Source organism: Cedecea davisae DSM 4568, from assembly GCF_000412335.2.
Classification (GTDB): Bacteria; Pseudomonadota; Gammaproteobacteria; order Enterobacterales; family Enterobacteriaceae; genus Cedecea; species Cedecea davisae.
Window position 1 is genome coordinate 3,425,407 of record NZ_KE161030.1, and the last position, 57,278, is coordinate 3,482,684.

Here is a 57,278-nt window from a genome sequence, read left to right on the forward strand (position 1 = left end):
CGTTGAGAGCCGGGGACAAGGGAGTGGCTTTTGGATTTAAATCGACATGGAATTTTAGTGTGGCTGCATATGAAGCAAACCGGAAGTGAACGGAATCCTTTCCGAACTGACATAGACGGCTGTAACCAGTAGAGATAACCTCTATAAGCTCGGCTATGTTCCCGACGATCGCCCTCTTTCATTCCCTCTCCCTCCGGGAGAGGGTTAGGGTGAGGGCCCGTAAGGGAAAAACTCAACCTTTCTGACGAACCCTGGCAATAAACTCCTCCACCGAATCCACCTGCCCGGCAATCAGAATCAGGAATTTACCCAGCTCTATTGCGTGGCTGATGCAGGCCAGACGGGTCGCTTCATCTTCAATGCTTTCAAGATCGCTAACGTGAGACAGGCCGACAGAGCGGCGGATAAGCTCGGTGCCGCAGAAACCTACCGCATCAATCCACACTTTTTGCAGGAATTGCTCGACGTAGCCTTCGGTTGCCAGCGCGGCGTCGCGGGTTTCACTGCGGGCCAGAACGGTGAAACGCTCTGTGAAGGTGAGCCACAGTTCCTGAATATCTTTCAGGCGCTGCTCGCGATGGCTTGCCGCATCGCGCGGGCCATAATGCCCCGGTAGCGCGCAGTAGTTCAGTAGCAGGTTGCCAACGGCGGTGCCGATGTCGAAACCAATCGGGCCAACGTATCCGAATTCGGCATCAATCGCCTTCAGGCTGCCTTCGGCGACAAAAATCGAGCCGCTGTGAATATCGCCGTGCAGCAGTGCCTCGGCGCTGGAGAAGAATTTATGTTTCAGCTGGGCTACCGCAAGCCTGAGATCGCGGTCGTTGCGCAGGGCCGCGACCTGCGGCTCCAGATCCGCCGGATAATTATTACGCTCATGAACCTGATACGGATCGTTGAAGAACAGATCCTCGGTAATCTCGCACATTTCCGGGTTAATAAAACGCCCTACCAGCGCTTTTTTCGCGTGCGGATGCAGGTAAAAGTCGGAGGTGTGGAACAGCGTTTTTGCGAGATAGTCGCCAAGCTGGCTCGCCGCCTGGGGGTAGTAAGCGCCCTTAACCAGCTCGCCGCGCCAGATACGATGGCTGGAGAGATCTTCCATCACCATCACCGCCAGCTCCGCGTCGTAATGCACCACGTTTACCGTGTGCTCCGGGCTGTGCCGATAGTGTTCAACCAGGGTCTGCGCTTCAATACGCGCCCGGTCGAGAGTCAGCGGCCAGGACTCGCCCACGCAGCGCACATACGGCAGCGCCTGCTTAACGATAATCCGGCTAACGCCCTGGGTATCAAAGATTTTAAAGACCAGGTTGAGGTTGCCGTCGCCCACTTCCTGCGCGTCCACCAGTTCTGAGGGCGAAGCCAGCCCGCCAAACTGTTGAGCGTATGCCACTGCATCTGCGGCGTTAAAAGTGCGGTATTGCGACATGGCGAGCCTCTCAGAAAATAAAATTAAACAAGACGTTTGGACGTCTATACATCTGGAAGCCATGTTGGCACAATATGCTGCAACAACGCAACATGGAATTAACACACATGCAGAATTTAAAAACCACCAGCCTTGAAGTGAAGGATAGCCAGCTCTGGATCCTCGACCAGCAGGCGCTGCCGCAGCAAAAAAACTGGCTGGCCGCCCACACTGTAGAGCAGCTGGTTGCCCATATTCATACCCTGAGCGTGCGCGGCGCGCCGCTTATCGGGCTGTCTGCCAGCCTGCTGTTGGCGCTGCTGGCGGAACAAGGTTTTTCCAAGCCGCAGCTTGCTGAAGCGCTGGAAACCCTCAGAGCCTCCCGCCCGACCGCCGTAAACCTGATGAACAACCTCGACCGCATGAAGCAGGCCCTGGCGCAGGACGACTTTGTTGCGGCGCTGGGTGAGGAAGCGCTGCGCCTGGTGGCGGAAGATAAAGTGCTGTGCGACAACATCGCTACCGCGGGCGCAACGCTTGTGAAGCCCGGCAGCCGCCTGCTGACCCACTGCAACACCGGCGGCCTGGCTACCGCAGGCGTGGGCACCGCGCTCGGCGTTATCCAGCGCGCCTTCAGCGAAGGCAATGTTGCCAATGTTTGGGTGGATGAGACTCGCCCGCTGTTACAGGGCGGCAGGCTTACTGCCTGGGAGCTTGGCGAGCTGGGTATTCCGTATCAGCTTATCTGCGACTCTATGGCTGCCAGCCTGATGGGGAAAAAACAGGTTGATGCTATTTGGGTGGGCGCGGACCGCATCGCGGCGAATGGCGACGTGGCAAATAAAATCGGCACCTACAGTCTGGCGGTGCTGGCGCATTACCACGGCATTCCGTTTTACGTTGCTGCCCCGCATACTACGCTGGACAGAAGCTGCCCGAACGGCGAAGCGATTCCCATCGAACAGCGTGCGGCAAGCGAAGTCACGGGCGTGACGGGAAGTTTTGGCAGCGTGCAGTGGGCGCCGGAAAATGCGACGGTTTATAACCCGGCGTTTGATGTCACTCCGGCTGAATTGATTAGCGGCTGGATTCTGGACACCGGCGTGGTGACGCCGGAACAGGTTCGGGATGGGGTATTTTTACCGCTGAAATAACCCCCCTCATCCTGACCTTCTCCCCAAAGGGGAGAAGGGATAAAAAATGCAGTAAACCTACCCTTTGCCCTCTCCCCAAAGGGGAGAAGGGATAAAAGTACGGCAGCCCCACTCTTTTCCCCCTCTCCCCTTTGGGGAGAGGGCCGGGGTGAGGGTCAAATCACAAACTACGGCAGGCGCGGGTAAGCATCCGCAATCGCATCACCGGTAAAGTGAGCCACCCAGCCTTCCGGGTTATCGAAAATGCGGATCGCAGTAAAGTGCGGCTCGGAACCCATATCAAACCAGTGCGGCGTACCGGCCGGAACGGAGATCAAATCGTTTTTCTCGCACAGGATCTGATAGACACGGCCATCCAGATGCAGGCAGAACAGTCCTGCGCCCTCAACAAAGAAACGTACTTCATCTTCGCCGTGGGTATGCTCGGAGAGGAATTTGGTGCGCAGCACGTCTTTTTGCGGGTTATCGGCACGCAGGCTGATAACATCCCAACTTTGATAGCCCTTCTCTTCCACCAGCTTATCGATAGCGTGCTGATAGGCGTTGATGACCGTTTCAGGCGTAGGGTTGGCTCCTAAATCCTGGTTAGCTTCCCAGCGCTCAAAACGCACGTCTTTAGCGTTTAGCTGCTCGCGAATTTGCTCCGCATCCGTGCTGTGCCATACCGGCTCCTTTGCTTCGGTATCGGTAAAAATGGTTAATGCGCTCATGAAGAAAACGACTCCGGATTAATGTGGTCGAAACGGTTGACCTGGCGATGGCTGCTGGCTTCGTCGGCCTCGCCGCGAATCAGCTGTACGGTATTCCAGCCCGCTTCCCGTGCGGCATCCAGCTCCTGGTGAATATCAGACAAGAACAGCAGCGCTTCGGGCGCAATGCCGGTCTGCTGCGCGATGTTGCGATAGGACTGCACTTCACGCTTGGCGCCGACATGGGTATCAAAGTATCCGCTAAACAAGCCGGTGATATCGCCGGCGTCGCTGTAGCCAAATAACAGCTTCTGCGCCGCCACCGAGCCGGACGAATAAACGTACAAATCAACACCCTGCTGCTTCCAGGCCTCCAGCGCGGGCAGAACGTCATCATAGAGATGGCCGGTGAAGTCACCATTCACGTAGCCATCCCGCCAGATTAAGCCCTGCAGCGCCTTCAGTGCGGTAGATTTACGATCTACATCCATGAAACTAAATAATGTCTCAATCAGCCGGTCAATATCCGCCTGCGGTTCATTAATTTCCGTCCGCAGGTCGTTGAGGATTTCGCTAATCTCGTTGTGGTGCTCGCGCACATACCCGGCCAGCCGCTCGCGGGCGTAGGGAAAAAGGATGTTATGCACGAAGCGGATGTCGCTGGTGGTGCCTTCAATATCGGTAACAATGGCGCGGATCATTCTCTCTCCAGCCGTTAGCTCGGCTTTATGTTGGCAACGAGTGTCATTATTATTTAGACGTCTAAGCGTCTTGATTGCTAAATCTTAACATCGTGTTATAGTCCCGGCAACACAGGGAAACACACGCATCACGTTTAAGGTCGTAGAATAATGAGCCACTCCCCTTTGATTCCAGAAAGCAAACTGCCGGCACTCGGCACCACTATCTTTAGTCAGATGAGCGCGCTGGCGCAGCAGCATAAGGCTATCAATCTTTCGCAGGGCTTCCCGGATTTTGACGGCCCGCGCTATTTACAGGAGCGCCTGGCGTATCACGTTAGCCAGGGCGCCAACCAGTACGCGCCGATGACCGGCGTGCAGGCGCTGCGCGAAGCCATTGCCGATAAAACTCAAAAACTATACGGCCACAAACCTGATGCCAACAGCGACATCACCGTTACCGCTGGCGCAACCGAAGCGCTTTACGCCGCGATAACCGCTCTGGTTCGCCCTGGCGACGAAGTTATCTGTTTTGATCCGAGTTACGACAGCTACGCCCCGGCCGTGACGCTTTCCGGCGGCGTACTCAAACGTATTGCGCTCCAGCCGCCGCACTTCCGCGTTGACTGGCAGGAGTTTGCGGCGCTGCTTAGCCCGCGTACTCGCCTGGTTATTCTTAACACACCGCATAACCCGTCCGCTACCGTGTGGCATAAAAGTGATTTTGCCGCGCTGTGGCAGGCCATTGAGCAGCATGAGGTTTATGTTCTCAGCGACGAGGTTTATGAGCATATTTGCTTCGATGAAGAAGGCCACGCCAGCGTGCTTGCTCATCCGCAGCTGCGCGAGCGCGCTATCGCCGTCTCTTCGTTCGGGAAAACCTTCCATATGACCGGCTGGAAGGTGGGTTATTGCGTGGCTCCGGCGGCGCTTAGCGCCGAGCTGCGCAAAGTGCACCAGTACCTGACGTTCGCAGTTAACACCCCGGCGCAGCTCGCCATTGCGGATATGCTGAACGCCGAGCCGGAGCACTATCAGGAATTGCCTGAGTTCTATCGCGCCCGCCGCGACCGCTTTATTGAAGCGTTAGCCGACAGCCGTTTTGAAATTCTGCCGTGCGAAGGCACCTACTTCCTGCTGGCGGACTACAGCGCAATCTCCGACCTGGATGACGTGAGTTTCTGCCAGTGGCTGACGAAGGAAGTGGGCGTGGCGGCAATCCCGCTTTCGGTATTCTGCGCGGACGCGTTCCCGCACAAGCTGATTCGCCTGTGCTTTGCCAAACAAGAAGCCACGCTTGATGCAGCGGCCGAGAGATTGTGCAGGGTTTGAGCCTGAATTCCCCGTCGCAGGACGGGGAAGATTAAAGCCCGAGAATTTCTTTGACGAACGGAATGGTGAGCTTGCGCTGGGCGGTGATTGAAGCGCGATCGAGCTGATCGAGCGTCATAAACAGAGTGCGCATTTCGCGGTCGAGGCGTTTAAGCAGAAAACGACCCACGTCTTCCGGCAGTTCAAAACCGCGCAGGCGGGCACGCAGCTGGAGCGCCTGTAATTTGTCGTTATCGGAAAGCGGCTGTAGCTTGTAGATTTGCCCCCAGTCGAGCCGCGAAGCCAGATCCGGTAATTGCAGATTTAACTGACGCGGAGGGCGATCGCCGGTGATCAGCAGGCGCGTTTTGCCGGACTCGAGAATGCGGTTATAAAGATTGAAGATCGCCATTTCCCACGGTTCATCCCCCGCCACGCATTCAATGTTATCGATGCACACCAGAGAAAGCTGTTCCATGCCGTCGAGCACTTCCGGTACGAACCAGGTGCGCTTATCCAGCGGCACATAGCCCACGGCTTCACCACGCTGGGAAAGCTCCGCGCACGCGGCATGAAGCAGATGGCTTCGCCCGCCGCCTTCGCGCGACCAGAAATAGATATACCCGCTGTGATCCTGACGGAGAACCGCTTGCAGCGCGGCTAACAAAGAAGGGTTGTCGCCCGGCCAGAAACTCGCAAAGGTTTCATCGTCGGGAAGATAGAGTGGCAGTGAGAGCTGTGCCGGCGTATTCAGAAGTACCTCAACCATAACAGGCAGAAAATCGCGATGAGTCTACCACAGTTTTGGGGGTGGATAGAACCGGGCGAGGATCCGCCCGGTTTTAAGAGGATTACGACTGGGCGTCGTTCTCTTTGGCGTCCAGAACAACTTCTTCCGGGCGCAGGATGCTAATCAGCTTGAAGATCAGGCTCAGGCCCACGCCAACGATAGTCGCCAGCGCCATGCCCTTCAGTTCGGCCGCGCCGATGTGAACTTTCGCGCCGCTCACGCCGATAATCAGGATAACTGAAGTCAGGATCAGGTTTTGCGCTTTGCTGTAATCCACTTTGGACTCGATCAGCACACGAATACCGGACGCGCCGATCACTCCGTAAAGCAGCAGGGAAACGCCGCCCATAACCGGCACCGGGATAATTTGGATAGCCGCCGCCAGCTTGCCCACGCAGGAAAGCAGAATCGCGATGATCGCCGCGCCGCCGATAACCCAGGTGGAGTAAACGCGGGTGATGGCCATTACGCCGATGTTCTCGCCGTAGGTAGTGTTTGGCGTGGAGCCGAAGAAGCCGGAGAAAATGGTCGAGATGCCGTTAGCAAACATCGAGCGGTGCAGGCCCGGGTCGCGGATCAGGTCTTTTTTAACGATGTTGGCAGTCACCACCAGGTGGCCAACGTGCTCGGCAATCACCACCAGCGCGGCAGGCAGGATGGTGAAGATAGCGAACCATTCAAAACGCGGCGTGTAGAAGGTTGGCAGCGCGAACCAGTGCGCTTCGCGAATTGGCGTAACATCAACCACGCCCATCGCGAAGGAGAGCGCGTAGCCCGCCAGTACGCCGATAAGGATCGGGATAATCGCCATAAAGCCGCGGAACAGCACCGAGCCGAATACCGTTACCGCCAGCGTCACCAGCGAAATGATAATGGTGGTGGAATCAGGCGAGCTGCCTTCGGCCGGTAACAGGCCAGCCATGTTGGCTGCTACGCCAGCCAGCTCCAGACCGATGACGGCAACAATCGCGCCCATTGCCGCAGGCGGGAACATCACGTCCAGCCAGCCGGTGCCGGCTTTTTTCACAATCAGCGCCACGATGCAGAACAGCACGCCGCACATAATAAAGCCGCCCAGCGCCACTTCATAACCCAGCGGCAACAGCAGCAGCACGGGAGAGATAAACGCGAAGCTTGAGCCCAGGTAAGCCGGGATTTTACCTTTACAGATAAACAGATACAGCAGCGTGCCGAGGCCGTTAAACAGCAGCACCGTGGCCGGGTTAATGTGGAACAGAATCGGCACCAGGACCGTTGCGCCGAACATGGCAAACAGATGCTGAAGACTTAACGGAATCGTTTGCAATAAAGGTGGTCTTTCACTGACCCCGATAGCACGGCGTGTCATGTTGGTTTTCCTCTGAGTATGATTTTAGACGTACGGTGTTTGCTGAAATCAAAAAAAAGCCGACTTTCGAAGTCGGCTGCTTTTATTATTTAGTACCAAATATCTTGTCGCCCGCGTCGCCGAGGCCGGGAATAATGTACCCGTGCTCGTTCAGCCCCTGGTCGATAGAAGCGGTGAACAGCTCCACGTCCGGGTGGGCTTTTTCCAGCGCCGCGATGCCTTCCGGCGCGGCAACCAGAACCAGTACTTTAATGCTGGTGCAGCCCGCTTTTTTCAGCAGGTCGATAGTGGCAATCATGGAACCGCCGGTCGCCAGCATCGGGTCAACCACCAGCGCCATGCGCTCTTCTATATTAGAAACCAGCTTCTGGAAGTAAGGAACCGGCTGCAGGGTCTCTTCGTCACGGTAAACGCCCACCACGCTGATACGCGCGCTTGGTACGTTTTCCAGCACCCCTTCCATCATGCCAAGACCGGCACGCAGGATTGGCACTACGGTAATTTTCTTACCTTTGATCTGGTCGATTTCCACCGGGCCGTTCCAGCCTTCGATGGTGACCTTCTCGGTTTCCAGATCCGCAGTGGCTTCGTAAGTCAGCAGGCTGCCAACTTCTGAGGCGAGTTCACGAAAGCGCTTGGTGCTGATGTCTTGCTCACGCATCAGGCCCAGCTTGTGTTTGACGAGTGGGTGTTTCACTTCCACGATCTTCATACTCTTTCTCCCCCGAGATAGTTGGCTACCACAAAAAAAATCGCCGGATTATACCGCTTTTTTGCCGCTGCGCTACAGCTAATGGGATGATCGAGATCAACCGGACTGGAATGAGTCTATCTCAGGAATTCTTTTCTTGCCGATGATAAGAGGCTCGCAAACGTTTGCCTGCACTGTTAGAATTGCCGCGTTTTTTATTTTATGCCACCCGTGGGGAACGAGCAGTGACCGATAAAACCTCTCTCAGCTATAAAGATGCCGGTGTAGATATTGATGCTGGTAACGCTCTGGTCGACAGAATTAAAGGCGTAGTGAAAAAGACCCGCCGCCCGGAAGTGATGGGTGGACTGGGCGGTTTCGGTGCGCTGTGCGCGTTGCCTCAAAAATATCGCGAACCGGTTCTGGTTTCCGGCACCGACGGTGTGGGCACCAAGCTGCGTCTGGCAATGGATTTAAAGCGTCACGACGCTATCGGCATCGACCTTGTGGCGATGTGTGTTAACGACCTGGTGGTTCAGGGCGCCGAGCCGCTGTTCTTCCTCGACTACTACGCTACCGGCAAGCTGGACGTGGATACCGCCGCCAGCGTTATCACCGGCATCGCCGAGGGCTGCTTACAGTCTGGCTGCTCGCTGGTAGGCGGCGAAACTGCCGAAATGCCAGGCATGTACCACGGTGAGGATTACGACGTCGCCGGGTTCTGCGTAGGCGTGGTTGAGAAGTCTGAAATCATCGACGGCTCCAAAGTGGCCGACGGCGACGTGCTGATTGCTCTGGGTTCAAGCGGCCCGCACTCTAACGGCTACTCGCTGGTGCGCAAAGTGCTGGAAGTCAGCGGTACCGATCCTCTGGCGACAGAGCTGGAAGGTAAACCGCTGGCGGACCACCTGCTGGAGCCTACCCGTATTTACGTGAAAAACATTCTTGAGCTGATTGAGCAGGTAGACGTGCACGCCATCGCCCATCTCACCGGCGGCGGTTTCTGGGAAAACATTCCGCGCGTGCTGCCGGACAATACTCAGGCCGTTATCACCGAATCCTCCTGGCAGTGGCCGGCGGTATTCAGCTGGTTACAGCAGGCCGGAAACATCAGCCGTCACGAGATGTACCGCACCTTTAACTGCGGCGTGGGCATGCTTATTGCGCTGCCTGCCGCCGAAGCGGATAAAGCGGTTGAGTTGATGCAGGCCAAAGGTGAAAAGGCGTGGAAAATCGGTATTATCAAAGCATCTGATTCCGAAGAGCGCGTGGTCATCGAGTAATGAAACACATCGTGGTGCTGATTTCCGGCAACGGAAGTAACCTGCAGGCCATTATTGACGCCTGCAAGCAGAAGAAGATAAACGGCACCATCAGCGCGGTGTTCAGTAACAAGGCCGAAGCCTTCGGCCTTGAACGCGCCCGCGAAGCCGGCATTGCTGCCCATGCTCTGGCGGCCAGCGAGTTCGCCAGTCGCGAAGCGTTCGACCGCCAGTTGATGCAGGAAATAGACGCTTACGCACCGGACGTTGTGGTGCTGGCGGGCTATATGCGCATTCTTAGCCCGGCTTTTGTGGCTCGCTACAGCGGCCGCCTGCTCAACATCCACCCTTCACTGCTGCCGAAATACCCCGGCCTGCATACGCACCGCCAGGTGCTGGAAAACGGCGATGAAGAGCACGGCACGTCGGTGCACTTTGTTACCGATGAGCTGGACGGCGGGCCGGTTATTTTGCAGGCCAAGGTGCCGGTGTTTGAGGGCGATGACGAAGATGATGTTACCGCCCGCGTTCAGCACCAGGAGCACGCTATCTACCCTCTGGTCGTCAGCTGGTTCCTTGAAGACCGCCTGAAAATGCGCCACAACGCTGCCTGGCTGGACGGCGTACAGCTGCCCCCGCAGGGATACGCAGCAGAATAATGACGGTAAAAAGGGCTTCGGCCCTTTTTTTGTATTTATCTCTCATAAAGTTGTCATGGTCAGATGAGAGACTTTCATCTGCATAGTTGGACATTCTCCGCTAAAGCTCGCCATAATAACTGACGTGACGGTGACGGCATTGCCACGTCCACGAAAACGGAGTGTGAGGACTAATGGGTCAGGATAAGCTGTATATCGAAAAAGAACTGAGCTGGTTGTCTTTTAACGAACGCGTTCTGCAGGAAGCGGCGGACAAGCTCAACCCGTTGATTGAAAGGATGCGTTTTCTCGGCATCTATTCCAATAACCTCGATGAATTCTATAAAGTCCGCTTCGCTGAACTGAAACGGCGTATTTTGATCAGTGAAGAACAAGGTTCTCCCTCCAACCAGCGCCACCTGCTGAACAAGATCCAGTCCCGGGTGCTGAAAGCCGACCAGGAGTTCGACGGCCTGTACAATGATTTGCTGCTGGAGATGGCACGCAATCAAATCTTCCTGATTAACGAGCGCCAGCTTTCAGAAAACCAGCAAAGCTGGCTACGCAGCTACTTCAAACACCAGCTTCGCCCGCACATCACGCCGATTCTGATTAACCGCGACACCGACCTGGTGCAGTTCCTGAAGGACGATTACACCTATCTGGCGGTGGAGATTATTCGCGGCGACACCCTTCGCTATGCGCTGCTGGAAATTCCGTCGGACAAAGTCCCGCGCTTCGTGAACCTGCCGCCGGAAGCACCGCGCCGCCGCAAGCCGATGATCCTGCTGGATAACATCCTGCGCTATTGCCTCGACGATATCTTTAAAGGCTTCTTCGACTACGATGCGCTCAACGCCTACTCGATGAAGATGACGCGCGACGCCGAGTACGACCTGGTCACCGAGATGGAGTCCAGCCTGCTGGAGCTGATGTCTTCGAGCCTGAAGCAGCGCCTGACCGCCGAGCCGGTGCGTTTCGTTTACCAGCGCGACATGCCGGATGCGATGGTTGAAATGCTGCGCGATAAGCTGACCATTTCAAACTACGACTCGATTATCCCCGGCGGCCGTTACCACAACTTTAAAGACTTTATTGGCTTCCCGAACGTCGGCAAAGCTAACCTGGTGAACAAGCCGCTGCCGCGCCTGCGCCACATCGGGTTCGATAAATTCCGCAACGGGTTCGACGCAATTCGTGAACGCGACGTGCTGCTTTATTACCCGTACCACACGTTTGAACACGTCCTCGAACTGCTGCGTCAGGCTTCGTTCGACCCAAGCGTGCTGGCGATTAAAATCAACATTTACCGCGTGGCGAAAGACTCGCGCATTATTGATTCGATGATCCACGCCGCACATAACGGCAAGAAAGTGACCGTGGTCGTTGAGCTACAGGCGCGTTTTGACGAAGAGGCCAACATCCATTGGGCCAAGCGCCTGACTGCCGCCGGAGTACACGTTATCTTCTCCGCGCCGGGGCTGAAAATTCACGCCAAGCTGTTCCTTATCTCGCGTATGGAAGGTGAAGAGATCGTGCGTTATGCGCACATCGGCACCGGCAACTTTAACGAGAAAACCGCGCGGCTTTATACCGACTACTCGCTGTTAACCGCCGATGCGCGCATTACCAATGAAGTGCGTCGGGTATTTAACTTTATCGAAAACCCTTATCGCCCGGTGACCTTCGATTATCTGCTGGTTTCGCCGCAAAACTCGCGTCGCCTGCTGTATGATTTGGTTGACCGTGAGATAGCTAACGCCCAGAAAGGTCAGCCGGCGGGAATAACGCTGAAGCTGAACAACCTGGTCGATAAAGGACTGGTTGACCGGCTGTATGCGGCGTCCAGTTCCGGCGTGAAGGTAAACCTGCTGGTGCGCGGCATGTGTTCTCTGATTCCAGAACTGGAAGGCATCAGCGATAATATCCGCGTGATAAGCATCGTTGACCGTTATCTCGAGCACGACCGGGTGTATATCTTTGAAAATGGCGGCGACAAAAAAGTATTCCTGTCTTCCGCCGACTGGATGACCCGTAACATCGATTATCGTATTGAAGTAGCCGTCCCGGTCCTCGATCCGCGTCTTAAGCAGCGTATGCTTGATATCATTGATATCCAGCTAAATGACACTGTAAAAGCGCGCATCATCGACAAAGAACTGAGTAATCGCTATGTGCCGCGCGGCAACCGCCGTAAGGTGCGTTCTCAATTAGCGATCTACGATTATATTAAATCTCTGGAACAACCTGACTAACGCTCTCAGGCGAAGATAAATTATGCCGATATCAAACCATGCTCCACGGCCGCAGGAGTTCGCTGCGGTCGACCTCGGCTCGAACAGTTTCCACATGGTAATAGCCCGTGTGGTGGATGGCGCCATGCAAATCATTGGCCGCCTGAAACAACGCGTGCACCTCGCGGACGGCCTCGGCCCTGATAATAAGTTAAGTGAGGAGGCCATGGAGCGTGGGCTTTCCTGTCTGGCGCTGTTTGCCGAACGTCTGCAGGGATTTGCAGCCGACAACGTGTGCATTGTGGGCACCCACTCGCTGCGCGAGGCCACCAATGCCGCCGAGTTTCTGAAACGTGCTGAGAAAGTTATCCCCTACCCGATTGAAATCATTCCCGGGAACGAGGAAGCGCGCCTGATTTTTATGGGCGTGGAACACACTCAGCCGGAGCGCGGCCGCAAGCTGGTTATTGATATCGGCGGCGGCTCTACCGAGCTGGTTATCGGCGAAGATTTTGAGCCAATGCTGGTCGAAAGCCGCCGTATGGGCTGCGTCAGCTTTGCGCAAAACTTCTTCCCGGGCGGCGCTATCAGCCCGGAAAGCTTTAAGCGCGCGCGTCTGGCGGCCATCCAGAAGCTGGAAACCCTCTCCTGGCAGTATCGCCTGCAAGGGTGGAAAGTGGCGCTTGGCGCGTCCGGCTCGATTAAAGCCGCTCATGAAGTGCTTATCGAGATGGGTGAAAAAGACGGGATGATCACCCCGGAACGCCTGGAGATGCTGCAACAGGAAGTGCTGAAGTTTAAAACCTTCGACTCGCTAAGCCTGCCGGGACTCTCCGAAGAGCGTAAAGCGGTGTTTGTGCCGGGGCTGGCGATTTTATGCGGCGTGTTTGACGCGCTGGCTATCCGCGAGCTGCGTCTTTCAGACGGCGCGCTGCGCGAAGGCGTGCTGTACGAAATGGAAGGCCGCTTCCGCCACCAGGATATCCGTATTCGCACCGCGCAAAGCCTGGCGGAGCAGTACCACATCGACAGCGACCAGGCCCGCCGGGTGCTTGAAACCGTCGAACTGCTTTACCAGCAGTGGGAAACGCAGAACAAGAAGCTGGCTAACCCGCAGATGACCGCCCTGCTGAAATGGGCCGCGATGCTGCACGAGGTTGGGTTGAGCATCAACCACAGCGGCATGCACCGCCACTCGGCCTATATTCTGCAAAACAGCAACCTGCCCGGCTTCAACCAGGAGCAGCAGATGCTGATGGCTTCCCTGGTTCGCTATCACCGCAAGGCGATTAAGCTTGACGATTTGCCGCGCTTTACGCTGTTTAAAAAGAAACAGTTCCTGCCGCTAATCCAGGTTATCCGTCTTGCCACGCTGCTCAATAACCAGCGCCAGGCAACGACCACGCCGCCAACGCTGGTGCTGGAAACTGACGACAACCACTGGACGCTGCGCTTCCCGCACGACTGGTTTAGCCAGAACACGCTGGTGCAGCTCGACCTGGAGCGTGAGCAGCAGTACTGGGAAAGCATGACCGGATGGAAGCTCATTATTGAAGAAGAGGCCGCTCCGGCCCTCTCCGCCTGATAATTACTCCAGCCCCTTCGCGCCAGACGGTGCGGAGGGCGCTGCTTCTTCCACCAGGCTTTCCAGCGTCTGTGGGCGGCCAATTAAATAGCCCTGAACGTAATCAATGCCCATCGCCCGCACCGCCTCTTTAAGCTCCTCGGTTTCGACGTACTCGGCCACCACCTGCATCTTCTTCATTCGCGCCAGCTGGCATATCGAACTGACCACCTGATAGTCGAGGCTGCTGGTCAAAATATTGCGGATAAAGCTACCGTCAATTTTCAGGATACCGGCGCTCAGCTCCTTGAGGCGCGCATAGCTTGCGTAGCCGGTGCCGAAGTCGTCTATAGCCACCCGGCAGCCCATTCTTTGCAGCATTTTTAGCGTCAGGTTCGCCTGCTCGAGGTTGGTTAACGAGTGGCTTTCGGTTATCTCAAACACCAATTGCCACGGCTCAATTTGGTACTTCGTCAGCAGATGCTGGATTTCTGTAGGCAGTTGAGCCTGGCAAACCGAAGCCGGAGTCAAGTTAATGGCAAGCCTGCAGCCCGGCAGGCTTGACCGATGCAGGTCCATAAACTGCAATGCAGAGTTAAGCACCCACTGGTCAATGCGCGATGAAAGGCCAAATTCGTGGGCAACCGGCAGGAACAGATCCGGGGAAAGCAGCTCGCCTTTATCCCCACGCATTCTCAACAACACTTCGTGATAGACATCGCCGCGCAGCCCTTCGATGCGCTGAGCCATCAGTACAAAGAGATTGTTATCCAGCGCGCTTTGCAGCCGGTTCATCATCTCCACTTTGCGCTTCACCGCATTCTGCACATGGTTCGAACCTTTTTGTTGCAGGCTTTCAGGGTGCTGGGTGGAGAGCGAAAGCCCCGCCATCGTGCTGAGCTCGCCGAGCAGCAGGTAGAGATGGGACACCGGATGGCGCACAAAGCAATAGCTAAGGCCGACCTGTGGCTGAAGCGGCATACCATCCCAGATAAAGCGGAACCGCTTTACATGCTCATAAATGGACTCGATTTTATCCTGATGAGACTCATAGTTGAGCCGCAGGGCAAGATCGTGCCCGGAAAGGTTATAAACCTTCTCGCCCGGCGCCAGTTCGTTGCGCAGAAACTCAGCCAACTGCTGCTTATACTGAATGCGCAGCAGCACGCCATAATTGCGCCCAAGCAGCTCCAGTTCGGGGATAGAGATAAGGCCCAGCGCCGACCACGGGTAATTCCCAAGGTCGCGACACAGGGCGCGCAGGTTCGGCATTTGCATCATCGGGTCAATAAAGGCAACTCGCCGGGCTTTATGATGCAAAAAACGCTGGCGAGTAGTCACCGCAGCCATCAAATAAATAGTGATGGAGAAGACCGCATAGCAGGATGAGGCTATAGCCAGATGCAGCTGGAACCCCATATCTGGCGGGAGATAATTATGGAACCCGCTGCACAGAATAATCAGGACAATTGTCCAGATATTGGTAATAAACAGGAAGCCAAAGCGCATCGCACCCCACAACATAACCGGCAGGATCAGCGTCAGGGTATAGTCGGTATTAAATATCGTTTTGCTTTGGCTAATAGGGAACAGCAGCAGCCAAATAAGCAGGCTGACGGCCGCCACCCAAAGCACTGTTTCGCTCCGGGTAACGCCCTTTTGCCGCTGAGCCATCATTCGTGACCAGAAACTTTTGATAAATCGCGGGTTAACAATCATCCGCAAAATAAAATAGAAGAACGGCAGCCCGGTTAATCCCCCGACTAATACAGCCTGAAAATTAATTAATGTTCTTGCGCTCCACGGCGTGGCTGAAAGAACGGAAAATGCCGTGTCATACCAGCCTAAAAATAACCCAAACTCATAAAGTACGAGAAACAGAGAAGCATTAACCAGCACCAGCCAAAACATACGCTGAGCGGTAAATTGCAGCGTGCCAAAGGCTACCGAACTGCGCCGTGGCACAAAATAGAGGTAGCAGCGCCAGCTAATCACTATCGGCACCAAAAAATGTAATACCGCCAGCAGCGCTATCCAGCTTCCCTGAGAAGGGAAGTAGCGAATTATTAGCGCAAGGATAATGCCGGGAAATGCCGCACGCCCAAACAGCACGACAAATGCGGTCAGCAGCGGCAATGACATATACAGCAGGAACACCCGCGCACCGTCCATCACCGTTTGCGCGTTGAATGTTGCGGCCAGGGGCAGCAGCAGGCTCGGTAGAATTAAGGGCAACGCCCACCATTTATTTTTCGTTTTGTTATACCAGGTCGCTAATTGCATACTTCTTCGCCAGAATTCCTGTTCCTCTTCGGGTCTCTCCCCGGAGATCCAACCCGGGATGTTATTGCCATATTGCTACGGCGCGGAGAGCAAATTTTAGTTAGCTAACATCAATGATAATTGATGCATATCAGTATCGAACACTCGAACAACGCGTGAAGGAAAAATTTGAACTAAAGCCCCATCAGCTTAGCTTACAATAGCGCCTGCCAATGCCCATTAACTGCCCGGAATTTAGCGGTTGACCTACTTTTACGCGCTGAAGAATTGACCTCGCTTGCTCAGTGTGACTAAATAACCGCGTCGCCCGCAGTTGCCGGGCCAATCCTAAGGACCCTTGCGTGACACAGGTTACGACTATGCAAAGACGAAACCGTTTTAATAATCGCATGACCCGCATCATTCTGCTCATCAGTTTTCTGTTCTTTTTTGGTCGCTTTATTTATTCCTCTATTGGCGCCTGGTATCACCATCAGGATAAAAAAGTAGAGGCACAGCAAAGCAGCCAGCAGGTTGATAGCGCTAACCGCTAGTTGTTACCCCCTCCCTTTGCGGCACATGCCCGGCAAAAGATACCCGACGCTCAGTTGTTCAAAAATGCTTATTCCGGCGACCGACGGCCCCATCGGCTTGACCTAAGGTTAACTTGAGGTCGTAAAGTTGCGCCATTGAAAACAGCAACATGAGCGATTTATGAAAAATATTGATGTCGGCTTCACCCACGTCGCCTTTATGGTGAAAGATCTTGATAAGAGCATCGATTTTTACCTCCGCTACACCGCAATGGAGGTTATCCACCAGCGCGAGCCAGACCTGCCGGACGCACGTAAAGTCGCCTGGCTGAGCGACCGTACCCGCCCCTTTGCGCTGGTACTGGTTCAGGCGGATAACCACACCGACACACCGCTCGGCGGATTTGGCCACCTGGGCGTAGCCTGCGCCACCCAACAAGAGATTGACCAGAAAACCGAAATGGCGAGAGCCGAAGGTGTCCTGCGCAGAGAGCCTGAACAGCTCGGCGACCCGGTTGGCTATTTTGTTTTCTTCGCCGACCCAGACGGCAACACGCTCGAACTCTCTTACGGCCAGCGCGTGGGCATTGAGTCTATGTAGTCTATTCAGGGCGGTAACTGTACCGCCCAAATCCTGCTCTTTTAGCCGCCCAACTTCGGCCGCTGAACGCCCTTCTCGCTAAATCATTTTCTGTTCTAAGCATAGCAATTTATATTCCTACCAGCTTTAGCGGCGACGATTTACTCTCTGCCAAATTAATCGGCAAATTGGCATCAGTGGTTGGCTAAATGAGTGGAAGATCCTCAGTTTATTTAAATGAAGAGCAGCGGGAATTCGTGCATAAATTGCAGCGCTCCTGGCTATGGCGCACGGAGCTGCCGACCTGGCTGCTGATTATTACTATTTATGGCGGCTGGTTTGCCACGGTAGCCTGGTGGAAAACCCTCGGTTTATTCCCGGCCACGCTGCTGCTCATCTGGTTCAGCACCTGGTACATGTCATTGCAGCACGAGCTGCTGCACGGCCATCCGACTCGTTTCAAACGGCTGAACCAGCTGTTTGGGCTGCTGCCGTTTTCTATCTGGTATCCTTACGGCACCTACCGCGACCTGCATCTCAAGCATCACCAGGATGAGGATTTAACCGTGCCGGAAACCGACCCGGAGAGTTATTACTTTACCCGCCGCCGCTGGCAGCACTTTAGCGGCGTTCAGCGCCTGCTTGTACGCCTGCGCAACACCTTCCCCGGCCGCCTGTTATTAACGCCGATACTCACCATGCGCTGGACGGTGCTCAATATCCTGGAGTCATTTCGCAGCGGCAACCGCCCGGCCATCGCCATGTGGGTAGTACACCTGGTTCTGCTAGTTCCGGTACTCGGCTGGCTGGTACAGCACGATTTCTCGGTCATCTATTATCTGCTGGCCGTCACCTGGCCCATGCTGGCGATGACCAAAGTTCGCTCCTTCTTCGAACACCGCGCCGCTGAAGACCCGGAAGCGCGCACCGTAATTAACGAAGCCGGGATGTTCTGGAGACTGCTGTTCCTGAATCTCAATTATCATTCGGTACACCACGACCTGCCGCGCGTGCCGTGGTACGGCCTGCCGACGGTTTACCGCGCCTATAAAGAGGAATACCTGAAACGTAACCAGGGCTTCTTTGTGAACGGCTACGGCGAACTGATGCGCGAGCACCTGATTAAACCGATCAAGGTTGAAATTAACCCGTTCTTCCCGGACGGACGCCTGGCGCAGGACACTTTGCAGCAGGATAAAGCCCATGAGTAAGCTGATTTCCCTGCCGATGTACGATGTGCATCACCCGGATACCGAAGCGTTGCTGGGTGCATTGCGCCAGCTACTGAACGAGGAGGGGCTGGAAGGCAGCAAGCTGCTCTATAGCGAGCCTGAAGATCGCCTTGCCCACTGGCAGAAGCCGGAGCTACTGCTAAGCCAGACCTGCGGCTACCCGCTGCGCGCTCTGCTCCCGGATGTTCAGGTCGTTGGCACGTTTCATTACCGCGCTACGGGCTGCGACGGCTTCAACTACAGCAGTCTGCTGGTCGTTCGGGAGGCTGACGTCGACAAAACGCTTCAGGACTTCCGCAACAAGCGGGTGATTTGCAACAGCGAAGACTCGCAGTCCGGCTATCACACGCTGCGTAGCCTGGTGGCTCCGCTACAAAAGGATGGGCGATTCTTCTCAGAGATTACGTTTAGCGGCAGCCACCGGCAGTCTATGGCCGAAGTGAAAGCCGGTGCGGGGGATATCGCAGCTATTGACGCAGTAACGTGGGCGTTGGTCAGCCAGCACGAACCAGAACGAGTTCAGGGTCTTGCCGTCATCGGCACGACATCAAGGGTTCCTGGCCTGCCGATGATAACTTCGGCGCAGACTTCCGCGGAGGATTTGGCTGCGTTACGCCGGGCGCTGAAGCGGCTGGTGAGCGAGCCAGAATGGCGTGAGATCCGCGAAGCGCTGCTGATTACAGACTTTAGCGTGACCCATCGCGATGACTATCAGCCTATTAGCGATGCCGCGCAGAAGGCTGCCGCGAGTGGATTAGTGACGCTTTAGGTTATTTATTTTTACCCCGCCCTCACCCCGGCCCTCTCCCGGAGGGAGAGGGGGTATTCAAGAATCCTTCTATTCTTGTCCTCTCTCCCTCCGGGAGAGGATGTATTCGTAGAATCGCTTATTTTTGTCCCCTCTCCCCTTTGGGGAGAGGATGTATTCGAAGTATCTCTTATTTTTGTCCCCTCTCCCCCTTGGGGAGAGGGCCAGGGTGAGGGGCAAATCTATCATCCACTTTTGAACTGATTCACCACCGGCGGCAATCCCAGCTTCTCACGCAGCGTTCCCGGGCGGTAGGCCTGCTGCATCACGCCGCTTTTCTTCAGGAGTGGTGCAACCTGGTCGATAAAGTTATCAAAATCTACCGGCAGGAACGGGAACATCAGGTTATAGCCGTCAACCGCTCCGGCGTGGAATGCCTCGCTTAGCGTGGCGGCAACTTCTTCCGCCGTGCCGATCACCAGCCAGCTGTCCGAGCTTTGAAGCAGCAATCTTCCCAGTTCCAGCACCGTCAGCTTCGGATCGTAGCCTTTGATTATCTGCAAAGCGGTTCGCAACCCGTCGAAGCCGTTCTCTTCCGGCAGCGGCGGCAGCGGGGAATGCGGATCGTACTCGCTGAGATCCATCCTCAGGTAAGTCCCCAACAGATCCAACGCCATGCCGTCGTTCATCAGTTGCTGAATAAGCTGCTGCCGCTGTTCTTTTTCTTCCGGGCTATTCACCACCACCGGCAACACGCCGCCGAGGATCTTGAAGTGCTCCGGAGAACGCCCCAGCTCGCGCAGCCGCCTGTCCATATCCGCGCGGTACGCCAGGCCCTTCTCAATATTGCTCATAAAGACAAAGTGGATATCTGCCTGGGCGGCAGCCAGCTGCTTGCCGGACTCGGAAGACCCCGCCTGCACCACAATCGGGTGACCCTGGGGCGGGCGCGGCACGTTAAGCGGCCCGCGTACCTTAAAGAATTTGCCTTCGTGGTTCAGGGGATGTACACGCTCGGGGTTCGCAAAATAGCCGGTCTGCTTGTCTATCAACACCGCATCATCTTCCCAGGAATCCCACAGTTTGCGCACCACGTCGATAAACTCGGCCGCACGCTCGTAGCGCCTGCCGTGCTCCGGCAGCGTGTCCAGGCCATAGTTAGCGGCCTCTTCCGGCAGCCAGGACGTGACGACGTTCCAGCTGGCACGCCCCTCGCTCAGAAAGTCCAGCGAGGCAAAATAGCGCGCCAGGTTATACGGCTCGGTATAGGAAGTTGAGGCGGTAGCCATCAGGCCGATGTTTTCGGTCGTGGCCGCCAGCGCTGCCAGCAACGTAATCGGCTCCAGGCGCGGGTTGGCATAATGCGGGATGCCGCTCGGCACCGTATCCCAGATGGCTACGTGATCGGCAATAAAAATATTGTCGAGCGTTGCGGCCTCGGCTTTACGCGCCAGCTCGGCGTAATACTTCAGGCTGTAAATTTCTTTGCCGGGAGCCTCCGGGTGCCGCCATGAAAAGCGGTAGTCGCCCTGAGGGTTAAAGAAGAACAGGTTAAAAATGGCGGTAGCTTGTGACATGTCGGGATACTCGTAGTGAAATGGCCCTCCCTGGCCGGGGACTCTTTATTTAGCGGCCAGTTTTTCTTTTACCCACTGGTCGGCAACTTTAGCCGGATCTTTATGATCGACATCCACCAGCTTGTTCAGCTGGATTAAATCTTTGGTGGTTAACTTAGCGGAGATGTTATTAAGAATTTCTTCGACCTTCGGCGAAACGGAGCCTTTATGAATCAGCGGCACCAGGTTTTGAGCAGGCTGTTCGTGCTTGTCATCTTCCAGCACAACCCATTTTTCCTTCAGCAGGTCGCCCTGGGTAGAAACCAGCGTGGCGACGTCAATCTTGCCGGAATTCAGCGCCAGGCGGCTCAGCGGGCCACCGATATCCAACGACTTGAAGGATTTGAATTTAATGCCGTACACGCGCTCCAGGCCCGGCAGGCCGAGGGCGCGAGTGGCGACTTCTGGCGGGCCGCCAACCACCAGCTCAGGTGCGACTTTCGCCAGATCGGACAGCGTTTTCAGATTATATTTTTTAGCCGTTTCTTCACGCACGCCCCACGCGGTAATAGACGCGGCCGGAGAAGGATTCAGCAGCACCAGGTCAGCTGGCAGCGCCTGCTTCAGCTCGTCCGAAACTTCCTGCTCGGTGGTCGCCTTGCTGCCGCCGTGATAGTAGTTAAGCAACGCGCCAAGGTATTCCGGCACCACGTCCAGCTCGCCGGTTTTCAGTGCCGGAATAATGATTTCGCGGTTGCCGAGGTTCAGGCGGGTTTTCACATCTATGCCCTGGTGCTTCAGCGCGCTGGCGTAGATATTGGCCAGTACCGTTTGCTCAGAGTAGTTCGCCCCGCCGATGGTGACGGTTTCCGCATGAGCGGCGAAGCCTGCGCTTGCCAGCCCCGCGGCCAGTAAAGTAACCCGGAAGCCCCTGCCTGCTGTGGATAACCAGTTTTTTATCATCATAACCCTTCTCTCTTTTATGTTGTGTTGTGCGCAGGTCTTAGCCTGCCGTTGGCACTGCAAAATTGAACCAGCGCTTCGCCGCCTGCGACATCAGCAGTTCACAGCCAATCGCCAGCAGCGAGATAACAACCGAACCAGCGATAACCTGGGGATAATCACGCTGGCCCAGGCCATCGATAAGAAAGCGCCCTAAGCCATCCAGCCCGGCATAGGCCGCCACCACCGCAGTGGCGATAAGCTGCAATAGCGAGGTACGGATCCCGGCAAAGATCAGCGGCATCGCCAGCGGAATGCGCACTTTCAGCAGGCTTTGCAGCGGCGTCATGCCCATAGCTTTGGCGGCATCGCACAGCGTTTGATCCGCATGGCTAATGCCGACGTAGGTATTGGTCAGCATCGGCGGGATAGCCAGCGCCACCAGGGCGATAAACACCGGCACATCGTTAAAACCGAGCAGCATGATGCACAGCAAAATAATCCCCAGCGAAGGGAACGCCTGGCCGATGTTAAACAGGTTGATCGCCAGGAAGCCGCCGCGCCGCCAGTAGCCGAACAGGATGCCGAGCGGCTGGGCGATGAGCGCCCCAATAACGAGGCTAATCAGCACGTAATAAAGATGCTCCGCGAAGCGATGCCAGATGCCCAGATCGCCGCTCCAGTGGTCGGCCTGCAGGAACCACAGCCAGGTCTCATGGAGAATATTCATCAGCGCGTCCACCCGGTCAGGCTGTACCCAAGGCGGGTTATCAGCAGGTCAAGAAACAGCGACAGCACCAGGCTCAGCGCCAGGCTGACGAGGATCGGCGTCAAAAAGTTTTGGTTAAACCCGAGGATCATCAGCTGCCCCAGCCCGCCCTGGCCGATAAGCGCGGTAACGATAACCAGCCCCACCAGCGTAACCGAAGCAATACGCAGCCCGGCAAACAGCGCGGGCAGGATCAGAAACAGTTCAACTTCAATAAAGCGGCCAAAGCGCGTATAGCCGAGCGCCCTTCCGGATTCCAGCACGTCCGCAGGCAGCTTCTGCATACCCGCCAGCACGTTACGCAGCAGGATCAGCAGGGAATAGAGCGTAAGGCCAATTACCGCCGTGGTAATCGACAGCCCGGTCCACGGCAGCAGCAAAATAAAAAGCGCCAGCGAAGGGATGGTAAACAGCACGCCGCTCAGCGAGATCAGCGGTCCGGCAAGCGCGGGCCAGGCAATGGAAAGCAGCAGCATAATCGCGGTCAGCACCGTGCCCATCGCCAGCGACAGCAGCACCATCTGCAAATGTTGCAGCATCAGCTCGCCGATCATGTCCAGATTGTCGGTCACCCATTGCCAGTCAATCATTGCGGTGCAGCTCCTGGTGGCGGTTAAGCGCGTCGCTCAGAACGCCGCTATCGATAGCGCCCGCGTAGTGGCCTTCCGCCGTCACGCGCACCAGCACGCCCTGCGGCACGTCCAGCAATGTGCTGTAAACATGGCGCAGCGACTGCCCTTCTTCGGCAATACGCACCGCCGCCTGCTGCCCGTTTTCCTGCCAGTGCAGCGGCCGTTTTTCAGCGTCCAGCACCAAAGCTCGCTGCTGGCCGAGTAGCGGATGCTCGCCGGATAGCGGCACGCCATCGTGAGTGAGAACCGGCACGTCGTGGCGCGGCAGGTCGCCGACCCTCATCATACCGAGGCGTTTGAGGTTCGGTTCCGGGCCGATGAAGTCGCGCACAAAGTCGCTGGCGGGCCAGGAGAGAATATTGTCCGGGGTATCAAACTGAGCCAGATGCCCGCCCTCGCGGAAGATAGCGATGCGGTCGCCGAGCCGAATGGCTTCGTTGATGTCGTGAGTCACCAGAATAATGGTTTTGTGCAGCCGGGCCTGAAGCTCCAGCAGGTCGCCCTGCAACTTGTCCCGCACCACCGGGTCGATGGCGGCAAAAGGCTCGTCCATCAGCAAAATTGGCGGGTCCGCCGCCAGCGCGCGGGCAATAGAGACGCGGCTTTGCTGCCCGCCGGAAAGCTGGTGCGGGTAACGCTTGAGCACTAAAGGATTGAGCGACATCAGCGCCACCAGCTCGTCAATGCGCCGGGCAATCGCACGTTTGTCCCAGCCCAGCAGGCGCGGCACGGTGGCAATGTTTTCCGCTACGGTACGATGGGGGAACAGCGCCGGGCTTTGCATCACAAAGCCAATCTTGCGGCGAATCTGAATAATGTCGGCGCTGGAGAGCGGCTGACCCTGGATATAGACCTCGCCGCTGTCCGGAATGTCCAGCCGGTTAATCATCCTCAGGGTGGTGGTTTTCCCGCAGCCGCTGGGGCCAACGAAGGTGCAAAACTCCCCTTCGTTAATCGTCATATTCAGCGAATTGATTGCGTGCTGCACATTGCCCGGATAGATCTTATTGATGTTTTCTAGTTGAATCATGATGCTTCTGAACTTCCTCATACCGCGCAATCGAAGCCTGACGGGCTTATACGTTTCAGCACACTTCGGGGCAGTATTGCAGAGTCAAATGCGTTCACAAATTCAACATGATGCTAAGAATTGCCGGAAAATAACTATCAGCAATCATCGGGTTATTTCTTATAAAAACAACAAATAAGGTAGCTATTTAAAAGCCATTTCTCCCGCTACTATCGGGAATACACGCCAAAGCGATGATCAACAGGGAGAAGCCGCTATGCCACAGATTTATGCTCGCCCATTAACGGCGGGAGACACGATCGCCGTGTTTTCCCCCTCATCGGCGGCTACCGCGTTTGCCCCGCAGCGCTACCAAAGGGCAAAAGCGTTTATTGAGTCGCAAGGATTTTTTCTGCAGGAAGGCAGCCTGACGGGCAAAAAGGATTTCTGGCGTTCAGGCTCCATTCGCGAGCGGGCGGATGAGTTTAATGCCCTTTTACACGACCCCAACGTGCGCTGCATTATCTCGGCCATCGGCGGCTTAAACAGCAACTCGCTGCTGCCTTATATCGACTACGCACAGCTGATGAAAGATCCCAAAATTATCATCGGCTATTCGGACGTGACCGCCCTGCTGGCGGGTATCTATCAGAAAATTGGGCTGATTACCTTTTATGGCCCGGCGGTGGTGGCTTCTTTTGGCGAGTTCCCTCCGCTGGTAGAGCAAACCTTTGAGCATTTTCTCAATATCCTCAGCAAGCCGCAGGCGCTTCCGTACACGCTGAGCCAGCCCGCTGAATGGACCGAGGAGATGCTCGACTGGGAAACGCAGCCCCGGGCGAAGACCCTGCGGCCAGGCAGTTGGTGCTTCGAGGGTGAAGGCAAGGTAGAAGGCCGCGTAATTGGCGGCAACCTGAATACGCTTTACGGCATCTGGGGCAGCGAATACATGCCCGATATCAACCGGGGCGATATTCTGTTTATTGAAGACAGCCTGCTCAACACGGCGGAGCTGGAGCGGGAGTTTTCGCACCTTTTACTGTGCGGCGTGTTCGACCGGGTGGCCGCTATTATCCTCGGCAGACACGAGCTGTTTGACGACCAGGGCAGCGGAAAAACGCCGCTGCAGATCCTGAGGGAAGTGCTGAACGACCGCGAGATCCCCATCGTCTCTGATTTTGACTGCTGCCACACGCACCCAATGCTGACGCTCCCACTCGGCGTGCGGATGCGCATCGACTTCGACAGCCGGGAGATATCGCTGACCAGTAAGTGGCTGGAAGCCGCTCAATAATCGAAAGCCAGCATGCCCGAGCGCCAGACGCTGGTAGTACGGATCAGCGCCTTATCGCGCAGGAAGTTAATCAGCGTGGCGATCACTTTGTCATGGCGTAGCTCAGGGCGCGTAACGATGAACAGGTGGCGGCGCAGAGGCTGGGGCAAATCCAGAATGCGCATATTCTCCGGCACCGGCAGCACGGAAAGCCACGGCATAATGGAGAAGCCCAGCCCCTGGTTCACCAGCCCGACTATGCCGCTATCGCTGGCAAGTTTATGAACAACCTCGTTACGCAGCCCCATTTCGCGGCAGCGTTCAACAGCGGGATTTAACGTATTTGCGCTGGGTTGAATAAACGGCAGCTTTTCCAGCTGATGCCAGTTAAAGGGCTGTTGTAACCGAAAACTGCGCGGCAGCATAAGCACATACGGGTCGCTGATGTACGGCACGCCGTGCAGTGAGTCCGGGTAGCCCTGGATGGTAATGCCGATGTCCGCCCGCCCGGACACAACCGCGTCGTTGAGGTGATGGTATTCCGTCGCGCTGTCATCAATATCCAGATGGATATCGGGCAAGGCCGTGGCGAGCGCTTCAAAGTACGGCGGCAGCAGGTTGGCCGTCGCGCTGCGAAAACAGGCCACGCGTACACGCCCGGCGAGCTGCGGCGCTTCCGCCGCCGTCTGCTCAATGCCGTCCAGCAGCTGCATGATTTTTTTCGCATCTTTGAGGATCTGCGCGCAGGCGGCAGTTGGGGCACAGCCGCTGCGCGAGCGGTGCAACAGACGCACGTTCAGGTGTTGTTCCAGCTCGGCAATGGCATGGCTGATGCGCGACTGAGTACAGCCCAATGCTGCGGCTGCGGCGCTAAAACCATTGTTTTCAACTACGGCTATCAGCATTTCCAGCTGATTCAGCTTTATTCCGGCCATATTTTCAGTCAGTTATTGGAAGAGGCATGCTTCGACAAATCGAATTTCTTCATAGATAAGGAAAACATATCACGGTTTTCGGTTGCCGCCTATCGGCCTTCTTTCCCATCATAAAGCCAGCCAGTACGGCGCATAAAAGCAAGAACGCACCACCTGAACCAAGCACTTTTAAGGAAAACCTGAGCATGCCCGGCATCATCCATTACGGCACCTTTGTCGTCTCTTTCATCCTGCTGTTAATCATTCCCGGCCCCGGCAACCTGATCCTGATAACCAGCGCCAGCAAAGGCGGCGCGCGCAGCGGCTACCTCTGCCTGATGGGAATATTGCTGGGTGACCAGGTGCTGCTGTGGCTTGCCATTGCGGGCGTGGCAGCGCTGCTTGAGTCCTCGCCTCACGTTTTCCTGGTGATTAAATGGCTGGGTGCCGCTTACCTGCTGTGGATGGGTGCGCAACTGCTGATGAAGGCAAAAACCGGCGCTCCGCCGCCGCCGGTGACAGGCAAAAGAACGCCGTTTTTACAGGGCCTGGTCATCACCCTGATGAACCCCAAACCCATTTTGTTTTACGTGATGTTCCTGCCGCTGTTTATCGACCCGGCAAGCTGTTTGGGGATCCCAACGTTCGCGATTCTTGCAGGTACCGCCGCCGCGCTGACCTTTATCTATTGTTCGATAATGATTTTTCTGACCACGTCGCTTGCCGAAAAGGTCCGTACTCGCCCCGGCATGGTCTACCTGCTGGAGAAAGCCACCGGCCTGTTCCTGGCGCTGTTTGCCTTTAAGCTGGCATTTTTTAGCTGATGCTCATGACTAAGCGAAAATAGCGGGGCTGATTAACGCCCCGCATTGAGCTTATTCAAAACGCCGCAACTCCCGGGGTAGCTGGCTAAATAGCTCATAACCGTCGTCGGTTATCAGCAACATATCTTCCAGCATGATAGCCCCAACCCCGATGCCGTAGTAAGGCGTTTCCACGCTAAAGACCATGCCTGGCTCAAAGGTTTCGGTGGCCGCTGCGCTAATAAAAGGTGCCTCCTCCAGGCCTAAGAACAGCCCATCGCCATGCCCTAAATGACCCCGATTATAGTGCGGTAAGCCATTAGCTTTGATTTTGCTCATCGTGTCGTTAAACACATGGCTGAGCTTCACGCCCGGGCCAATCAGGCTAAGCATGTGCTCGTGGCCCTGCAAAATCGTTTGGTAGATTCGTTCGGCCATGGCCGTTGGCTGCCCGAACACCACTGTACGCGCCAAATCCGCGCCATAACCGGCCACATCCACGCCGCAGTCAAATTTGATTAAATCCCCCGATTTAACGGGTTCACGGCTCGGAATGAGTTTGGGCGCAAAATCATCGCCCACCGAGATCAAATGAAAGCGCGAAAGGTTCGTCTCCGGGTGCTGCATCACGGCCGCTTTATAGGCGGCGGTGAGATCCCAAGCCGAACAACCCTCGCCAATCGCCTTAAAGGCCTCACTGATGCCATATTCGGTGATCTGCGCGCTTTTACGCAGGAAGGCTATCTCCCACGGGCTTTTGACCATCCGCAGTTCGTTGAAGATTGCCGTTGAATCCACCAGCCGTAAATTCGGGATCGTCTTATCCAGGGTCTGCTTGCCGCCGTTGCTCATCGCATTCAGCTCGATAGCGATATTTTTATCCAGCACGCCTGCGTCCGCTAACGTGGATTTAAGGAGAGTGAAAACCGCCTCAACCGGCGGGCCAATTGGCCGTTCTTTGATCTCGCGATCGGGGTTAAAAGGCTCATCGACATCCACCCAAACCGGGAAGGTTTTCAGCTCATAGTTCGCCAGCTCAAACTGCAAGCCTGCCGCCTCGAACTCGTTCATTACGATCAATGACGGTAGATTTTCATCCCGGAAAATGACCGCCAGCGCCGCGCCAGTGTGGCGAAAGGTGTACATAAAGAAACTGGCAAAACCGGTCACATGGCAAAAGTTGTCCGGGGTGGTCACCACCAAAGCCTCTATATTATTACGGGCCATGATTGCTCTGGCTTTGGCCGTTACCGCCTGGAGATGATCTGCTTTATTCATGGTGCTCGTTACCTCAGTCTTGTTTAACTTTTGCCGTGCCCGGATCGCCAAATGTTTTAACAGATCAAAAGGGATTTATATAGCGGGCTTTTTAGTTAGATACTAAGCTCGCGCAGCAAGCTTTCGAGCCTTGTTTCTCCCTCTACGGTTTGTGCTCCGGCCTTCAGCCCGCCACGGATCAACCTCTCTGCCGCAGGCCGGGCGAAGAGCCCAGCCCAGGCATCGTGTTCGCGGTGGAACCCTTCCCGAAGATCGGAGGCCGGGATGGCTTTTTTCGCCGCCTCAATCACGCCTTCAGGCAAGCTGGCAATGTTGTTCGCCAGTTTCTCAACAAAAGAATCCAGTTCATCATCAGGTAAGGCTCGGTTGATCCAGCCATATCGCTCCGCCAGTTTGGCCTCAATAAGATCCGCGCCCAGCACCACTTCAAGTGCTCTTCCTCGCGTCATCCTGTCGAACAGATATTGCGTCGCCCCACCGCCAGGAACGATACCCATCAATGCTTCACACTGAGCAAGTCCTGCTCGTTTTTCTGCGGCAAATGCCATATCCGCTGCAGCAACAAACTCAGCACCACCGCCCCGGGCCAGGCCTGCCAGCTTAACGATGGTAACCTGCGGCTGGCTGCGTAAGAGCTCACCAAAAGCCTGGAAAGGATTAAGCTCATCAGGAGCAGCCTTCGCCAGTTCATCGAAGGCGTGAGGCTCATCAATCAGCGTCATATCAACATGAGCAATAAAGAATTCTGGAATGGCACTCTCAAAAACTAAAACATGGACAGCCGGATCGTTCCGCACAGAAAGCAGGACGTGAGTGAGCTCGGACATTAGCGCGACATCAAGAACATTCACCGGCGGATTATTGATCGTCACCGTCAACACGCCATTACGTTGAGAGCTCAGGATTTTGCTGTAATTTGTCTTTATCATCGGGGTTTCCTTTATCATCTGGAAAGAGCGAGGTCGTATTTTCGCCATCCCCTGGATAGTATATTTTGGATACCTGGCGTCAATTACGCACCTTAAACATCCCAGGGATGCTGGAGGATACCTATGGTTAAGACTGAAACTGTTTATCGGGCAGACTGCCCAAGCCGTATCGTGCTCGATCAGATAGCCGATAAGTGGTCAATGATGGTGCTGGAAGTGCTGCGAGAGCCGCAGCGTTTTAATGCCATTAAGCGAAGACTGGATGGCGTGACGCAGCGAGTCCTGACGCAGACGCTGCGCAAGCTGGAGCGCAACGGCATGGTCAAACGTAAAGTGCTGGATGGCCGGGTGCTCGGCGTGGAATATTCACTGACGCCGCTAGGACAATCCTTGCAGGAGCCTTTCTCACGCCTGTTTAACTGGACGCTGGAAAATATAGAGACCATCCAGCGCAGCCAGAAGCTGTATGACGCTGAGAGTGAGTCAGTTTAAAACTCGATATCTCAGCAGCGCGTAGTGATAAAACGGGTATGTCGTGCGCTATAAAGCCCGGGCATTACCTACCCAGGCCCTCCTACAAACATCCTTCGCTGAAGATTCGGCCTTTGTCGATTTCTGGTTTTTTAGTTAAAGAATTTTGGCTATATTTTCGCCAAATGATATCTGTGCTAGTGTATGTGTTAATTACACATACAAAAGCGCAGATCTTGAGGAGGAGAAATGCCCGCATCAGCAAGTATACGAGTGAAAAAAACAGTCACTGTCACACTAGAGCCAGAGCTGATTCAGGAAGCAAGAGCAGCTGGAATCAACTTGTCACAAACGTTGCGTAATGCTCTAAAGACCGAAATCAAGGAGATTGAAGCTGCCCGCTGGAAGAAAGAAAACGAAGCCGCAATCGACTATCTGAATCAGCTCACGGAAGAAAACGGGCTGTTATCCGACACCTACAGGACGTTCTAATCATGCAATTCACCGTCTATAAAAATACGGGCAAGCCCACGGCTTATCCGTATTTATTGAATGTTCAGAGCAACATCATTGGGCGCAGAAACACGCGAGTTGTCATTCCTTTGTTTCCAGCCGAAAACTATAAAGGACCACGCACAGACAAACTCACCCCAGCCATTAATCTGGCCGGTGAAGATTTTATTGTGATGATTCATGAACTCGCGAGTATCCCTGAACGAGTCCTGGGCGCAGAACACTGCAGTGCGGCTGAACATGAAAATACAATAAAAGCAGCGCTTAACTTCCTTTTCTATGGCATCGAATAGCTCCCCCTTCGGAAACAGAATCCGCTTTAAAGCGAGACCAGACTGATGACAACGCGCGGCAAAACGAGCAGAGACTGGGTTGATATCAACCGCGATAAAGAGAGCGGTATAGAAAGCATTAACGCCCATTTCTCCGGCCACGCTTATGACGCGCACGATCACGACGAAGTACTTGTCGGCGTGACGCAGCAAGGGCTCCAGCGCTTTAACTGCCACCGCGCCACGCACACCAGCCATCCGGGCAGAGCCATTCTGATTGAACCGGGCGCGGTACACGACGGCCACGCACCCGAAGCCGAAGGCTTTACCTACGCGATGCTCTACCTGCCCCAGGCCTGGGTGAGCGAGAACATGCAGCGCCGTGGGCTGGGTAATATCTCCACGCTGGAAGCCGCCTTCCATAACACCCTGGCGGACGACCCGCAGCTCAGCATTGCTATCCGGCAGGCGTTTTTTGCCGTCCACCATCGAGAAGGCCAACTCGCCCGCGACCAGACGCTCGACCACCTTGTCGCCCTGCTTTCACGCCACATCAGCATCAGGCCGCCTTCGGCCTCAAACGATGCGCTCAGGCAAATGTATGAAGTCAGGGATTTTCTTCACGATCGTATGCATCTGGACATCGGCCTGGGCGAACTCGCCCTGCACTCCGGCATCGACAGGTTCCGGCTCAACCGCCAGTTTAAGCAGGCTTTTGGTCAGTCGCCTCACGCTTACCTTGTGCGGCTTCGCCTGCGCACCGCCCGGGCGCTACTGGCCCAGGGGAAAGAGCCTGCGCTGGTCGCCTCGCAAACCGGATTTGCCGACCAAAGCCACATGGGACGCTGGTTCCAGCGCGCCTATCGCCTCTCCCCCGTCGCCTACCAGCGCCGCTGCACAAACGTTCTATACTGACCGCCCTGCCATCTCCGATGATGTCTTCCCCGAAAGATGAACGGAGAAGCAGGACAGATGTTTGATACCAAAATTGCCTTTATCGTACGCGACGATTTACCCACCTGGCAGCGCCTGAACGTAGTGGCGTTTCTCGGCACCGGAGTGGCAGCCGCCTCCCCGGAAATCATGGGTGCGCCATACGTGGACGCAAAAGGCCGTGAATACGGCAATTTGTCCGGCCAGCCGATGCTGATTTTCGAATCCGATCTCGCCGGGCTGCAAACCGCTCACCGCAAAGGCCTGGAGCGCGAGCTCACCCTGCTCCCTTACGTGCACGCCATGTTTTCCACCGGGCATGACGCAGCCAACCGGGAAGTCTTTAAAGCGGAAAATGCCGACAACATGAACCTGGTCGGCCTGGCGATGCGCGGCCCGAAGAAGGTGGTGGATAAGGTGATAAAGGGGTTGGCGCTGCATAAGTAGAGTTAGACAATTAATAGAACATTAGGCCCACAATTACTGAGAAATTCCATTAAGTGTGGGCTTTACATTAAAACTGAAGCTGAAAACCAACGTGCCAATTACAAAACCTTCATATCTAATTCAAATAATGAAAATCATCTCTCATATTTGAATTTTACGAAGTGGTTAATGAATGCATTTAAACCATCACCACTGACAGCAAGTTTTTTCATTTTTTCTACGTTATCAGCCCCAGCACTTGCATAACTATAGGTGTAATCTCGCGCTGTACCTTCGAACCATACTTTTATAAATGTATTTCCTAATTCATAACCACGAACACCAGAGTCATTATTTATATCTTTGTAAATTTCCATTAGAAATCCTCCAATAGTAAAAAGATCTGATTACGATGAAAAAATAACACTACGAGCCTATTATTATCGGAGGGTTTGATAAAAGCAATGACCACTGAGCTACCATTTTTTGTCTTTAATATAAGCAAGCAAATAGTTGTCAACTAAAACAGTCCTCGTGTCAATTTAAACAACCGTTCTCACTCCCCACTCTCATATCCTACCCATACTTACCCTCGATTATATTAAATAGGTTATGAATGTAGTTACCTTAATAGAATCCATATATGGGCTAATGCATCATATATACCTGCATTATGTAATATACAGCGGCAATGAACTCAATCACTTCGTAGCCGAATATTTCCTGCTGCATTTTTCTCAATTTCTTCTACATCCACGTTTTTATAGCGCGAAGGCCAAATCTCTTGAGGCTGCTTGCCCAGCGCTTCCGCAATAAGCCGCTCGCCCTTCGGCCAGCGCCTGGTTAACGCGTTTGCCAGCGTCGATGACGCGAGCCCGGAATCCCTGGATAATGCCGCCAGCGATGTGCCTTTCTTCCTGATGCCAGCGATGATATCCGCCGGATGCCAGTCCTGTGCTTTCATGCTTTCTCTCCCGTGTTTGATGTTTCAACATGGATAAGCATCGCCTTTGTTCGCAATGTACTCCACGGACTATGAGTCACATACGTTAGTTTTTTGCGGGACGAAGGTGATTAAGGGGAAGTGATTACGGAGGGGGATATTCGAAGGATAAAAAAATCGCCAGAAAATCCTTCGATTTTACTGGCGATTTTTTGAAGCTAGCGGTTTTTAGTCAGCGCTAAAAACTTATTCCCACTCAATCGTAGCAGGCGGTTTACCAGAAATATCGTAAACCACGCGGGAGATGCCGTTCACTTCGTTGATGATGCGGTTGGACACGCGGCCGAGGAAGTCGTAAGGCAGGTGCGCCCAGTGCGCGGTCATAAAGTCGATGGTTTCTACCGCACGCAGGGAAACAACCCAGTCGTACTTGCGGCCATCGCCCATTACGCCCACGGAACGGACCGGCAGGAACACGGTGAACGCCTGGCTCACTTTGTTGTACAGGTCAGCTTTGTGCAGCTCTTCGATGAAGATAGCATCGGCGCGGCGCAGCAGGTCGCAGTACTCTTTCTTCACTTCACCCAGCACACGAACGCCGAGGCCTGGGCCCGGGAACGGGTGACGGTAAAGCATGTCGTACGGCAGGCCAAGCTCGAGACCGATTTTACGCACTTCGTCTTTGAACAGCTCACGCAGCGGCTCAACCAGGCCCATCTTCATCTCTTTCGGCAGGCCGCCCACGTTGTGGTGAGATTTGATGACGTGCGCTTTACCGGTCGCGGAGGCCGCAGACTCGATAACGTCAGGGTAGATGGTGCCCTGCGCCAGCCATTTAACGTCTTCCAGCTTCAGCGCTTCTTCGTCAAACACTTCAACGAACACGCGGCCGATGATTTTACGCTTGGCTTCCGGGTCGTTCTCGCCCGCCAGCGCGGTCAGGAAGCGCTCTTCGCCTTCAACATGAACGATGTTCAGGCCGAAGTGGTCGCCGAACATGTCCATTACCTGAGCGGCTTCGTTCAGGCGCAGCAGGCCGTTGTCCACGAATACGCAGGTCAGTTTTTTGCCGATGGCGCGGTGCAGCAGCATCGCCGTCACGGAGGAGTCAACGCCGCCGGACAGGCCGAGGATAACTTTGTCGTTACCGACCTGCTCACGGATGCGGACGATCGCATCTTCGATGATTTTTGCCGGGGTCCACAGCGCTTCGCAGCCGCAGATTTCCAGAACAAAACGCTCCAGCAGACGCTGGCCCTGACGGGTGTGGGTCACTTCCGGGTGGAACTGCACGCCGTAGAAGCGTTTTTCTTCGTTGGCCATAATGGCAAACGGGCAGGTCTCGGTGCTGGCAACGGTCACGAAGTCAGACGGGATGGCGGTAACTTTATCACCGTGGCTCATCCACACGTCCAGCAGCGGCTGGCCGGCTGCGCTCAGAGAGTCTTCGATGCCGCGAACCAGGGCGCTGTCGGTTTTAACCTCAACCTGCGCATAGCCAAATTCACGCTCGGTAGAACTTTCAACGTGGCCGCCAAGCTGCATTGCCATGGTCTGCATGCCGTAGCACACGCCAAACACCGGCACGCCAGCTGTAAACACATACTCAGGCGCGCGCGGGCTGTTCTCTTCGGTGGTGCTTTCCGGGCCGCCGGAGAGAATGATGCCGCTTGGGTTGAACTCACGAATTTGAGCTTCGGTAACATCCCATGCCCACAGTTCGCAGTAAACGCCCAGCTCACGGACGCGGCGCGCCACCAGCTGAGTGTACTGAGAACCGAAGTCGAGGATCAGGATGCGATGTTTATGAATGTTTTCCGTCATTGACGTTAATTCCGAGGCAAGTGAAACGAGAATATAAAGAGCCCGGCGCGTGGCCGGGCTAGTGAAATCAGGAGCCCATGCGGTAGTTCGGAGACTCTTTAGTGATGGTCACGTCGTGAACGTGACTTTCCTGAATACCCGCACCGCTGATGCGTACGAATTCCGCTTTGGTACGCAGCGCGTCGATAGTACCACAGCCGGTCAGGCCCATACAGGAACGCAGGCCGCCCATCTGCTGGTGAACGATCTCTTTCAGGCGGCCTTTATAAGCCACGCGGCCTTCGATACCTTCCGGTACCAGTTTGTCTGCTGCGTTGTCGGTCTGGAAGTAACGGTCGGAAGAGCCTTTGGACATCGCGCCCAGAGAACCCATGCCGCGGTAGGATTTGAAAGCACGGCCCTGGTAGAGTTCGATTTCGCCCGGAGACTCTTCGGTACCTGCCAGCATGCCGCCAACCATTACCGCAGCTGCACCAGCGGCGATAGCTTTAGCGATGTCGCCGGAGAAGCGGATCCCGCCGTCGGCGATGACCGGAATACCGGTGCCTTCCAGCGCTTCAACCGCATCAGCCACGGCAGTAATCTGCGGAACGCCAACGCCGGTTACGATACGAGTAGTACAGATGGAGCCAGGACCGATGCCGACCTTAACAGCGCTACAGCCAGCTTCTGCCAGGGCGCGAGCACCAGCGGCGGTTGCTACGTTACCGCCGATGATTTGCAGGTCAGGATATTTAGCACGGGTTTCACGAATACGTTGCAGAACGCCTTCGGAGTGGCCGTGAGAGGAGTCAATCAGCAGAATATCAACGCCAGCGGCGACCAGAGCGTCAACACGCTCTTCGTTGCCTGCGCCTGCGCCAACCGCAGCCCCAACACGCAGACGGCCCTGCTCGTCTTTACAGGCGTTAGGTTTACGCTCTGCTTTCTGGAAGTCTTTAACGGTGATCATGCCCAGCAGGTGGAACCCGCCGTCAACAACCAGCGCTTTCTCAACGCGTTTTTCGTGCATTTTAGACAGCACAACGTCGCGGGCTTCGCCTTCTTTAACGGTAACCAGACGCTCTTTCGGAGTCATATACACGCTAACAGGCTGGCTCAGGTCGGTTACGAAGCGCACGTCGCGGCCGGTGATGATGCCGACCAGTTCGTTTTCTTCGGTGACTACCGGGTAACCGGCAAAGCCGTTACGCTCGGTTAACTCTTTCACTTCACGCAGGGTGGTGGTTGGCAGCACGGTTTGCGGGTCGGTTACCACGCCACTTTCGTGTTTTTTAACGCGCTTTACTTCTTCTGCCTGGCGTTCAATCGACATATTTTTGTGGATGAAACCAAGACCGCCTTCCTGCGCCAGGGCGATAGCCAGACGCGCTTCCGTCACGGTATCCATCGCTGCGGACAGCATAGGGATATTCAGACGAATAGTTTTGGTCAGTTGGGTGCCGAGATCGGCCGTGTTCGGCAGAACAGTAGAGTGAGCTGGAACGAGGAGAACGTCGTCAAACGTCAGTGCTTCTTTAGCGATACGTAGCATGGCAATATCTCAACCTGGGGTGAATGAGAACAGATAAAATATTGCCGCGGCATTATACAGAGCGTAAGCGATTGCATCCACACTTTTTTCGCAAAACTCCTTGCTAATGGCGAAACGGAAGGTAGTATCGACCTATTAACCTGCTGATTTAAAATTTGATCCAGCTCACATGCCGACACAAAATTCTCCCTCAATTTATACCGTTTCACGCCTGAATCAGACGGTGCGTCTGCTGCTGGAGCAGGAGATGGGTCAGGTCTGGATCAGCGGTGAAATTTCCAACTTCAGCCAGCCTTCTTCCGGCCACTGGTACTTCACGCTGAAAGACGATACCGCCCAGGTTCGCTGCGCGATGTTCCGCAACAGTAACCGTAGGGTAACGTTCCGCCCGCAGCACGGGCAGCAGGTTTTAGTCCGCGCCAACATCACGCTTTACGAACCGCGCGGCGATTACCAAATCATCGTCGAAAGCATGCAGCCTGCCGGTGAAGGGCTGTTGCAGCAGCAGTATGAGCAGCTCAAGCAGAAGCTGAGCGCCGAGGGGCTGTTCGACCAGGCACACAAGCAGCCGCTGCCCGTTCCCGCTCGTCAGGTCGGGGTTATTACCTCTAAAACCGGCGCGGCGCTGCACGACGTGCTGCACGTATTACAGCGCCGCGATCCGTCCCTGCCGGTCATTATCTATCCAACCGCCGTTCAGGGCGCAGACGCCCCGCTGCAAATCGTGCGAGCTATTGAACTTGCTAACCTGCGTAATGAATGTGATGTGCTGATTGTCGGGCGCGGCGGCGGCTCGCTGGAAGATTTGTGGAGCTTCAACGATGAGCGTGTTGCACGAGCAATTTTCGCGAGCAAGATCCCGGTCGTTAGCGCCGTAGGGCATGAAACTGACCTCACGATCGCTGATTTTGTCGCTGATTTACGTGCGCCAACACCTTCCGCCGCGGCGGAAATCGTCAGCCGTAATCAGCTCGAACTTCTGCGCCAAATCCAGTCCCAGCAGCAGCGCATGGAAATGGCGATGGATTATTATCTGGCGCAGCGCACTCAGCGCTTTACGCGCCTGCATCACCGCCTGCAACAGCAGCATCCTCAGCTGCGTTTAGCCCGCCAGCAAACCACGCTTGAGCGCCTGCGCCAGCGGCTCAATGTGGCAATAGACGGAAAAGTTCGCCGTGCCAACCAGCAGCAGCAGCGCCTGGCTCAGCGTCTTAATCAGCAGCAACCTCAGCCGCGCATTCATCGCGCCCAGTCTCGGTTACAGCAGCTTGAATACCGCCTGTCGCAGTTAGTAAGCGCTCAGCTCAGCCAGACAAAACAACGCTTTGGCACCGCCCTGGCGCAGCTTGAGGCGGTTAGCCCGCTGGCAACCCTGGCGCGTGGCTATAGCGTCACTACGGCCGAAGACGGCAAGCTGCTGAAGAAAACCAAACAGGTGAAGTCCGGAGACACGCTAACCACGCGCCTGGACGACGGCTGGGTCGAGAGTCAGGTTACGGGCATCAAACCGGTGAAAGCGCCGCGTAAGCGTAAGCCAGCGGCGAAAGACGAGTAAGAAATCAGAGCGCGACGGGAACAAACTCCACGCGCTTTTTAGAAATCAGCCCGTGGCCGTTCTGGCAGAAATAATCCACCGCACCACACGCTTTCAGCACCTGTAAAGGTTTATGGCAGTCCGGGCAGAGCGCCTCCAGGCGGAAATCTTTGGCGCAGGTATCACAGCGAGCGCCCCCGTCCGTTTGTTTCAGTTCGTTTTTACACGCCGGGCAATTCACCATCATTCTTCCCTCCCGCTAAGTCATTAATGGGAACCATTATATACCCATAGCGTTAAAATGGACTCACTCCGGCACTGTGCAAAGGACAGGCAAATTTAGCGCATTAATGCACCATTTTTGCCCAACCTCACCTTCCGTTTACGCGCGCTTGTATCCAGCCTGGTATCCCAGACGGCGCTGCGCCTTAGCCTTCAGTTTTTTGAACCCTTTGGCATGGTAATTGAATGGCTCCCTTGTGCAGCTAACCTGGGAGCCCCCCGATGTTTGATGAATTGTTGGATAAAGATGCGACCACTTTGGCGGCGTTAGTTCGCTGTGGCGAGGTTTCCGCGCGGGAATTAACCCAGGCGGCAATTAACCGGCTGGAGCAGCGGGAGCCTTATATTCAGGCATTTTGCACCGCCACGCCGGAGCTCGCCCTGGCGCAGGCTGATGCCGTCGATGCTAAACGTTCTGATGGGCAAGTATTGGGCCCGCTGGCAGGTGTGCCTCTGGCGGTTAAAGACCTGATCTCTACTGCCGGGGTACGAACAACCTCGGGTTCCGCTGCCTATAAGGATTTTATCCCGGAAGACGACGATATCTGCGTTGAACGCCTGCTTGCCGCCGATGCCATTCTGCTGGGTAAAACCACCGCCCCCGAGTTTGGCTACAGCGGCGTTGGGCACAATCCATTATTTCCCTCGCCCCGAAATCCCTGGGATCTGAGCAAAACGCCCGGAGGCTCCAGCGCAGGTTCAGGCGCAGCGCTCGCAGCCCGGCTCTGCCCGATAGCTTTAGGCAGCGACGGCGGAGGTTCGGTTCGCATTCCTGCCGCACACTGCGGCGTATATGGCCTGAAGGCGTCTATGGGCCGGGTACCGCTGTGGCCCGGCTGCCGCGACGAGCGCTATCCGGGAGTTTCCAGCTGGGAGTCGCTCGAGCACGTGGGGCCGATGACGCGCACGGTAAGGGACGCCGCATTGATGATGTCCGTTATCGCTGGCCCGGACATGCGTGACAGGCATTCTATCCCCAGCGCGGATGTTGACTGGCTGGCGGCGTTAGAAAAACCTCTGAGCGGTCTGCGTATCGCGTTTAGCGCCGATTTCGGCTACATCGCCGTCGACCCCGAAGTACGTCAGGTTACCACCGAGGCCGCCCGCCGTTTCGCGCGGGAATCAGGGGCAGAGCTGGACGAAGTAGACCCCGGTATCACCGATGAGGTGGCCTCTTTCGCTGCGCTGGTCGCCTTTGAAAGCGACCTCTCAGGCATGCGCAAAATGCAGGCCGAACTGGGGCCAAAAATGTCGCCGCACCTCAGCGCCATGCTGCAACACGAATGGCGTGCAGAAACTTTTACCGACGCCAACACCACACGCAAAAAAGTCTGCAACCAGCTTTGGCGCTTTATGCAGCGCTACGACCTGCTGTTGACGCCAACGCTGGCCGTGCCGCCTTTCCCGCTGAATATGCAAGGCCCGGAAATGATCGATGGCCGCATGGTGAGGAGCGACCACTGGCTGTCGTTCTGTTTCCCCTTCAATTTTACCGGCCAGCCCGCCGCTTCCGTTCCCGCTGGTTTCACCGCCAGCGGATTGCCGATTGGGCTGCAAATTGTGGGTCGTCACCTGGACGACGGCCTGGTGCTCGCGGCAAGCGCCGCTTTCGAGCGCATTCAACCATGGAATCATCTCTATCCCGCCTTGCCTGGAGTTGCCCATGAATAACAAGTCCACCCCTGCTCTGGAGCAGGAATTTGAACACGAGCCGGTACCGCTCAGCCATCGCCACTCCACCGGCTCCGTCTCGGCGGTATGGTTTGGCTTCCCGATGATCCTCACCAACGCGCTGTTTGGCGGCATTATCAGCTGGTCCCTCGGCTTCTGGCCCGCCATCATTGCGATTCTGCTGGGCAACCTGGTGCTGTTTGCCTACGTTGGCTCGCTAAGCTGGTTTGCCGGGCATACCGGCATGAACTTCGCCTTACAGGCAAAACGAACCTTCGGCACCAAAGGCTACATTTTGGTTTCGGGATTTCTGTCCACCGTGGTGATTGGCTGGTACGCATTCCAGACCGGCCTGACCGGAACCGTGATTAACCAGACCTTCGGCTGGAACGCCATGGCGGTGACCGCATTCGCCATCGTGCTTTACACCGGCATCACCTTCCTTGGAGTACGTGCCCTGTCGGTGCTCGGCATGATTGCCGCTCCGCTGTTCGTGGTGCTTGGGCTTGTCGCCTTATGGCTGATTAGCCAGACCCACGATTTCAGCACCATGACCCAGTGGCGCGGCAGCCCTGCCGCAGTCGGCACCATGAGCATGGGCACGGCGGTAACAATGGTTATCGCCGGTTTTGCCGACTCGGGCACGATGACGGCAGACTTCACCCGCTGGTCAAAAAACGGCAAATCAGCGGTCATTGCGGCCTTCTCTGCTTTCCCCGTGGCCAATGTCATCTCTTATCTTTTCGGCGTCGCTATCGTTGCCGTGGGGGCCGCCGTTGACCCGGCAAGCAACGGCGGCAACTTCCTGCCAATGCTGATGGGCCACGGTGAAATTCTGTCGGCCATCGCCTGCCTGTTTGTCTTTATCAACCTCGGTTCTGTCTGTACCCACTGCCTGTACAACGGCGCGGTAGGCTACAGCCATCTGTTCCACAGCAAAATGCGCCTGTGGACGTTGATTCTGGGCGCGACCGGCGGGGCGTTAGCACTTGCGGGCGTCTGGTCATATTTCCTGGAATGGCTGAGCCTGCTGGGGGTTGTAGTTCCTCCGTTTGGCGCAGTAATGATCGTTGATTTGATCTTTATGGCCAAAATTAGCCAAAACCGTAAAACAAGCCGCATGCGCGGTGGCGCCTTTGCGGCATGGGCTATCGGTAGCCTCTGTGCCGTGGTAGCTCACCTGCTGTTCCCGCAGTTTGGCGAAGCGGTCATTGGCCTGGTCACCGCCGCCGCCAGCTACACCCTGATAATGAAGCTAAAACGCGAAACGTCGGTCACCGTGCTGGAGGAAAAAAATGCCTGATTACGCTATTCACTCAACGCCCTACGCCTGGCCGTTTGACGGCAGCTACAGCAGTAGCAATACCGCGCTTATGGTCATAGATATGCAAACTGATTTCTGCGGTAAAGGGGGCTACGTCGACAGCATGGGCTACGACATCGAGCTGACTCGCGCGCCGATAAAACCCCTGCAACGTGTGCTGGCCCGCATGCGCGAGCTGGGCTTTCCGATTATTCATACCCGAGAGGGGCATCGCCCTGACTTAAGCGACCTGCCGGAAAATAAGCGCTGGCGCTCAAAACGGATGAACGCCGAAATAGGCGCTCAGGGCCCCTGCGGCCGCATTCTGGTTCGCGGGGAGCCGGGCTGGGAAATCATTCCCGAGCTGGCGCCGCTTCCGGGAGAAGTGATTATCGACAAACCGGGAAAAGGTTCTTTTTATGCTACCGATCTGGAGCTGATTTTGCGCAGCCGGGAAATTCGGAATCTGATCCTGACCGGTATTACAACCGACGTCTGCGTGCATACCACGCTGCGCGAAGCTAATGACCGAGGGTTTGAGTGCCTGGTGCTGACCGACTGCTGTGCAGCAACGGAGCTGAAGCACCACGAGGCGGCGTTAAGCATGATTCACATGCAGGGGGGTATTTTTGGGGCTGTGGCGAGTTCAGAGACTTTACTTGAGGGGCTTGCGGGTAAAACAACAGCGGCGCTGGCCGTTTAACGCTTAAACCAGTGTGCTCCCCTTCTGGCGAGGAGCACATTGGCTATCAATCAGGGCTTATTTACCCTTTTTGATATGCTTAATCAGACGCTTACGCTTACGCATCTGGTTTGGCGTCAGGGTGTTACGCTTACCGGCAAACGGGTTATCCCCTTCCTTGAACTGAATGCGGATAGGCGTGCCCATCACGTCCAGCGATTTACGGAAGTAGTTCATCAGATAACGCTTGTAGGAGTCCGGCAGGTCTTTCACCTGGTTGCCGTGGATAACCACGATTGGCGGGTTATAACCCCCGGCATGCGCGTATTTGAGCTTAACGCGACGGCCACGAACCAGCGGTGGCTGATGGTCTTCCGCCGCCATGTTCATGATGCGGGTCAGCAGCGCGGTGCTTACGCGACGCGTGGAGCTGTCGTAAGCTTCACGGACGGACTCAAACAGGTTGCCAACGCCGCTGCCATGCAGGGCGGAGATGAAGTGTACGCGGGCGAAGTCGATAAAGCCCAGACGGTAGTCCAGCGTCTCTTTCACCTGCTCGCGGACTTCGTTGCTCAGGCCGTCCCACTTGTTAACCACGATAACCAGTGAGCGCCCACTATTCAGGATAAAGCCCAGCAGCGAGAGATCCTGATCGGAAATGCCTTCGCGGGCATCAATCACCAGCAGCACAACGTTAGCGTCTTCAATCGCCTGCAGGGTTTTGATTACCGAGAATTTTTCTACCGTGTCGGTGATTTTCCCACGCTTACGAACGCCTGCGGTATCAATCAGAACGAATTCACGCTCATCGCGCTCCATCGGAATGTAGATACTGTCGCGGGTGGTGCCCGGCATGTCGTAAACCACTACGCGTTCTTCGCCGAGAATACGGTTAGTTAGCGTTGACTTACCCACGTTAGGGCGGCCAACGATAGCGAGCTTAATCGGCAGATCCTGAGGGTTGAAGGCTTCTTCTTCCTCTTCTTCCGCAAGCTCTTCGTCTTCAGAAATGATGCCATTTTTGGCATTGAACGCCGCCCAGTAGGCTTCGTCTTCGTCAATTTCTTCCGGTTTTTCACGCGGGTCGACATCGTCCATCCACGGGACCAGAACGTGTTCCAGCAGGCTGGTCACGCCGCGGCCATGGGAGGCAGCAATCGGGTGGATTTCGCCAAGGCCGAGGGAATAGAAGTCGATCACCGCCTGGTCCGGGTCAAGACCGTCGGTCTTGTTCGCCACCAGGAAAGTCGGCTTCTGACGGGAGCGCAGGTGCTGAGCAATGGCTTCATCCGCAGGCATCAGGCCCGCTCGAGCGTCCACCATAAACAGCACGACGTCTGCTTCTTCGATTGCCAGCAGAGACTGCTCCGCCATGCGCGTTTCAACGCCGTCTTCCGTGCCGTCGATACCGCCGGTATCGATGCAGATAAATTCACGCCCTTCCACTTCCGCACGACCATATTTGCGGTCGCGTGTCAGCCCCGGGAAATCCGCAACAAGCGCATCACGGGTACGCGTTAAGCGGTTAAACAAGGTGGATTTACCGACGTTAGGGCGCCCAACCAGCGCGACCACAGGTACCATTATAAAAGCCTCACTACTCAAAATTTATTAGTAAAACAGCGGAAATTTACGCTGTTTTTAAAAAACCAAAACGGCTCCCGTACTTCGGGAACCGTTTCAAACATTTTAGCTATCAGGCAAATCTAGCGTTTGATGGCGTACAGCGTGCCGTCTTTTGCCTGGATAAGCAGTTTGTCACTGGCAACCACCGGGGTGGTCTGGAAGCCGGAGCTGTCCACTTTTTGCTGAGCGACAAAGCGCCCATCATCGGCGTTGATCCAGTGCATATAGCCTTCGCTATCACCAACCACCAGGTAGCCGTTATACAGCACCGGAGCGGTCAGGTTGCGGTGCAGCAGATCGCTCTGCGTCCACAGGGTTACGCCACCATCGGCGTTGAGGGCAACAACGCGGTCGTTCTGATCCACCAGGTAGATGCGGTTTGCATCAACGATGAAATCATTAACCGAGCCCATTTCACGTTTCCACATGATCTGACCGGAGCGCAGATCCAGCGCCGTCAGGTTGCCGTTATAAGCCAGGGCGTAAACCACGCCATTCACGATAACCGGCGTGGTGTCCACGTCGCTCAGACGGTCGATTTCAGTCGCACCGGTCGCCTGGGAGATGCGCTGCTGCCAGATAATTTGGCCCTGCTGCATCAGTACCGCGCTTACGCGGCCGTTATCGCCGCCAACAATCGCTGCGCCAAATGCGGTAGCCGGAGCAGATTCGCCGCGCAGTGACAGAGAAGGCATGTCGAGGTTAACGGTCCATTTCACCGCACCATCGGCTTCGTTCAGCGCCTGCAGCATACCGTTGCTGGTATGAATAAGCACCAGACCGTCGCTGATGACCGGACGAGACAGCGCTTCACCGGCCACTTTTGCCTGCCAGGCAATGCTACCGTCAGAAGTATTCAGGGCGAAGACTTTAGCCTTCTCGCTACCCACGTAGAGGTGCGCTCCGTCAACGGTCAGGCCGCCTGAGAGCAGCGCCGGAATATTGCTGGAGAAGAAGCCGGTTTTCTCAGAGAGATCGACCTTCCACACTTCTCTACCGTCGTCCGCACTCACAGCTTTAACCACGCCGTGGCGGTCAGCGGCGAAAATGGTGCTGTCCTGCCATGCCGGATGAAGGTTGGAGTAGAAATCACCGATTCCGTTACCTACGGAGGTGTTCCACGCTTTTTCCGGGGTGAACTGGTTTTCCACGGTCGGCAGCGGGGACATTTTAACGACATCTTCTTCGCCACTGAACAGGGAACAGCCGCTGAGCAGCGTCAAAGAGAGCAGCCCTGGTACAAATAGTTTACGCAATTGCATCGGGTCCCTCTTAGCTGGACAAATTATTGATTTTCATCTGCATCATTTCACGCAGCGCCGGAGAAGCATTGGTCTGTGAACCTTTGCTCCACGCATCACGGGCGCCTTGCTTATCCCCTTTACTGAGCAGCGCTTCGCCGCGCAGGTCAGCAACAATGGCCGCCCAGCCTTCGCCTTTAACGCCATCAAGCGTTTTCAGCGCCACGTCAGCCTGCTTTTGCTGGATCTGAACGCGAGCCAGGCGCAGGTTAATCAGCGCCTGCAGGTTTTCATCTTTGGTGCTGCTAAGGCCGGTTTGTAGCTGGGTAGCCGCTTTGTCTAAATCGTTTTTATCAACGAACTGCTGCGCCAGCTCCAGCGCCGCCAGTGCGCCGTAGGTGTTTTTATTGTCGGCTGCGAATTTCTCTACCGCTTCCAGAGTCTGCGGCTGGTCGGCTTTGACCGCGCTGGTGACGTTCTGATAAGCCAGAGAGGCTTCACGCATGGAGTCGTCCTGATGGCCGTTCCAGTAACGCCAGCCCACCAGAGCGCCGATACCCAGCACAACCCCGACTACCAGCGCTTTGCCGTTTTCTGCAAAGAAGCGCTTTACCGCTTCCATCTGATCGTTTTCGTTCTCGTAAACTTCCACGCAGTCCTTCTCCTTAACCAATAATCACCGGGTGATTAACCCAGTAACGCCTGCAGGTGGGCGGCAGCATCGGCTTGCGCCACGTTTTGTTGCTCACCTGTGCGTAAATCCTTAACCACGACTTCGCCTTTAGCGACTTCGTCTTCACCCAGTACCAGCGCAACGCGAGCGCCCCACTTGTCGGCACGAGCGAACTGCTTCTTAAAGTTACCGCCGCCATAGTTAGTCATTAACTTCAGCGCCGGAACCTGGTCACGCAGTTTTTCTGCCAGCAGCATCGCCGCGCCCTGAGTTCCCTGACCGGAAGAGATCAGGTACATATCGACAACGGATTCTGCTTTAAATTCCGGATTAATCGCCTGAACCAGTAAAACAAGACGCTCAAGACCCATAGCAAAGCCAACGGCCGGTGCAGCGCGCCCGCCAAGTTGCTCTACCAGACCATCGTAGCGGCCGCCGGCACAAACGGTTCCCTGCGAGCCAAGGCTGTTGGTAACCCATTCGAATACGGTGCGGTTGTAGTAGTCCAGGCCGCGCACCAGACGCTGGTTCACGGTATAGCTGATACCGGCGGCGTCCAGGTACTGGCACAGGCCAGCAAAGTGTTCGCGGGACTCTTCGTCGAGGTAATCGCCAAGCTGAGGCGCATCATTCAGCAGAGTCTGAACATCCTGATTTTTAGAGTCCAGCACGCGCAGCGGGTTGCTGTACATGCGGCGCTGGCAATCTTCGTCCAGCTTCTCTTTGTGCTGCTCAAGGAAAGCAACCAGCGCATCGCGGTAGTTTGCGCGGGCTTCAAGAGAACCGATGGAGTTCAGCTCAAGGCTGACGTGCTGGTCGATACCCAGCGCACGCCACCAGCGGGCGGTCAGCATGATTAGCTCGGCGTCGATGTCCGGGCCATTCAGGCCAAAGACTTCCACACCCAGTTGGTTAAACTGGCGATAACGCCCTTTCTGAGGACGCTCGTGGCGGAACATCGGCCCGATGTACCACAAACGTTGTTCCTGATTGTACAGAAGACCATGTTCGATACCGGCACGCACGCAGCCCGCGGTGCCTTCAGGACGCAGGGTCAGGCTGTCGCCGTTGCGGTCCTCGAAGGTATACATCTCTTTTTCAACCACGTCGGTCACTTCGCCGATAGCGCGTTTGAATAACGGGGTCTGCTCTACAATCGGCAAACGGATTTCGCTGTAACCGTAGCTCGCGAGCACCTGCTTAAGAATGCCTTCAATACGCTGCCAGATGGCGGTTTCGCCCGGCAGGTAATCGTTCATGCCGCGAATGGCTTGAATGTTTTTTGCCACGTTTTTTCTCTGCTTTATATACAAAAAATGAACCCGAAATCAGGCCATTCACTCAGGTAAACGGCCGTGCGGGTTCAATCATACACGGGAAGCCTTGTGCTTCCCATGCTTCGCATTATTTTTCCAGCTGTTGGATATCGATACGCTGCTTTTCATCCAGCATGCTGGCCTTGGCACGAATGCGCGCTTCGAGCTGCGCAATCATGTCATCGTTGTCCATACGATCTCTCTGGCGCACGCCATCTTCGTAGAAACCGCTTTTCTTATTACCGCCGGTGACCCCAAGAGTTGAGACCAGCGCTTCGCCAGGGCCGTTAACCACGCAGCCGATGATAGAAACGTCCATCGGGGTGATGATATCTTCCAGCCGCTGTTCGAGCGCGTTGACCGTCCCGATAACGTCAAACTCCTGACGCGAACAGGTTGGACAGGCGATGAAGTTGATCCCGCGGGAGCGAATACGCAGCGACTTCAGGATATCGAAGCCCACCTTGATCTCTTCTACCGGATCCGCCGCCAGAGAGATACGCAGCGTGTCGCCGATCCCTTCAGAAAGCAGCAGGCCCAGGCCGATCGCAGATTTTACCGCACCGGCACGTGCCCCACCCGCTTCGGTGATCCCGAGGTGCAGCGGCTGATCGATCTGCTTAGCTAACAGGCGATAAGACTCAACTGCCAGGAAGACATCAGAGGCTTTTACGCTGACTTTGAATTGATCAAAGTTGAGACGATCGAGATGATCTACATGGCGCATAGCGGATTCGAGCAGCGCCTGCGGCGTTGGCTCTCCGTATTTTTCCTGCAGATCTTTTTCCAGAGAACCGGCGTTAACGCCGATGCGGATAGGAATATTTTTGTCGCGCGCGCAGTCAACAACGCTGCGAATACGCTCTTCGTTACCGATGTTGCCCGGGTTAATGCGCAGGCAGTCCACGCCGTATTCGGCAACTTTAAGGGCGATGCGGTAATCGAAGTGAATATCGGCAACCAGCGGAACGTTAACCTGCTGCTTAATCAGCTTGAACGCTTCTGCGGCGTCCATCGTCGGCACGGATACGCGTACGATATCGGCACCAACGCGTTCTAATGCTTTGATTTGATTAACAGTCGCTTCCACATCAGTGGTGCGCGTGTTGGTCATCGACTGAACGGCGATAGGTGCACCATCGCCGATTGGCACATTACCGACGTAGATCCGTTTGGATTTGCGACGTTGGATTGGTGCGGCATTATGCATGGTAAATCTCCACAATTACCCGTCCGGGTTGGCGCTGATTATTCAGCACCCACGGTCAGACGCGCAACCTGGTTAGTTCTGATAAAACGACTCAGGTCCACAGGTTTACCCTGGTATTGAACCTGTACTGCGGCCGGTGCACCAATTTTTAACTTATAAGGTGCCTTGCCGGCTAAATTCAGGCTAGCGCCTTTGCGTTGGATGCCGCTAAACAGTTTTTTACCGGCGGCGTCCGTTACTTCCAGCCAGCAGTCGGCGCTAAAGTTCATCGCCAGACCTTCAGCATTCTGCGCAGGCGCGGTGGTGCTGGCCGGGTCAGTTGGCAGCTGGCCAGCGGTTGGCGCTGGAGCGGTTTGTGCGTTATCAATCGGCGCCTGGCTTGGGGAGACAACGGCAGACTGCTGGGCGTTATCAGCCGGGGCAGTTTGCTGTGCTGTCGCGGCCGGAGCCGCGCTGTCAGAAGCCAAAGGCTGAGCCGTGGAAGGCGCAGGTGATGCATCAGCAGGCGCTGTTGCATCGCTACCGGTGTTCAGCGGTACTGACTGGCCGCTGCTGGTAGAGAGATCGGTTGTGGACTGATCGGCCATGGTCGAAATTTCTTCCTGCTGCGCTTTGTGGTTTTGCCACCACCATGCGCCCGTCAGGCCAACCACAACAAACAGAACCAGCCAGGTAAAACTCATCAGCCAGCCGTCGCGCTTTTTACGGCGCTTGCCCAGGGAGAAGCTTTGCATTGGCTCAACTTTAGCGGCCTTGATAGGCGCCTGTTTGGCCATCATCGGCAACAACTCTTCTTCCGGGATATGAACCAGTCGCGCATAAGAGCGGATATAGCCACGCAGGAAGGTCGACGCCAAATCGGCTGGCGCCTTATCGTCTTCGATGTCCCTGACGGTGGAAACCTTCAGACACAGTCGTTCAGCCACGGCTTGTTGGCTGAGACCAAGTTGTTCACGCGCGTTGCGTAAACGCTCGCCCGTGGTTTGTGCTGCATTTGATTCGTTAGTGGCTTCAGTATTCATTAGCTACAACTGCTGGTACTGTTCAAATTAAAGAATTTGGCACGAGTCCTGTACCGCAACGTCTCCGCTACGTCAGATTGACTCGCACCGCGAAACAAATCTGATACCTGAAGGAAGGCTAACCCTCAGCAAAAATACCCGGTTCTGCCGCACGCTTCACGCTCGGCGCGCATTTTTCCGGGCTACCGGACCAGCCGGTTAGTTAACCATAGACACCCTTCGGCGGGCTGTCTGTTAACTTTACGAAATTGAAACAACTAAACTGTTGTTGTGCGGCTACATACTGCCTCAAAGCCGCCGGAAACGCACCGTAATTATTGTGCAGAAGAGTGTATTAGGACACGTTATTGACTGTTCATGCACTTTTGGCCGTTTTTTATACCGTGCGGAGCAACCCTCGCCCCGCACGGTAACCGACTGTCGGCTATCAGACCGCTTTCACGGCAATAGCTTCGCCCTGCATACGCTTACGCATGGTGCGCTTGGTACGGTCGATAACTTCGCCCGCCAGCTGACCACATGCCGCGTCGATGTCATCGCCGCGAGTCTTACGCACGATGGTAGTAAAACCATAGCTCATCAGCACTTTAGAGAAACGGTCAATACGGCTGTTGGAGCTGCGGCCATACGGCGCGCCCGGGAACGGGTTCCATGGGATCAGGTTGATTTTGCACGGCGTATCTTTCAGGCATTCTGCCAGCTGATGCGCATGCTCGGTGCCGTCGTTGACGTGATCAAGCAGGACATATTCCACCGTTACGCGGCCCTGGTTAGCGTTGGATTTCTCCAGGTAACGACGTACTGCCGCCAGGAAGGTTTCGATGTTGTACTTCTTGTTGATAGGCATGATTTCGTCGCGGATGTCGTCGGTCGGCGCGTGCAGGGAAATTGCCAGCGCAACGTCAATCATATCGCCAAGCTTATCCAACGCCGGCACGACGCCAGAGGTGGAAAGGGTTACGCGACGTTTAGACAGGCCAAAACCGAAGTCATCCAGCATGATTTCCATCGCCGGAACCACGTTGTTCAGGTTCAGCAGAGGCTCGCCCATGCCCATCATCACCACGTTGGTGATAGGACGCACGCCGGTTTTCTTCTGAGCGCCAATAATCTTCGCGGCGCGCCAGACCTGGCCGATAATTTCCGATACGCGCAGGTTGCGGTTAAAGCCCTGCTGCGCGGTAGAACAGAATTTACACTCCAGCGCACAGCCAACCTGAGAGGAGACGCACAGCGTGGCGCGGTCTTCTTCCGGGATGTATACGGTTTCAACCAGCTGGTCGGCAATCTTGATGGCCCATTTAATGGTGCCGTCGGCGGAACGCTGCTCTTCTGCAACTTCCGGCGCGCGGATTTCAGCAATTTCTTTCAGCTTATTGCGCAGAACCTTGTTGATATCCGTCATCTCGTCGAAATCATCACTGCAATAGTGATACATCCACTTCATGACCTGGTCGGCGCGGAACGGCTTCTCGCCGAGTTCAGCAAAAAACTCGCGCAGCTGCTGACGATTGAGATCCAGCAGGTTAATTTTTTCGGCTTTATTGGAAACGACAACAGGTGACGCTTCAGGCGTGTTCATATCAGACATAATGTTTTCCGGCCTCGTTGTTACACGTTATGGCCCCTGGAGGGTTAGAAAGAGAAACGCCCCGGTGAGCTGGCTCGTCCGGGGCGTGGCATTGTACAAATTCTATGGCTCGGATGCCACGACTGAAAGCAAACTACAAAAAATTAAGTGTAAGTTTACTTACAGATTAGGAAATTTTAGCGCGTGCGCGGGCACACTTCGCCTTCGCCGAAGAAATAGGCGATTTCGCGAGCGGCGGATTCTACGGAGTCAGAACCGTGGGTGCCGTTCTCGGTGAAGCTGTCAGCGTAGTCTGCACGCAGAGTCCCTGCCAGTGCGTTAGCCGGGTTAGTTGCGCCCATCAGATCACGGTGACGCTGTACCGCGTTTTCGCTTTCCAGCACGGAAACAACCAGCGGGCCGGAGGTCATGAACTCAACCAGACCGTCGAAGAAAGGTTTGCCTTCGTGCTCGGCGTAGAAACCACGAGCCTGCTCAACGGTCAGGTGCAGCATTTTTGCGCCAACAATTTTAAACCCTGCAGATTCAAAACGAGCATAAATGTTACCAATAACGTTTTTTGCCACCGCGTTTGGTTTGATGATGGAAAAAGTACGTTCAATAGCCATGATTACCTCTGTAAATGTTCTGTGTGTCCGGGAAGCCCGGTTATGAAATTGGCGCAGATTATAAAGAGCAAGTGTGCCCTTGCCTATGGATGGAGATAACATTTTTTTAAAATAAGATGAGTTTTAGCAACACACCGCTTTTAAGGCGCTAAATTTCACTTTCCACCTACTGGAGCGTGAAGTTTGCGCTGGCTATCTGCCCGGACTCATCCATCACCAGCACCTGGTATTCACCCGGTTTATTAAGCGTTAGCGCCAGCCCCGCGCCGCCGGTATCTTCATTCTCGCCGTTAACAAACCACCAGCGCTGCCCCTGCCCGCCCTGGCCGGTAAGCCTCAGGAGCAACTGCGTTTGCCCCGGCAGGCGTTTCAGAATCGTGCCGTTGCGTACCCCCAGCAATAATAACGGCGTTGCGCTCTCTTTTTGCAAAGGTGGGCAGGTTGCAGACGGCGGCGGGAGGCGCTCCGCCCTGCGTTCAGCCTGCGGCAGCCAGGGCTCGAGAGGGAGCGGCCATAATGCGACAACCTGCTGCCGGGCACCCGGGCAGTCGGGCGCGACTCTTTTCCCTTTATCGTCCAGCCAGATAAGCTGCCGCGTTCCCTGAACGCCTTCCTGCCCCGGCGCCTGCAAGGTTGGCGGCTGGCTGCCATCCAACAACCAGGTATTTATTCTGCGACGGCAGTTGCTATCGCCCTGCGGCAGCGCCTGCCCGCCCGGCCAGCAGATTTCGCCGGAGCTAACGGTGGCTGGCCGCGGGTCAGTCGGCAAATGAAGCTGCTGAACCCGGGAATTGGCCTGCAATAGATTGTTGACCTGGTTTAGCAGCGGCACCGCGCTGCCAAGCCCAAACTGTCCGGCCACCGGCGTACTGTCCGGCCTGCCGGTCCAGATGCCTATCAGGTAGCGGGAATTCATGCCGATGGCCCATGCATCGCGGTAGCCGTAGCTGGTTCCCGTTTTCCATGCCAGGGGGACAACGGGGGGCAATGATGAATCCGGCTGAGGCTGTGCCTCACCCGCCAGAATACGGCGAATAATCCATGCCGCTCCCGGCGACATCAGCGGCCGTTCACGTAGTTCATCCCTGCGGAGTAAACGCAGGTGTGCAGCCTTGCCGTGCCGGGCAAAAGCGCCGTAGGCGGCAACTATCTGGTCAAGCCTTGCCCCGCCGCCGCCAAGAATAATCGACAGGTTAGGCTCGCTGCCCTGTGGGAACCGAAGATTCAACCCGGCGTTTGCCAGCTGCCCGGCAAACCGTTTCGGGCCATAGGCCTCAAGCACCTGTACTGCCGGTAAATTCAAAGAACGCACCAGCGCATCGCCCATGCTCACCGGGCCATGAAAACCAGTGTCGAAGTTACCGGGGCGATAGTCGCCAAAGCGGCGCGGCACATCCTGCAACAACGAAGCAGGATGTATCAACCCCTCATCCAGCGCCAGACCGTAAACAAAAGGCTTTAGCACAGAGCCGGGCGAGCGAACTGCGGTAACCATATCAACATGCCCGAACCGGGTGCCATCGTTGATATCGGCGGAGCCAACCCAGGCACGAACCTGCATCGTGGTGTGGTCAACTACCAGCATCGCAAGAGAAGAGCGGGCGGGTAACCGCGCCTTCCACCCCAGAGCCAGGTCTTCAAGCTGGCGCTGCAAAGAAGCATTCAGCGTGGTAGAGATAAGCGTATCTCTGGTACGTGATGCCAGATAGCGAGACAGTAGCGGAGCCAGCTGCGGCATCTGCCGTGGCGCAAGCCAGATGGGTTCCTGTAAGGACTCGTTAACCTGCCGCTGCGACCAAATACCCTGCTCCGCCATACGGCGCAATACTTTATCCCGCGCTTGCTGTGTTCTCTGTGGCCAGCGGTCCGGGCGCAAACGGCTGGGAGCCTGCGGAAGCACCGCCAGCAGCGCGGCTTCTGAATAGCTTAATTGCTCCGGGGATTTACCAAGATAAGCCCAGCTTGCCGCGCCAATGCCCTGCAGCGTACCGCCGAATGGGGCACGGTTGAGGTACAGCGTCAGGATCTCAGTTTTAGAAAGGTGCCATTCAAGCTGTAAAGCCCGCCAAACCTGGCGAACCTTACCGCCGAAGGTGCGGGGATGAGGATCCAGCAAACGGGCAACCTGCATGGTCAGCGTGCTGCCACCGGAAACGATCTCCCCGCTTCGCAAATCCTGCCACGCCGCACGCAGGATCGAGAAAGGGTTAATACCAGGATGATCCCAAAACCAGCGATCTTCGTAGCCGATCAACGCTTCAAGGTAACGGGGAGAAACCTGCTCTACGGTAACCGGGTAGCGCCAGATCCCTTCATTGTCGGCAAAGCGCCAGAGTGGCGTTCCATCCGCAGCAACCACAACGCGCGCCGGATTGACCTCATGCAGAGGCAGCGGCCAGATTCTGTCCGCAAGCCAGACTAAACAAACGGCCAACAGCGGCACCATCAACCCCAGATAGCGCCGCCGCCAGCGCGGCCTTAACCCGTTAAGCACCGACTTTCTGCTTACGGCACAACGGTCAAGGTACCGGTAGAGCTACCGGTTGCCCGCCACTGCGGTACATACATTGATTCAACCTGCGGCACCGGCACGCTGTAGCTACCCGGCGTTACCGCACGGGCCAGATAGATAAGCGTGGCATGCTGGCCTTCACTGAGCGGAAGCGCGGCAACAAAGCGATCGTCACGGAACTCAATATGCTGAATGTCCTGCTGCTGCATCTGGTTCAGCAACGTTTGCGCGCTGCTCGCGCTGTCGCCCAGGCTGGCGCTGCTGTTGGCAAGGTTCTGGTTCTCAAGCTCCAGACCCGCAGGCAGTAAATCGACCACCAGCGCATCCGGAACGTTTTTATCGGCCCAGACATCCAGCCAGACCATAACCAGTTCGCCGCTTTTCAGGGAAGAGAGCGGCCTGCTATCGCCCTTAGCGTCAAGGAAGTGACGTTCAATATGCAGCACATTGCTGTATGCGGCAGGAGCCTGCTGCGGGTAACCCGAGCTATCGACACGCAGATAAAGGCTGGCCGTACCGGTGTTGGTAACCTGCAGGCCGGAAAGCTGCTCTGCCGTCAGGTTACGGGTCACCGCCTGGCTGGAGGCAAGGGCTTCAGCACTCAGCGACGTTTGAGCCTGCCAGTCGCCTTTCACATTTTGTAGCCCATGCCCGGCAAGGAACAGCGCATTGCTTTCCTGAGTGGAGAGCCAGCGCTGGCTCCAGGCCATGTCAGAAAGCTCAAGCAGCAGCTGGTTCTGGCTATCCGGCAGCAGCTTGTTCTCTTCCAGCAGGCTTAGCATCATTGCTTTATCCCGCAGTTCGCTACCGTAGTCGGCCATCCAGATTTGCTTCTCGCTACGCGGGGTTTTCAGACCCAGGGCAATAGCCTGCTGCCCACGGGCTTCATCCCCCATCAACTTCAGCGCCACGCCAAGCTGAACGATCGGCAGGCCAGCACGCGCCTGTTGGTGCCGCTGCCAAAGCTCGCGTAAAGCCCCCAGCGGTGCTTTTTGCTGGCGGGCAAGAATCAGCCCGGCATAGGCCTGGACCGCAAACCGGCTTGCCGCTGCGTCATCGCTGTAGCGCAGGGCAATTAGCCCCGGGTCCTGGAGATAGCGCAGCAGGCGCTGGTTAGCGTTATTCAGCGCATCGCCGTTCACGCTGTAGCCCTGTTCGCTGGCGCGGGCCAGGAAGTCCGTGACGTAAGCCGTCAGCCAGTATTCCTCCGGCCCGGACTTATCCCACAGGCCAAAGCCGCCGTTATCGCTCTGCATTTCCAGCAGGCGAGCAATGCCGATATCTATAGCCGAACGACGCTGCTGGTCGCTAATCCCTTTAATACCCAGCGCAGCCAGTTCGGCCTCGTTGGTATACAGCGACGGGAACAGCCCGCTGGTCGTCTGCTCCAGGCAACCATAAGGGTAGGCTTTCAGCTCACGGATATAGCGCGCAAGGTTCAGAGGCGGACGGCCGCTTAACAGCAACTGCCCTTCCAACGTTGCCGGAAGCAAGCCTGAGCGATGAGACAGCGGTATACTCCAGCTTTCGCCGGGTTTAACCACCGAGCCGCTGTTTACCGTCTGCGCAGGGAAGGCCGGGCGAACGCCAATTTTCCACTGCTTATGAGGAGCGGTAACGCTCTCTCCCGGCAGAGCCAGACCGTTGATAACCGCGTTGAGTTCTCCATCGCCAAAACCTTCAAGCGCGCGAACCGGGATAAACAACGTACCGCGAGCGCCGGGCGCCAGCTTCACGTCGATGGTTGAAGCACCGTTAAGCGCCAAAAGCCCGCCAGCGCTAAGCACAACGTTAAGCTGTTGGGGCTGGTCGGTCAGGTTGGTGAGATCAAGCGCCAGGCGGCTGGTGTCTCCCCCGGCCATAAATCTCGGCGCGGCAAGCTCGCTAACCAGTGGGGCGGCTACCGTCACCTTCTGTTCGCTGTTGCCAAAACTCTCGTCGGTCCAGGCCTGCGCCATTACTCTCAGCTCGCCGTTGAAATCACCAATCGGTAGCGTCACCGTTCCCTCGCCTTTTTCATCCAGCTGAACCGGCTGAGCCTGCTGGGCAATAATAGTGACGTGATTGACCGGTTTTTTACCGCCGCGGCTAAGCTCATCGCCTTCATCGCCGTCCCCGCCAAAGCGCAGCGCGGCCAGCCTGCCCTCACCTTCTATTACTTGCCCATAAACATCATAGATGTCCGCCCCGTAGCGTTTACGGCCAAAGAAGGCATCCCACGGGTCCGGGGTTTTATAATCGGTAATGCTGAGTACGCCGCTGTCCACCGCCGACAGCAGAACGTTAATCTGCTTCGGCAGTTCACCGTTTTTCACGCTGGCCTTCACTTTTACCGTCAGGTTCTGGTTCGGGCGCATTTTAGCCGGGCTTTCTAAAGCCAGGCCCAGGCGGCGGCTTTCATCCCCCAGCGGCAGGTGCAGAATGCCTACCGCGCGTTTTGGGGTGGCGGAGCGCGCTTTGTCTCCGGGGCGGATAACCACGGTGCTCAGGTACAGGTCATGGCGCTGCCAGCTCTTATCGACCGGAATAGCCAGGTCCATGCCGCCTTCGGGGACGTCAATCTCCTTCCACCACAGCGGGCCATCGCTGGACTCCACCAGGGCGTAACCCTTGCCTGCCGAAGGGGCAGCGATATGCAGGTTAATGGTGTCGCCTGCTTTATAAGACGGCTTATCAATTTTGAGTGTCACGCGGTCCGGGCGTACGGCACCGGTACCGTCGCTGTTATCCTGCCAGCTGTAGCCCGCCCAGAAGCGCACGCTGCTGACGATATTGCTTTGCGGGTCACGAACTTCCAGCCGGTAAGAGCCCCATTCCACAGGGAAAGCTACTTTTCCGGTTTCCCCGGCGGCCAGGGTTAATTTCTGCTCGGCTTCTACCAGGTCTTTCTGGTCAAACTGAGACTGCCACCCTGCGCCATCTTCCCAGCTCCAGTAGTAGTCACGGCGCTCACGTATCAGGCGCACATCCAGGCCGCTTACCGCCAGTTTCTCGCCTTTTGCATCGGCATAAACAATATCGAACCCGGCGCTGCTGTCTTCGTCAACAATCGGCTGAGTACGCGTGGTATCGGTGCGGTAGTCATACACATCTTTGCTGGCAAACTGCGGGCGAATCCCCGGCAGCGCCTCCGCAGGCCAGATAGGTTGTTCAACGCGACGGGTTACCGGACGCCCGCCGGACTCCAGCAGGCTCGCCTGCAACACCAGGCGCAGCGGGGAATGTACGTCGCCCCACTGGCTTTCGGTGCTGACCGTAGTATGCCCCTGCTCATCCAGCGTTAGCTCAATCGCATCAAGACTGCGCGAGAGGTTTTCTTCGTTGATATCACCAAACTGGAAGCCCGGAAGCCCGGAAACTGCCTCACGCAGCGGGCGCAGGAACAGCTGCCCCTGTAGGCTATTACCGGCGGCCGGTGCGCCGTAAAGATAGCGGCCTGACACGTCAAAACTGACGGTATCTTCAGGCGCTACCGGCACGCTTTGCGCCGTCAGATTCAGCGCCATGCGTTCCGGCATAAAGTCTTCAACTTTAAACGACCAGCTGCGCGGCTGGTTATCTCCGGTGTTGACCCTGACCTGCCAGTTACCGGTAGCGGCATTCTCGCTTAACGGATAAGTAAACTGGTACAGGCCGTTCTCTGATTGCCAGACTTCGGTGCGGGCGACCTGCCCGTCCGGTTTCACGACTTCCAGCTTCACCGGCTGCGGCGGCAGCGGTTTTCCATCGCTGTCTCTGAGCAGGGCGTTGACGATAACGGACTCTCCCGGGCGATAGAGATCGCGCGGGCCGAACATAAAGAACTGCTTGCTGTAACCCTGCTCTCCGGCAATATCAAATTCGGCCAGATCCAGCGCAG

General features: G+C 55.9%; 51 protein-coding genes (1 of these 51 running past the window's edge). 21 read left to right on the top strand and 30 right to left on the bottom strand.

What is annotated here, in order from left to right:
* Window positions 1-232: 232 nt before the first annotated feature.
* Complete coding sequence (mtnK, locus tag HMPREF0201_RS15510; RefSeq protein ID WP_016537692.1) at window positions 233-1,432, bottom strand: S-methyl-5-thioribose kinase; 1,200 nt, start codon at window positions 1,430-1,432, stop codon at window positions 233-235.
* A 107-nt stretch (window positions 1,433-1,539) separates the two neighbouring features.
* Between mtnK and mtnA the strand changes: the two genes are divergently transcribed.
* Complete coding sequence (gene mtnA / locus HMPREF0201_RS15515; RefSeq protein ID WP_039898601.1) at window positions 1,540-2,565, top strand: S-methyl-5-thioribose-1-phosphate isomerase; 1,026 nt, start codon at window positions 1,540-1,542, stop codon at window positions 2,563-2,565.
* A 167-nt stretch (window positions 2,566-2,732) separates the two neighbouring features.
* Here mtnA and HMPREF0201_RS15520 read toward each other — a convergent pair whose 3' ends face one another.
* Complete coding sequence (locus tag HMPREF0201_RS15520) at window positions 2,733-3,275, bottom strand: 1,2-dihydroxy-3-keto-5-methylthiopentene dioxygenase (RefSeq protein WP_016537694.1); 543 nt, start codon at window positions 3,273-3,275, stop codon at window positions 2,733-2,735.
* Complete coding sequence (gene mtnC, locus HMPREF0201_RS15525; RefSeq protein WP_016537695.1) at window positions 3,272-3,955, bottom strand: acireductone synthase; 684 nt, start codon at window positions 3,953-3,955, stop codon at window positions 3,272-3,274. Before mtnC ends, HMPREF0201_RS15520 begins: the two co-directional genes overlap by 4 nt.
* Before the next feature lie 150 nt (window positions 3,956-4,105).
* Here mtnC and HMPREF0201_RS15530 point away from each other — a divergent pair, with 150 nt between their 5' ends.
* On the top strand, window positions 4,106-5,266 hold the full coding sequence (locus tag HMPREF0201_RS15530) for a pyridoxal phosphate-dependent aminotransferase (RefSeq protein ID WP_016537696.1): 1,161 nt from the start codon (window positions 4,106-4,108) through the stop codon (window positions 5,264-5,266).
* A gap of 31 nt (window positions 5,267-5,297) precedes the next feature.
* Here the strand turns inward: HMPREF0201_RS15530 and HMPREF0201_RS15535 are convergent, their stop codons facing one another.
* The 3 genes from HMPREF0201_RS15535 to upp form a co-directional block, all read right to left on the bottom strand.
* Window positions 5,298-5,999, bottom strand: coding sequence for a DnaA inactivator Hda (locus tag HMPREF0201_RS15535; protein WP_216845789.1), 702 nt, complete (start codon window positions 5,997-5,999; stop codon window positions 5,298-5,300).
* A gap of 97 nt (window positions 6,000-6,096) precedes the next feature.
* Window positions 6,097-7,383, bottom strand: a complete 1,287-nt coding sequence (gene uraA, locus HMPREF0201_RS15540; protein WP_039898604.1) for a uracil permease — start codon at window positions 7,381-7,383, stop codon at window positions 6,097-6,099.
* Between the two features lie 85 nt (window positions 7,384-7,468).
* Window positions 7,469-8,095, bottom strand: a complete 627-nt coding sequence (gene upp / locus HMPREF0201_RS15545) for a uracil phosphoribosyltransferase (protein WP_016537699.1) — start codon at window positions 8,093-8,095, stop codon at window positions 7,469-7,471.
* 224 nt (window positions 8,096-8,319) lie between these two features.
* Between upp and purM the strand changes: the two genes are divergently transcribed.
* From purM to ppx, 4 genes are all read left to right on the top strand, one after another.
* Entirely contained in the window at window positions 8,320-9,357 is a 1,038-nt protein-coding gene (gene purM / locus HMPREF0201_RS15550) for a phosphoribosylformylglycinamidine cyclo-ligase (protein WP_016537700.1), read from the top strand.
* A complete protein-coding gene (gene purN / locus HMPREF0201_RS15555; RefSeq protein ID WP_016537701.1) occupies window positions 9,357-9,995 on the top strand; it encodes a phosphoribosylglycinamide formyltransferase in 639 nt (212 codons plus the stop codon). The genes purM and purN overlap by 1 nt, the downstream gene beginning before the upstream one ends.
* 173 nt (window positions 9,996-10,168) lie before the next feature.
* A complete protein-coding gene (gene ppk1, locus HMPREF0201_RS15560; RefSeq protein WP_016537702.1) occupies window positions 10,169-12,229 on the top strand; it encodes a polyphosphate kinase 1 in 2,061 nt (686 codons plus the stop codon).
* 22 nt (window positions 12,230-12,251) lie between these two features.
* The gene (gene ppx / locus HMPREF0201_RS15565) at window positions 12,252-13,793 is read left to right on the top strand and encodes an exopolyphosphatase (RefSeq protein WP_016537703.1); all 1,542 of its coding nucleotides are present in this window, start codon (window positions 12,252-12,254) and stop codon (window positions 13,791-13,793) included.
* A 3-nt stretch (window positions 13,794-13,796) separates the two neighbouring features.
* Here the strand turns inward: ppx and HMPREF0201_RS15570 are convergent, their stop codons facing one another.
* Window positions 13,797-16,055, bottom strand: coding sequence for a sensor domain-containing phosphodiesterase (locus HMPREF0201_RS15570; RefSeq protein ID WP_016537704.1), 2,259 nt, complete (start codon window positions 16,053-16,055; stop codon window positions 13,797-13,799).
* Between the two features lie 341 nt (window positions 16,056-16,396).
* On the opposite strand from HMPREF0201_RS15570, the gene HMPREF0201_RS22630 reads away from it, so the two are divergent.
* The 4 genes from HMPREF0201_RS22630 (at window position 16,397) to HMPREF0201_RS15585 (ending at window position 19,148) form a co-directional block, all read left to right on the top strand.
* Complete coding sequence (locus HMPREF0201_RS22630) at window positions 16,397-16,588, top strand: YfgG family protein (RefSeq protein ID WP_071704107.1); 192 nt, start codon at window positions 16,397-16,399, stop codon at window positions 16,586-16,588.
* 160 nt (window positions 16,589-16,748) lie between these two features.
* Window positions 16,749-17,168 carry a VOC family protein gene (locus HMPREF0201_RS15575; RefSeq protein WP_016537706.1) on the top strand — a complete coding sequence of 140 codons (420 nt, stop codon included), beginning with the start codon at window positions 16,749-16,751 and terminating at the stop codon, window positions 17,166-17,168.
* A 188-nt stretch (window positions 17,169-17,356) separates the two neighbouring features.
* On the top strand, window positions 17,357-18,358 hold the full coding sequence (locus HMPREF0201_RS15580) for a fatty acid desaturase (RefSeq protein WP_016537707.1): 1,002 nt from the start codon (window positions 17,357-17,359) through the stop codon (window positions 18,356-18,358).
* Complete coding sequence (locus tag HMPREF0201_RS15585; protein ID WP_016537708.1) at window positions 18,351-19,148, top strand: phosphate/phosphite/phosphonate ABC transporter substrate-binding protein; 798 nt, start codon at window positions 18,351-18,353, stop codon at window positions 19,146-19,148. Before HMPREF0201_RS15580 ends, HMPREF0201_RS15585 begins: the two co-directional genes overlap by 8 nt.
* A 224-nt stretch (window positions 19,149-19,372) precedes the next feature.
* Here HMPREF0201_RS15585 and HMPREF0201_RS15590 read toward each other — a convergent pair whose 3' ends face one another.
* From HMPREF0201_RS15590 to HMPREF0201_RS15610, 5 genes are read right to left on the bottom strand one after another with little or no spacing between them, the layout of a single operon-like run.
* Entirely contained in the window at window positions 19,373-20,704 is a 1,332-nt protein-coding gene (locus HMPREF0201_RS15590; RefSeq protein ID WP_016537710.1) for an NtaA/DmoA family FMN-dependent monooxygenase, read from the bottom strand.
* 45 nt (window positions 20,705-20,749) lie between these two features.
* Complete coding sequence (locus tag HMPREF0201_RS15595) at window positions 20,750-21,649, bottom strand: ABC transporter substrate-binding protein (protein WP_016537711.1); 900 nt, start codon at window positions 21,647-21,649, stop codon at window positions 20,750-20,752.
* 37 nt (window positions 21,650-21,686) lie between these two features.
* Window positions 21,687-22,355, bottom strand: coding sequence for an ABC transporter permease (locus HMPREF0201_RS15600; protein ID WP_016537712.1), 669 nt, complete (start codon window positions 22,353-22,355; stop codon window positions 21,687-21,689).
* Window positions 22,355-22,984 (bottom strand): ABC transporter permease, encoded by a 630-nt coding sequence (locus HMPREF0201_RS15605; protein WP_016537713.1) that lies wholly within the window; start codon window positions 22,982-22,984, stop codon window positions 22,355-22,357. The genes HMPREF0201_RS15600 and HMPREF0201_RS15605 overlap by 1 nt, the downstream gene beginning before the upstream one ends.
* Window positions 22,977-24,056 (bottom strand): ABC transporter ATP-binding protein, encoded by a 1,080-nt coding sequence (locus HMPREF0201_RS15610; RefSeq protein ID WP_039898610.1) that lies wholly within the window; start codon window positions 24,054-24,056, stop codon window positions 22,977-22,979. Before HMPREF0201_RS15610 ends, HMPREF0201_RS15605 begins: the two co-directional genes overlap by 8 nt.
* A gap of 256 nt (window positions 24,057-24,312) precedes the next feature.
* On the opposite strand from HMPREF0201_RS15610, the gene HMPREF0201_RS15615 reads away from it, so the two are divergent.
* Entirely contained in the window at window positions 24,313-25,329 is a 1,017-nt protein-coding gene (locus tag HMPREF0201_RS15615) for a S66 family peptidase (protein ID WP_016537715.1), read from the top strand.
* Here the strand turns inward: HMPREF0201_RS15615 and HMPREF0201_RS15620 are convergent.
* Window positions 25,323-26,243: a LysR family transcriptional regulator gene (locus HMPREF0201_RS15620; RefSeq protein WP_016537716.1), complete on the bottom strand. Its 921-nt coding sequence runs from the start codon at window positions 26,241-26,243 to the stop codon at window positions 25,323-25,325. The genes HMPREF0201_RS15615 and HMPREF0201_RS15620 overlap by 7 nt on opposite strands.
* Before the next feature lie 185 nt (window positions 26,244-26,428).
* On the opposite strand from HMPREF0201_RS15620, the gene HMPREF0201_RS15625 reads away from it, so the two are divergent.
* Entirely contained in the window at window positions 26,429-27,046 is a 618-nt protein-coding gene (locus HMPREF0201_RS15625) for a LysE family transporter (RefSeq protein ID WP_016537718.1), read from the top strand.
* Between the two features lie 51 nt (window positions 27,047-27,097).
* Here the strand turns inward: HMPREF0201_RS15625 and HMPREF0201_RS15630 are convergent, their stop codons facing one another.
* Both HMPREF0201_RS15630 and HMPREF0201_RS15635 read right to left on the bottom strand, forming a co-directional pair.
* Window positions 27,098-28,303 (bottom strand): M24 family metallopeptidase, encoded by a 1,206-nt coding sequence (locus tag HMPREF0201_RS15630; protein WP_016537719.1) that lies wholly within the window; start codon window positions 28,301-28,303, stop codon window positions 27,098-27,100.
* A 95-nt stretch (window positions 28,304-28,398) separates the two neighbouring features.
* Window positions 28,399-29,232, bottom strand: a complete 834-nt coding sequence (locus HMPREF0201_RS15635) for an enoyl-CoA hydratase/isomerase family protein (protein ID WP_039898612.1) — start codon at window positions 29,230-29,232, stop codon at window positions 28,399-28,401.
* 123 nt (window positions 29,233-29,355) lie between these two features.
* On the opposite strand from HMPREF0201_RS15635, the gene HMPREF0201_RS15640 reads away from it, so the two are divergent.
* The 5 genes from HMPREF0201_RS15640 (at window position 29,356) to HMPREF0201_RS15660 (ending at window position 31,868) form a co-directional block, all read left to right on the top strand.
* Complete coding sequence (locus HMPREF0201_RS15640) at window positions 29,356-29,724, top strand: winged helix-turn-helix transcriptional regulator (RefSeq protein WP_016537721.1); 369 nt, start codon at window positions 29,356-29,358, stop codon at window positions 29,722-29,724.
* A 228-nt stretch (window positions 29,725-29,952) separates the two neighbouring features.
* A complete protein-coding gene (locus HMPREF0201_RS15645; protein ID WP_016537722.1) occupies window positions 29,953-30,195 on the top strand; it encodes a type II toxin-antitoxin system CcdA family antitoxin in 243 nt (80 codons plus the stop codon).
* A 2-nt stretch (window positions 30,196-30,197) separates the two neighbouring features.
* Window positions 30,198-30,509, top strand: a complete 312-nt coding sequence (locus HMPREF0201_RS15650) for a CcdB family protein (protein WP_039898614.1) — start codon at window positions 30,198-30,200, stop codon at window positions 30,507-30,509.
* A gap of 45 nt (window positions 30,510-30,554) precedes the next feature.
* Window positions 30,555-31,403 (top strand): AraC family transcriptional regulator, encoded by an 849-nt coding sequence (locus HMPREF0201_RS15655; RefSeq protein WP_039898616.1) that lies wholly within the window; start codon window positions 30,555-30,557, stop codon window positions 31,401-31,403.
* A 57-nt stretch (window positions 31,404-31,460) separates the two neighbouring features.
* A complete protein-coding gene (locus HMPREF0201_RS15660; RefSeq protein WP_039898618.1) occupies window positions 31,461-31,868 on the top strand; it encodes a DUF2000 family protein in 408 nt (135 codons plus the stop codon).
* A gap of 134 nt (window positions 31,869-32,002) precedes the next feature.
* Here the strand turns inward: HMPREF0201_RS15660 and HMPREF0201_RS15665 are convergent, their stop codons facing one another.
* The 4 genes from HMPREF0201_RS15665 to guaB all read right to left on the bottom strand — a co-directional run bounded on the left by HMPREF0201_RS15665 (window position 32,003) and on the right by guaB (window position 36,148).
* Window positions 32,003-32,224 (bottom strand): hypothetical protein, encoded by a 222-nt coding sequence (locus tag HMPREF0201_RS15665; protein ID WP_016537726.1) that lies wholly within the window; start codon window positions 32,222-32,224, stop codon window positions 32,003-32,005.
* Between the two features lie 320 nt (window positions 32,225-32,544).
* A complete protein-coding gene (locus HMPREF0201_RS15670) occupies window positions 32,545-32,811 on the bottom strand; it encodes a helix-turn-helix domain-containing protein (RefSeq protein ID WP_016537727.1) in 267 nt (88 codons plus the stop codon).
* A gap of 225 nt (window positions 32,812-33,036) precedes the next feature.
* Window positions 33,037-34,614: a glutamine-hydrolyzing GMP synthase gene (gene guaA / locus HMPREF0201_RS15675; protein WP_016537728.1), complete on the bottom strand. Its 1,578-nt coding sequence runs from the start codon at window positions 34,612-34,614 to the stop codon at window positions 33,037-33,039.
* A gap of 67 nt (window positions 34,615-34,681) precedes the next feature.
* Window positions 34,682-36,148 carry an IMP dehydrogenase gene (guaB, locus tag HMPREF0201_RS15680; protein ID WP_016537729.1) on the bottom strand — a complete coding sequence of 489 codons (1,467 nt, stop codon included), beginning with the start codon at window positions 36,146-36,148 and terminating at the stop codon, window positions 34,682-34,684.
* A gap of 169 nt (window positions 36,149-36,317) precedes the next feature.
* Between guaB and xseA the strand changes: the two genes are divergently transcribed.
* Window positions 36,318-37,703 carry an exodeoxyribonuclease VII large subunit gene (gene xseA, locus HMPREF0201_RS15685; RefSeq protein ID WP_016537730.1) on the top strand — a complete coding sequence of 462 codons (1,386 nt, stop codon included), beginning with the start codon at window positions 36,318-36,320 and terminating at the stop codon, window positions 37,701-37,703.
* 4 nt (window positions 37,704-37,707) lie between these two features.
* Here xseA and HMPREF0201_RS15690 read toward each other — a convergent pair whose 3' ends face one another.
* Window positions 37,708-37,929, bottom strand: coding sequence for a zinc ribbon domain-containing protein (locus HMPREF0201_RS15690; RefSeq protein WP_016537731.1), 222 nt, complete (start codon window positions 37,927-37,929; stop codon window positions 37,708-37,710).
* A 257-nt stretch (window positions 37,930-38,186) separates the two neighbouring features.
* Between HMPREF0201_RS15690 and HMPREF0201_RS15695 the strand changes: the two genes are divergently transcribed.
* Genes HMPREF0201_RS15695 through biuH form a run of 3 tightly spaced genes read left to right on the top strand, consistent with a single transcriptional unit; the run spans window position 38,187 to window position 41,641 of the window.
* The gene (locus tag HMPREF0201_RS15695) at window positions 38,187-39,635 is read left to right on the top strand and encodes an amidase (protein ID WP_016537732.1); all 1,449 of its coding nucleotides are present in this window, start codon (window positions 38,187-38,189) and stop codon (window positions 39,633-39,635) included.
* On the top strand, window positions 39,628-40,938 hold the full coding sequence (locus HMPREF0201_RS15700) for a purine-cytosine permease family protein (protein ID WP_016537733.1): 1,311 nt from the start codon (window positions 39,628-39,630) through the stop codon (window positions 40,936-40,938). Before HMPREF0201_RS15695 ends, HMPREF0201_RS15700 begins: the two co-directional genes overlap by 8 nt.
* Complete coding sequence (gene biuH, locus HMPREF0201_RS15705; RefSeq protein WP_016537734.1) at window positions 40,931-41,641, top strand: biuret amidohydrolase; 711 nt, start codon at window positions 40,931-40,933, stop codon at window positions 41,639-41,641. Before HMPREF0201_RS15700 ends, biuH begins: the two co-directional genes overlap by 8 nt.
* 57 nt (window positions 41,642-41,698) lie before the next feature.
* Here the strand turns inward: biuH and der are convergent, their stop codons facing one another.
* The 10 genes from der to HMPREF0201_RS15755 form a co-directional block, all read right to left on the bottom strand.
* Complete coding sequence (gene der, locus HMPREF0201_RS15710) at window positions 41,699-43,204, bottom strand: ribosome biogenesis GTPase Der (RefSeq protein WP_016537735.1); 1,506 nt, start codon at window positions 43,202-43,204, stop codon at window positions 41,699-41,701.
* Between the two features lie 122 nt (window positions 43,205-43,326).
* Window positions 43,327-44,508 carry an outer membrane protein assembly factor BamB gene (gene bamB, locus HMPREF0201_RS15715; RefSeq protein WP_016537736.1) on the bottom strand — a complete coding sequence of 394 codons (1,182 nt, stop codon included), beginning with the start codon at window positions 44,506-44,508 and terminating at the stop codon, window positions 43,327-43,329.
* Window positions 44,509-44,518: 10 nt separating this feature from the next.
* On the bottom strand, window positions 44,519-45,139 hold the full coding sequence (locus HMPREF0201_RS15720; protein ID WP_039898620.1) for a YfgM family protein: 621 nt from the start codon (window positions 45,137-45,139) through the stop codon (window positions 44,519-44,521).
* A gap of 35 nt (window positions 45,140-45,174) precedes the next feature.
* The gene (hisS, locus tag HMPREF0201_RS15725; RefSeq protein ID WP_039898622.1) at window positions 45,175-46,449 is read right to left on the bottom strand and encodes a histidine--tRNA ligase; all 1,275 of its coding nucleotides are present in this window, start codon (window positions 46,447-46,449) and stop codon (window positions 45,175-45,177) included.
* Window positions 46,450-46,564: 115 nt separating this feature from the next.
* Entirely contained in the window at window positions 46,565-47,686 is a 1,122-nt protein-coding gene (ispG, locus tag HMPREF0201_RS15730; protein WP_016537739.1) for a flavodoxin-dependent (E)-4-hydroxy-3-methylbut-2-enyl-diphosphate synthase, read from the bottom strand.
* Between the two features lie 38 nt (window positions 47,687-47,724).
* Window positions 47,725-48,708 carry a cytoskeleton protein RodZ gene (rodZ, locus tag HMPREF0201_RS15735; RefSeq protein ID WP_016537740.1) on the bottom strand — a complete coding sequence of 328 codons (984 nt, stop codon included), beginning with the start codon at window positions 48,706-48,708 and terminating at the stop codon, window positions 47,725-47,727.
* 427 nt (window positions 48,709-49,135) lie between these two features.
* Window positions 49,136-50,299, bottom strand: coding sequence for a dual-specificity RNA methyltransferase RlmN (gene rlmN, locus HMPREF0201_RS15740; RefSeq protein ID WP_016537741.1), 1,164 nt, complete (start codon window positions 50,297-50,299; stop codon window positions 49,136-49,138).
* Window positions 50,300-50,475: 176 nt separating this feature from the next.
* Complete coding sequence (gene ndk / locus HMPREF0201_RS15745; protein WP_016537742.1) at window positions 50,476-50,907, bottom strand: nucleoside-diphosphate kinase; 432 nt, start codon at window positions 50,905-50,907, stop codon at window positions 50,476-50,478.
* A gap of 166 nt (window positions 50,908-51,073) precedes the next feature.
* A complete protein-coding gene (gene pbpC / locus HMPREF0201_RS15750) occupies window positions 51,074-53,353 on the bottom strand; it encodes a peptidoglycan glycosyltransferase PbpC (RefSeq protein ID WP_016537743.1) in 2,280 nt (759 codons plus the stop codon).
* 59 nt (window positions 53,354-53,412) lie between these two features.
* Window positions 53,413-57,278, bottom strand: partial view of an alpha-2-macroglobulin family protein gene (locus HMPREF0201_RS15755; RefSeq protein ID WP_016537744.1) — the 3' portion only. The gene runs 1,102 nt beyond the window's last position; 3,866 of the gene's 4,968 nt are visible here — the last part of the coding sequence; the start codon falls outside the window, past its right edge; its stop codon occupies window positions 53,413-53,415.

Excerpts from the sequence above, each read along its gene's own strand:
- ispG (WP_016537739.1), bottom strand. The coding sequence starts at position 47,686 with ATGCATAATGCCGCACCAATCCAACGTCGCAAATCCAAACGGATCTAC.
- HMPREF0201_RS15670 (WP_016537727.1), bottom strand. The coding sequence starts at position 32,811 with ATGAAAGCACAGGACTGGCATCCGGCGGATATCATCGCTGGCATCAGG.
- HMPREF0201_RS15700 (WP_016537733.1), top strand. The coding sequence starts at position 39,628 with ATGAATAACAAGTCCACCCCTGCTCTGGAGCAGGAATTTGAACACGAG.
- HMPREF0201_RS15665 (WP_016537726.1), bottom strand. The coding sequence starts at position 32,224 with ATGGAAATTTACAAAGATATAAATAATGACTCTGGTGTTCGTGGTTAT.
- mtnA (WP_039898601.1), top strand. The coding sequence starts at position 1,540 with ATGCAGAATTTAAAAACCACCAGCCTTGAAGTGAAGGATAGCCAGCTC.
- HMPREF0201_RS15640 (WP_016537721.1), top strand. The coding sequence starts at position 29,356 with ATGGTTAAGACTGAAACTGTTTATCGGGCAGACTGCCCAAGCCGTATC.
- HMPREF0201_RS15530 (WP_016537696.1), top strand. The coding sequence starts at position 4,106 with ATGAGCCACTCCCCTTTGATTCCAGAAAGCAAACTGCCGGCACTCGGC.
- HMPREF0201_RS15650 (WP_039898614.1), top strand. The coding sequence starts at position 30,198 with ATGCAATTCACCGTCTATAAAAATACGGGCAAGCCCACGGCTTATCCG.
- bamB (WP_016537736.1), bottom strand. The coding sequence starts at position 44,508 with ATGCAATTGCGTAAACTATTTGTACCAGGGCTGCTCTCTTTGACGCTG.
- HMPREF0201_RS15580 (WP_016537707.1), top strand. The coding sequence starts at position 17,357 with ATGAGTGGAAGATCCTCAGTTTATTTAAATGAAGAGCAGCGGGAATTC.
- HMPREF0201_RS15605 (WP_016537713.1), bottom strand. The coding sequence starts at position 22,984 with ATGATTGACTGGCAATGGGTGACCGACAATCTGGACATGATCGGCGAG.
- ppx (WP_016537703.1), top strand. The coding sequence starts at position 12,252 with ATGCCGATATCAAACCATGCTCCACGGCCGCAGGAGTTCGCTGCGGTC.
- HMPREF0201_RS15625 (WP_016537718.1), top strand. The coding sequence starts at position 26,429 with ATGCCCGGCATCATCCATTACGGCACCTTTGTCGTCTCTTTCATCCTG.
- xseA (WP_016537730.1), top strand. The coding sequence starts at position 36,318 with ATGCCGACACAAAATTCTCCCTCAATTTATACCGTTTCACGCCTGAAT.
- guaA (WP_016537728.1), bottom strand. The coding sequence starts at position 34,614 with ATGACGGAAAACATTCATAAACATCGCATCCTGATCCTCGACTTCGGT.
- HMPREF0201_RS15600 (WP_016537712.1), bottom strand. The coding sequence starts at position 22,355 with ATGAATATTCTCCATGAGACCTGGCTGTGGTTCCTGCAGGCCGACCAC.
- HMPREF0201_RS15635 (WP_039898612.1), bottom strand. The coding sequence starts at position 29,232 with ATGATAAAGACAAATTACAGCAAAATCCTGAGCTCTCAACGTAATGGC.
- uraA (WP_039898604.1), bottom strand. The coding sequence starts at position 7,383 with ATGACACGCCGTGCTATCGGGGTCAGTGAAAGACCACCTTTATTGCAA.
- mtnC (WP_016537695.1), bottom strand. The coding sequence starts at position 3,955 with ATGATCCGCGCCATTGTTACCGATATTGAAGGCACCACCAGCGACATC.
- upp (WP_016537699.1), bottom strand. The coding sequence starts at position 8,095 with ATGAAGATCGTGGAAGTGAAACACCCACTCGTCAAACACAAGCTGGGC.
- biuH (WP_016537734.1), top strand. The coding sequence starts at position 40,931 with ATGCCTGATTACGCTATTCACTCAACGCCCTACGCCTGGCCGTTTGAC.
- HMPREF0201_RS15615 (WP_016537715.1), top strand. The coding sequence starts at position 24,313 with ATGCCACAGATTTATGCTCGCCCATTAACGGCGGGAGACACGATCGCC.
- HMPREF0201_RS15655 (WP_039898616.1), top strand. The coding sequence starts at position 30,555 with ATGACAACGCGCGGCAAAACGAGCAGAGACTGGGTTGATATCAACCGC.
- mtnK (WP_016537692.1), bottom strand. The coding sequence starts at position 1,432 with ATGTCGCAATACCGCACTTTTAACGCCGCAGATGCAGTGGCATACGCT.
- HMPREF0201_RS15585 (WP_016537708.1), top strand. The coding sequence starts at position 18,351 with ATGAGTAAGCTGATTTCCCTGCCGATGTACGATGTGCATCACCCGGAT.
- der (WP_016537735.1), bottom strand. The coding sequence starts at position 43,204 with ATGGTACCTGTGGTCGCGCTGGTTGGGCGCCCTAACGTCGGTAAATCC.
- ppk1 (WP_016537702.1), top strand. The coding sequence starts at position 10,169 with ATGGGTCAGGATAAGCTGTATATCGAAAAAGAACTGAGCTGGTTGTCT.
- guaB (WP_016537729.1), bottom strand. The coding sequence starts at position 36,148 with ATGCTACGTATCGCTAAAGAAGCACTGACGTTTGACGACGTTCTCCTC.
- HMPREF0201_RS15630 (WP_016537719.1), bottom strand. The coding sequence starts at position 28,303 with ATGAATAAAGCAGATCATCTCCAGGCGGTAACGGCCAAAGCCAGAGCA.
- HMPREF0201_RS15595 (WP_016537711.1), bottom strand. The coding sequence starts at position 21,649 with ATGATGATAAAAAACTGGTTATCCACAGCAGGCAGGGGCTTCCGGGTT.
- HMPREF0201_RS15575 (WP_016537706.1), top strand. The coding sequence starts at position 16,749 with ATGAAAAATATTGATGTCGGCTTCACCCACGTCGCCTTTATGGTGAAA.
- HMPREF0201_RS15660 (WP_039898618.1), top strand. The coding sequence starts at position 31,461 with ATGTTTGATACCAAAATTGCCTTTATCGTACGCGACGATTTACCCACC.
- ndk (WP_016537742.1), bottom strand. The coding sequence starts at position 50,907 with ATGGCTATTGAACGTACTTTTTCCATCATCAAACCAAACGCGGTGGCA.
- HMPREF0201_RS15610 (WP_039898610.1), bottom strand. The coding sequence starts at position 24,056 with ATGATTCAACTAGAAAACATCAATAAGATCTATCCGGGCAATGTGCAG.
- rodZ (WP_016537740.1), bottom strand. The coding sequence starts at position 48,708 with ATGAATACTGAAGCCACTAACGAATCAAATGCAGCACAAACCACGGGC.
- HMPREF0201_RS15690 (WP_016537731.1), bottom strand. The coding sequence starts at position 37,929 with ATGATGGTGAATTGCCCGGCGTGTAAAAACGAACTGAAACAAACGGAC.
- HMPREF0201_RS15695 (WP_016537732.1), top strand. The coding sequence starts at position 38,187 with ATGTTTGATGAATTGTTGGATAAAGATGCGACCACTTTGGCGGCGTTA.
- HMPREF0201_RS15620 (WP_016537716.1), bottom strand. The coding sequence starts at position 26,243 with ATGGCCGGAATAAAGCTGAATCAGCTGGAAATGCTGATAGCCGTAGTT.
- HMPREF0201_RS15645 (WP_016537722.1), top strand. The coding sequence starts at position 29,953 with ATGCCCGCATCAGCAAGTATACGAGTGAAAAAAACAGTCACTGTCACA.
- HMPREF0201_RS15590 (WP_016537710.1), bottom strand. The coding sequence starts at position 20,704 with ATGTCACAAGCTACCGCCATTTTTAACCTGTTCTTCTTTAACCCTCAG.
- rlmN (WP_016537741.1), bottom strand. The coding sequence starts at position 50,299 with ATGTCTGATATGAACACGCCTGAAGCGTCACCTGTTGTCGTTTCCAAT.
- HMPREF0201_RS15520 (WP_016537694.1), bottom strand. The coding sequence starts at position 3,275 with ATGAGCGCATTAACCATTTTTACCGATACCGAAGCAAAGGAGCCGGTA.
- HMPREF0201_RS15570 (WP_016537704.1), bottom strand. The coding sequence starts at position 16,055 with ATGCAATTAGCGACCTGGTATAACAAAACGAAAAATAAATGGTGGGCG.
- purN (WP_016537701.1), top strand. The coding sequence starts at position 9,357 with ATGAAACACATCGTGGTGCTGATTTCCGGCAACGGAAGTAACCTGCAG.
- pbpC (WP_016537743.1), bottom strand. The coding sequence starts at position 53,353 with ATGGTGCCGCTGTTGGCCGTTTGTTTAGTCTGGCTTGCGGACAGAATC.